Source organism: Streptomyces sp. TRM68416 (assembly GCF_014596915.1).
Classification (GTDB): Bacteria; Actinomycetota; Actinomycetes; order Streptomycetales; family Streptomycetaceae; genus Streptomyces.
Map to the genome: position 1 here is coordinate 398,254 of NZ_JACVWU010000002.1, position 56,990 is coordinate 455,243.

Annotated in this window: 49 protein-coding genes (2 of these 49 only partly in view); 25 read left to right on the top strand and 24 right to left on the bottom strand. The window is 72.2% G+C overall.

Annotated elements, in window-relative coordinates; translation table 11 throughout:
* From ICC28_RS04995 to ICC28_RS05010, 4 genes are all read right to left on the bottom strand, one after another.
* Nucleotides 1-2,127 carry the beginning of a caspase family protein gene (locus tag ICC28_RS04995; protein ID WP_188287149.1) on the bottom strand. 3,246 nt of this gene lie to the left of the window's left edge, so 2,127 of the gene's 5,373 nt are visible here — the first part of the coding sequence; its start codon is at nt 2,125-2,127; its stop codon lies beyond the left edge, outside the window.
* Complete coding sequence (locus tag ICC28_RS05000) at nt 2,111-2,953, bottom strand: alpha/beta fold hydrolase (protein ID WP_188287150.1); 843 nt, start codon at nt 2,951-2,953, stop codon at nt 2,111-2,113. The genes ICC28_RS04995 and ICC28_RS05000 overlap by 17 nt, the downstream gene beginning before the upstream one ends.
* Before the next feature lie 138 nt (nt 2,954-3,091).
* Nucleotides 3,092-3,709, bottom strand: coding sequence for a TetR/AcrR family transcriptional regulator (locus ICC28_RS05005; RefSeq protein ID WP_188287151.1), 618 nt, complete (start codon nt 3,707-3,709; stop codon nt 3,092-3,094).
* A 64-nt stretch (nt 3,710-3,773) separates the two neighbouring features.
* Nucleotides 3,774-4,304 carry a hypothetical protein gene (locus tag ICC28_RS05010; RefSeq protein ID WP_223188346.1) on the bottom strand — a complete coding sequence of 177 codons (531 nt, stop codon included), beginning with the start codon at nt 4,302-4,304 and terminating at the stop codon, nt 3,774-3,776.
* A gap of 160 nt (nt 4,305-4,464) precedes the next feature.
* Between ICC28_RS05010 and hmgA the strand changes: the two genes are divergently transcribed.
* The 4 genes from hmgA to ICC28_RS05030 all read left to right on the top strand — a co-directional run bounded on the left by hmgA (nt 4,465) and on the right by ICC28_RS05030 (nt 9,403).
* On the top strand, nt 4,465-5,880 hold the full coding sequence (hmgA, locus tag ICC28_RS05015; RefSeq protein ID WP_188287152.1) for a homogentisate 1,2-dioxygenase: 1,416 nt from the start codon (nt 4,465-4,467) through the stop codon (nt 5,878-5,880).
* A gap of 26 nt (nt 5,881-5,906) precedes the next feature.
* Entirely contained in the window at nt 5,907-6,653 is a 747-nt protein-coding gene (locus ICC28_RS05020) for a GntR family transcriptional regulator (RefSeq protein WP_188287153.1), read from the top strand.
* A 192-nt stretch (nt 6,654-6,845) separates the two neighbouring features.
* Nucleotides 6,846-7,976 carry a type ISP restriction/modification enzyme gene (locus tag ICC28_RS05025; RefSeq protein WP_317453959.1) on the top strand — a complete coding sequence of 377 codons (1,131 nt, stop codon included), beginning with the start codon at nt 6,846-6,848 and terminating at the stop codon, nt 7,974-7,976.
* Nucleotides 7,977-8,191: 215 nt separating this feature from the next.
* Nucleotides 8,192-9,403, top strand: coding sequence for a CaiB/BaiF CoA transferase family protein (locus ICC28_RS05030; RefSeq protein ID WP_188287154.1), 1,212 nt, complete (start codon nt 8,192-8,194; stop codon nt 9,401-9,403).
* A 17-nt stretch (nt 9,404-9,420) separates the two neighbouring features.
* On the opposite strand, the gene ICC28_RS05035 is transcribed toward ICC28_RS05030, so the two are convergent.
* From ICC28_RS05035 to ICC28_RS05045, 3 genes are all read right to left on the bottom strand, one after another.
* Entirely contained in the window at nt 9,421-9,690 is a 270-nt protein-coding gene (locus ICC28_RS05035; RefSeq protein ID WP_188287155.1) for a hypothetical protein, read from the bottom strand.
* 126 nt (nt 9,691-9,816) lie between these two features.
* Nucleotides 9,817-10,608, bottom strand: a complete 792-nt coding sequence (locus ICC28_RS05040; RefSeq protein ID WP_188287156.1) for an anti-sigma factor domain-containing protein — start codon at nt 10,606-10,608, stop codon at nt 9,817-9,819.
* Nucleotides 10,605-11,147, bottom strand: coding sequence for a sigma-70 family RNA polymerase sigma factor (locus tag ICC28_RS05045; RefSeq protein ID WP_188287157.1), 543 nt, complete (start codon nt 11,145-11,147; stop codon nt 10,605-10,607). The genes ICC28_RS05040 and ICC28_RS05045 overlap by 4 nt, the downstream gene beginning before the upstream one ends.
* Before the next feature lie 252 nt (nt 11,148-11,399).
* Here ICC28_RS05045 and ICC28_RS05050 point away from each other — a divergent pair, with 252 nt between their 5' ends.
* The 4 genes from ICC28_RS05050 (at nt 11,400) to ICC28_RS05065 (ending at nt 17,661) form a co-directional block, all read left to right on the top strand.
* On the top strand, nt 11,400-12,938 hold the full coding sequence (locus tag ICC28_RS05050; RefSeq protein ID WP_188287158.1) for a DUF4331 domain-containing protein: 1,539 nt from the start codon (nt 11,400-11,402) through the stop codon (nt 12,936-12,938).
* A gap of 118 nt (nt 12,939-13,056) precedes the next feature.
* Nucleotides 13,057-14,379 (top strand): tetratricopeptide repeat protein, encoded by a 1,323-nt coding sequence (locus ICC28_RS05055; protein ID WP_188287159.1) that lies wholly within the window; start codon nt 13,057-13,059, stop codon nt 14,377-14,379.
* Nucleotides 14,376-16,013, top strand: a complete 1,638-nt coding sequence (locus tag ICC28_RS05060; protein ID WP_188287160.1) for a sulfite exporter TauE/SafE family protein — start codon at nt 14,376-14,378, stop codon at nt 16,011-16,013. The genes ICC28_RS05055 and ICC28_RS05060 overlap by 4 nt, the downstream gene beginning before the upstream one ends.
* Before the next feature lie 34 nt (nt 16,014-16,047).
* Complete coding sequence (locus ICC28_RS05065; protein WP_188287161.1) at nt 16,048-17,661, top strand: serine/threonine-protein kinase; 1,614 nt, start codon at nt 16,048-16,050, stop codon at nt 17,659-17,661.
* A gap of 4 nt (nt 17,662-17,665) precedes the next feature.
* Here the strand turns inward: ICC28_RS05065 and ICC28_RS05070 are convergent, their stop codons facing one another.
* Nucleotides 17,666-18,460 (bottom strand): SGNH/GDSL hydrolase family protein, encoded by a 795-nt coding sequence (locus tag ICC28_RS05070; protein WP_188287162.1) that lies wholly within the window; start codon nt 18,458-18,460, stop codon nt 17,666-17,668.
* Nucleotides 18,461-18,778: 318 nt separating this feature from the next.
* On the opposite strand from ICC28_RS05070, the gene ICC28_RS05075 reads away from it, so the two are divergent.
* The 7 genes from ICC28_RS05075 (at nt 18,779) to ICC28_RS05105 (ending at nt 28,536) form a co-directional block, all read left to right on the top strand.
* On the top strand, nt 18,779-19,984 hold the full coding sequence (locus tag ICC28_RS05075; protein WP_188287163.1) for a S8 family peptidase: 1,206 nt from the start codon (nt 18,779-18,781) through the stop codon (nt 19,982-19,984).
* A 152-nt stretch (nt 19,985-20,136) separates the two neighbouring features.
* Complete coding sequence (locus ICC28_RS05080; protein ID WP_223188347.1) at nt 20,137-20,583, top strand: hypothetical protein; 447 nt, start codon at nt 20,137-20,139, stop codon at nt 20,581-20,583.
* 1 nt (nt 20,584) lies between these two features.
* Entirely contained in the window at nt 20,585-21,682 is a 1,098-nt protein-coding gene (locus tag ICC28_RS05085; protein WP_188287164.1) for a GNAT family N-acetyltransferase, read from the top strand.
* Nucleotides 21,683-22,052: 370 nt separating this feature from the next.
* Nucleotides 22,053-22,874: a glycosyltransferase family 2 protein gene (locus tag ICC28_RS05090; RefSeq protein ID WP_188287165.1), complete on the top strand. Its 822-nt coding sequence runs from the start codon at nt 22,053-22,055 to the stop codon at nt 22,872-22,874.
* Complete coding sequence (locus ICC28_RS05095) at nt 22,871-23,869, top strand: glycosyltransferase family 2 protein (protein ID WP_188287166.1); 999 nt, start codon at nt 22,871-22,873, stop codon at nt 23,867-23,869. The genes ICC28_RS05090 and ICC28_RS05095 overlap by 4 nt, the downstream gene beginning before the upstream one ends.
* A 127-nt stretch (nt 23,870-23,996) precedes the next feature.
* Nucleotides 23,997-24,770: a polysaccharide deacetylase family protein gene (locus ICC28_RS05100; protein WP_188287258.1), complete on the top strand. Its 774-nt coding sequence runs from the start codon at nt 23,997-23,999 to the stop codon at nt 24,768-24,770.
* Complete coding sequence (locus ICC28_RS05105) at nt 24,763-28,536, top strand: lipopolysaccharide biosynthesis protein (protein ID WP_188287167.1); 3,774 nt, start codon at nt 24,763-24,765, stop codon at nt 28,534-28,536. The genes ICC28_RS05100 and ICC28_RS05105 overlap by 8 nt, the downstream gene beginning before the upstream one ends.
* Nucleotides 28,537-28,551: 15 nt before the next feature.
* Here the strand turns inward: ICC28_RS05105 and ICC28_RS05110 are convergent, their stop codons facing one another.
* On the bottom strand, nt 28,552-29,973 hold the full coding sequence (locus tag ICC28_RS05110) for a GH39 family glycosyl hydrolase (protein ID WP_188287168.1): 1,422 nt from the start codon (nt 29,971-29,973) through the stop codon (nt 28,552-28,554).
* Nucleotides 29,974-30,068: 95 nt separating this feature from the next.
* Here ICC28_RS05110 and ICC28_RS05115 point away from each other — a divergent pair, with 95 nt between their 5' ends.
* Both ICC28_RS05115 and ICC28_RS05120 read left to right on the top strand, forming a co-directional pair.
* On the top strand, nt 30,069-31,163 hold the full coding sequence (locus tag ICC28_RS05115) for a DUF5925 domain-containing protein (RefSeq protein WP_188287169.1): 1,095 nt from the start codon (nt 30,069-30,071) through the stop codon (nt 31,161-31,163).
* A 39-nt stretch (nt 31,164-31,202) separates the two neighbouring features.
* Nucleotides 31,203-31,973 (top strand): DUF72 domain-containing protein, encoded by a 771-nt coding sequence (locus ICC28_RS05120; protein ID WP_188287170.1) that lies wholly within the window; start codon nt 31,203-31,205, stop codon nt 31,971-31,973.
* A 90-nt stretch (nt 31,974-32,063) separates the two neighbouring features.
* On the opposite strand, the gene ICC28_RS05125 is transcribed toward ICC28_RS05120, so the two are convergent.
* Nucleotides 32,064-32,435, bottom strand: a complete 372-nt coding sequence (locus ICC28_RS05125) for a GntR family transcriptional regulator (protein WP_188287171.1) — start codon at nt 32,433-32,435, stop codon at nt 32,064-32,066.
* Between the two features lie 71 nt (nt 32,436-32,506).
* Between ICC28_RS05125 and ICC28_RS05130 the strand changes: the two genes are divergently transcribed.
* Both ICC28_RS05130 and ICC28_RS05135 read left to right on the top strand, forming a co-directional pair.
* A complete protein-coding gene (locus ICC28_RS05130; RefSeq protein ID WP_188287172.1) occupies nt 32,507-33,439 on the top strand; it encodes a GNAT family N-acetyltransferase in 933 nt (310 codons plus the stop codon).
* The gene (locus tag ICC28_RS05135; RefSeq protein ID WP_188287173.1) at nt 33,420-33,920 is read left to right on the top strand and encodes a DUF402 domain-containing protein; all 501 of its coding nucleotides are present in this window, start codon (nt 33,420-33,422) and stop codon (nt 33,918-33,920) included. The genes ICC28_RS05130 and ICC28_RS05135 overlap by 20 nt, the downstream gene beginning before the upstream one ends.
* 3 nt (nt 33,921-33,923) lie before the next feature.
* Here the strand turns inward: ICC28_RS05135 and ICC28_RS05140 are convergent, their stop codons facing one another.
* Nucleotides 33,924-34,538 carry a class I SAM-dependent methyltransferase gene (locus ICC28_RS05140; protein WP_188287174.1) on the bottom strand — a complete coding sequence of 205 codons (615 nt, stop codon included), beginning with the start codon at nt 34,536-34,538 and terminating at the stop codon, nt 33,924-33,926.
* 139 nt (nt 34,539-34,677) lie between these two features.
* Here ICC28_RS05140 and ICC28_RS41055 point away from each other — a divergent pair, with 139 nt between their 5' ends.
* Nucleotides 34,678-34,812 carry a hypothetical protein gene (locus ICC28_RS41055; RefSeq protein WP_262928456.1) on the top strand — a complete coding sequence of 45 codons (135 nt, stop codon included), beginning with the start codon at nt 34,678-34,680 and terminating at the stop codon, nt 34,810-34,812.
* A 24-nt stretch (nt 34,813-34,836) separates the two neighbouring features.
* On the opposite strand, the gene ICC28_RS05145 is transcribed toward ICC28_RS41055, so the two are convergent.
* Nucleotides 34,837-35,286, bottom strand: coding sequence for a GNAT family N-acetyltransferase (locus ICC28_RS05145; RefSeq protein ID WP_188287175.1), 450 nt, complete (start codon nt 35,284-35,286; stop codon nt 34,837-34,839).
* A 166-nt stretch (nt 35,287-35,452) separates the two neighbouring features.
* Between ICC28_RS05145 and ICC28_RS05150 the strand changes: the two genes are divergently transcribed.
* Nucleotides 35,453-36,436 (top strand): lytic polysaccharide monooxygenase, encoded by a 984-nt coding sequence (locus tag ICC28_RS05150; RefSeq protein WP_188287176.1) that lies wholly within the window; start codon nt 35,453-35,455, stop codon nt 36,434-36,436.
* A 56-nt stretch (nt 36,437-36,492) separates the two neighbouring features.
* On the opposite strand, the gene ICC28_RS05155 is transcribed toward ICC28_RS05150, so the two are convergent.
* Nucleotides 36,493-37,353 (bottom strand): esterase/lipase family protein, encoded by an 861-nt coding sequence (locus ICC28_RS05155; protein ID WP_188287177.1) that lies wholly within the window; start codon nt 37,351-37,353, stop codon nt 36,493-36,495.
* 176 nt (nt 37,354-37,529) lie between these two features.
* Nucleotides 37,530-37,976 (bottom strand): MarR family winged helix-turn-helix transcriptional regulator, encoded by a 447-nt coding sequence (locus tag ICC28_RS05160; protein WP_188287178.1) that lies wholly within the window; start codon nt 37,974-37,976, stop codon nt 37,530-37,532.
* A 95-nt stretch (nt 37,977-38,071) separates the two neighbouring features.
* On the opposite strand from ICC28_RS05160, the gene ICC28_RS05165 reads away from it, so the two are divergent.
* On the top strand, nt 38,072-38,446 hold the full coding sequence (locus ICC28_RS05165) for a cupin domain-containing protein (RefSeq protein ID WP_188287179.1): 375 nt from the start codon (nt 38,072-38,074) through the stop codon (nt 38,444-38,446).
* Here ICC28_RS05165 and ICC28_RS05170 read toward each other — a convergent pair.
* From ICC28_RS05170 to ICC28_RS05180, 3 genes are read right to left on the bottom strand one after another with little or no spacing between them, the layout of a single operon-like run.
* Entirely contained in the window at nt 38,424-39,563 is a 1,140-nt protein-coding gene (locus ICC28_RS05170; protein WP_188287180.1) for an NADAR family protein, read from the bottom strand. The genes ICC28_RS05165 and ICC28_RS05170 overlap by 23 nt on opposite strands.
* 32 nt (nt 39,564-39,595) lie before the next feature.
* The gene (locus ICC28_RS05175) at nt 39,596-40,558 is read right to left on the bottom strand and encodes a DNA polymerase thumb domain-containing protein (RefSeq protein ID WP_188287181.1); all 963 of its coding nucleotides are present in this window, start codon (nt 40,556-40,558) and stop codon (nt 39,596-39,598) included.
* Nucleotides 40,555-43,962 carry a DNA polymerase III subunit alpha gene (locus tag ICC28_RS05180; RefSeq protein ID WP_188287182.1) on the bottom strand — a complete coding sequence of 1,136 codons (3,408 nt, stop codon included), beginning with the start codon at nt 43,960-43,962 and terminating at the stop codon, nt 40,555-40,557. Before ICC28_RS05180 ends, ICC28_RS05175 begins: the two co-directional genes overlap by 4 nt.
* 144 nt (nt 43,963-44,106) lie before the next feature.
* Here ICC28_RS05180 and ICC28_RS05185 point away from each other — a divergent pair, with 144 nt between their 5' ends.
* Complete coding sequence (locus ICC28_RS05185; protein ID WP_188287183.1) at nt 44,107-45,171, top strand: DUF3533 domain-containing protein; 1,065 nt, start codon at nt 44,107-44,109, stop codon at nt 45,169-45,171.
* Here the strand turns inward: ICC28_RS05185 and adhE are convergent.
* The 5 genes from adhE to ICC28_RS05210 all read right to left on the bottom strand — a co-directional run bounded on the left by adhE (nt 45,159) and on the right by ICC28_RS05210 (nt 52,932).
* Nucleotides 45,159-47,753, bottom strand: coding sequence for a bifunctional acetaldehyde-CoA/alcohol dehydrogenase (gene adhE / locus ICC28_RS05190; protein ID WP_188287184.1), 2,595 nt, complete (start codon nt 47,751-47,753; stop codon nt 45,159-45,161). The two genes, ICC28_RS05185 and adhE, sit on opposite strands and share 13 nt — an antisense overlap.
* 290 nt (nt 47,754-48,043) lie before the next feature.
* Nucleotides 48,044-49,126, bottom strand: coding sequence for a S1 family peptidase (locus tag ICC28_RS05195; RefSeq protein WP_188287185.1), 1,083 nt, complete (start codon nt 49,124-49,126; stop codon nt 48,044-48,046).
* Between the two features lie 277 nt (nt 49,127-49,403).
* Nucleotides 49,404-50,297, bottom strand: coding sequence for a slipin family protein (locus ICC28_RS05200; protein WP_188287259.1), 894 nt, complete (start codon nt 50,295-50,297; stop codon nt 49,404-49,406).
* 181 nt (nt 50,298-50,478) lie between these two features.
* Nucleotides 50,479-51,387 carry a S1 family peptidase gene (locus ICC28_RS05205; protein ID WP_188287186.1) on the bottom strand — a complete coding sequence of 303 codons (909 nt, stop codon included), beginning with the start codon at nt 51,385-51,387 and terminating at the stop codon, nt 50,479-50,481.
* Between the two features lie 354 nt (nt 51,388-51,741).
* A complete protein-coding gene (locus ICC28_RS05210) occupies nt 51,742-52,932 on the bottom strand; it encodes a DUF5685 family protein (RefSeq protein ID WP_188287187.1) in 1,191 nt (396 codons plus the stop codon).
* Nucleotides 52,933-53,260: 328 nt separating this feature from the next.
* Between ICC28_RS05210 and ICC28_RS05215 the strand changes: the two genes are divergently transcribed.
* A complete protein-coding gene (locus tag ICC28_RS05215; protein ID WP_188287188.1) occupies nt 53,261-53,698 on the top strand; it encodes a cell division protein SepF in 438 nt (145 codons plus the stop codon).
* 37 nt (nt 53,699-53,735) lie between these two features.
* Here the strand turns inward: ICC28_RS05215 and ICC28_RS05220 are convergent, their stop codons facing one another.
* Both ICC28_RS05220 and ICC28_RS05225 read right to left on the bottom strand, forming a co-directional pair.
* A complete protein-coding gene (locus ICC28_RS05220) occupies nt 53,736-54,914 on the bottom strand; it encodes an acyl-CoA dehydrogenase family protein (RefSeq protein ID WP_188287189.1) in 1,179 nt (392 codons plus the stop codon).
* A gap of 89 nt (nt 54,915-55,003) precedes the next feature.
* Complete coding sequence (locus ICC28_RS05225; RefSeq protein ID WP_188287190.1) at nt 55,004-56,599, bottom strand: MFS transporter; 1,596 nt, start codon at nt 56,597-56,599, stop codon at nt 55,004-55,006.
* Nucleotides 56,600-56,849: 250 nt separating this feature from the next.
* Between ICC28_RS05225 and ICC28_RS05230 the strand changes: the two genes are divergently transcribed.
* Nucleotides 56,850-56,990, top strand: the 5' portion of a protein-coding gene (locus tag ICC28_RS05230; protein WP_188287191.1) for a hypothetical protein. It continues 1,068 nt past the right edge of the window; the window shows 141 of its 1,209 coding nt (coding positions 1-141); it begins with the start codon at nt 56,850-56,852; its stop codon lies beyond the right edge, outside the window.

The window sequence follows — 56,990 nt, forward strand, 5'->3', positions numbered from 1 at the left end:
CCGGCGCCCCTCCGCCGTCCGCAACTCCGGCAGCGCGGCCAGCAGTTGGCCCGGCTCGGAGCCGAGCACGAACCGCGCGTCCTGCACCAGCGGGTCCAGCACCCCGCCCTCCCCCGCGTGCAGCGCCAAGTACCGCCACACATAGGGGTGTTCGACGTCCCGCAGCACCTCCGTCACCGTCCGCTGGACCTGCTCCGCGTCCCGGCCCTCCCGCAAGTACTCGATCAGCGCCCGGTGGTACACCCGGTACACCGAGCCGCCGTCCTCCACGCTCTCCACGACGTACGAGCCGGCCGCCTGCCGCAGCCATACGACGTCCTCGTCGCCGTAGGGCCGCCCGGTGATCGCCGAGGCCAGCCGGGGCCACACGCCCGCCCAGGGCAGGCCCGCGCCCTGGGCGTAGGCGAGCGGGAGGAGGAGGTCGCGGGCGCGGGAGGCCTCCGGGCCCAGCCGCTGCGTGAGGTCCCGTTCCATCGCCTCGCCCGGCAGCCGCGGGAGTTCCTCGCGCCACTGCCGGTCGTACGGGTCCGGCGGACACGGTTCGCGGGCGATCGTGAGGGCGGTGATGCGGGCCACCAGGAAGGAGCGGCCCGCGGCCTCCGCGACCGCCTCGGCAAGGGCGTCCAGCAGCTGCGGCTGCCAGGCGGAGCCCTGCGCGGACAGCAGCTTGCGGACGTAGGCGCGGACGGCGGCGGGGTCGCCGTAGCGCTCGGAGTCGAGGTCGATGCGCGGGGCAGCGGCGGGCAGGCGGCGGGCGATGTGCGGGCGGGCGCCGACCAACAGGCGGAGCGGCAGGCGGCGTTCGGGGTCGGTGAGCGGGGTGATCAGTTCGTCGACGGCCTCGTGCGGGACCAGGGCCTCGTCCAGGGAGTCGATGAGGACCACCAGCGGGGACGTCCGCGTCTGGAGGTGGGCCGTCAGCGCGCCCAGCGACTGCGCCGCGCAGCCCGCCGCCGCGGACAGGGCGTCCAGGAGCTGCCGGGTGGAGAGGTGACTGGCGTTGATCCGCTCGTCGACCGCGCCCGGGGCGGGCAGGGTGTCGGGCAGTCCGGCGCGCGGCACCGATGCCGTACGGACGGGGTCGGTGAGGACCGCGACCAGCCCGAGCAGGGAGGACTTGCCGGAGCCGGGGTCGCCCGTCACCACGCACAGCCGGTCGTCCGCGCGCTCCGGTGCGAGCCACCCCGTGACGTCGCCGATCGCCGCGTGCCGCCCGGTGAAGTTCCAGACGTCCTCGGTCGGTACGTCCGTGCCGCGCGCCCTCGGCAGGAAGAAGCCCCGCATGTCCTGCTCCCGGGCGTCCCGTTCGCGCGCCCCGAGCTCCACGATCCGGTCGATCTCCTCCAGCCGCAGTCCGTCGGTGTCCGGGATGTGGCGCGGGTTGGGCAGGAAGGCGGGGATGCGGCCGGTGGCGTGGGCGAGCGACCACACCGGGCGTTGGGCGTGCGGGACTTCGGGGTCGCTGCGGATGGCCGCCATGACGTGTTCGAGGCTGATGTGGGCGGGGGCGTGCCCGGCCGTGGCCTGGCGGCGTACCGCCCGGTCGAAGGCCGAGGACAGGGCGCCGGTGTAGGTCTCCTCCTTGCGGCGGGAGGAGGAGACGAGGACCAGGCCGGTGCTGCCGTGCTCGGTGACCGGCTCCCGGAACCGGCGGGCCTCCAGGGCCGCGCGCAGGGCGGTGTCGGCGCCCTCCTCGGCGTAGCAGGCGTCGATGAGGACCAGCAGCCGCTCGACGGCGGTGTCCTCCCAGAGGTGGGCGACCAGCTCCTCGGTGGGCAGGGCGGTGCCGCGCAGGTCGCGGGCGTCGCTGTCGTGCAGCAACAGGTAGTGCAGGCCGCTGTGTTCGGCGGTGACGCCGTGCGTGGCGAGGTAGAGCACGACGTAGTCGTCCGGGCGGCGGTCGGGTGCTCTGGCGAACTGGCGCAGGGCGGACAGGAGTTGGCCACGGGTCGGGTTCAGGCCCACGGCGGCGCCGCGCGCGTAGCCCAGCTCCCCCAGGAACAGCTCCTCCATCCGGCGTACGTCGTCGGCGAGTTCGGGTCGCTCCGCCTCGGGGTGCGCCGTCACGTCCGTGACGGCGGTGGCGATCAGATAGCGGCGGGCGGCCGTCTCAGAGGCCGCAGCCATCGGTCACCGCCCGGCCGGCCTGCGGGGTGTCGAGGTAGCGGGTCGCGTCGTGGGCCCGGCTGCCGTTGTGGACGAGGTGGCATGCCACGCGGTCGCCGAAGAGCGGGCGCAGGTCCTTCACCAGGGCCACGACGTCGCCCTCGTCGGCGATGTTCGTCCACGCGTCGACCCCGCCGGGCCAGGCGCCCGGCTCGGGCAGCCGGTCGTAGACGAGGTGACGGATGCCGAGCGGCGATCCCAGGGTGAGCAGGGCGCGCACCGGCCAGTCGGGGTGGGCGCACAGTGCCTCGTAGGCGACGACGCTGCCGAGGGAGTGGCCGACGACGACCCGGGTGCGGTCGGTGACCGCGGCCGCGACGCGCTCCTGTACGGCGCCTCGCACGGCCGGGTCGCACAGGTAGGCGCGGACCTGTTTGAGGTCGAGGACCAGTCCGCGCAGGGCGACACCGGAGAAGAACCGGGAGCGGCTGAGGGCGTTGAGGGCGCGCTGCACCGTCTGCGGGGTGCGGACCAGGGTGCGGGCGTCGGGCGGCAGGACGGCCTCGTCGGTGCGGGCGGCCTCCGCCCACAGCGCCAGCAGGAGGTCGGCCTCGAAGCCCTCGTCGACGTCGGAGGCGGTCAGCGGCGGGTCCTGTACGGCGAGGGTGCGGCCGGGCGGCCGGAACAGGTCGCCGTAGAAGACGCAGCGGACGTCGTCCGCGGAGAGTGCCCGGGCGGCGCCCGCGCGCAGCAGGCCGTCCGCGAGCACCGGATGCCAGGCCGCGTGCAACTGCCGTTCCCCGGCGTACTGCTGACCGATCCCGTGGATGCAGACCACCCGAGCCATGGCGTCCCCCCATACGCGCCTCAAGGGTCTGATCACCTTAGCAACGGGCGGTGCTCCGGACGCCGTTCGGGCCGATCCCTGTGGTCGCTGTGCGGACCGATCACCGGCGGAGGCCGGTCCCGGGCCGCCCCGGGCCGGTCAGTCGAGAACCCGCGCGAGATACGCCCGCAGCAGCTCCCGCGCCTCCTCGATGATCCGTTCGTCTCCCTCCGGGGAGACCCGGAAGGCGAGGTGGACCAGGGTGTCGGCGGTTTCGACGGCGACGAGGAAGACGCGGCGCAGGTCCTCGTCGGGGGTGCGGCCGAGGTGGCCGGAGAGGAGGTCGGTGAGGCGGTCGGCGACGCGGTGGTTGGGTTCGGAGCGGCGGTCGCCGACCGGGATCTGGTTGCCGAAGTCGACGAGGGAGAACCCGGGGGCGGTCCGCTTCATCACCAGGTACTCGTCGAGTACGGCGTCCATCGCCGCGCGCCAGCCCCCGCCGCCGTCGCCCCGCAGGCGCTCGGTGACGCGCGCGGCGTAGTGCTCCAGGTTGCGCTGGGCGAGGGCGTCGGCCATCTGCCGCTTGTTGCCGAAGAAGCGGTACACGGAGCCGATGGGGACGCCGGCGCGCTGGGCGACGGCGCGGGTGCTCAGGTCTTCGTAGCCGATCTCGTCGAGGATCTCGGCGCAGGCGTCGAGGATCCTGGTGAGCCGCTCGGCACTGCGCCGCTGCACGGGTGCGCGGCGGAGCGAGGTCGTGTGGGGCACGGGCTTCATGATGCCTTTCCGGAGCGGTCCGGTGAACCTTGCCCCCTGGTACGGATTCCGGTGCCCTCTGCACTCATCGCGCCGTACTCCGTGCGGACGTCGGCCCGGTCCCGGACGCCGTGATGTAGGCCGTGCTCTCCACGGGCTCGCCGTCCACCGCCCACACCGTGCCGTCGTCGGCGTACAGGCGGGCCGTGACCTGGTGCGTGCCGCGGGCGACGAGCTCGGCCGGGATGCGGTACTCGGGGGTGCGCAGCCGGGTGATCAGGCGGCCGTCGAGGTAGAGGTGGGCCAGGCCCCGGCCGGCCACGGCCTCGCTCTTCGCGCCCGGCGGCGAGAAGCGGAAGTTGCGCGCGGTCAGGGTCACGGCCCAGCTGTCGTCCTCCTCGGGCTTCACCTCGATGCCGATCCTGGGGGCGCCCCTGCCGTCCACTTCGCGATAGGCGCGGCCTTCGTCGTCGGTGTCGTCGAGCAGCTTGCCCACCGGTGAGAGCGACTCGCCGTTCGGCTGTTCCTGGGTGCCACTGGAGCCGCAGCCCACGGATCCGGTCAGCAGAAGGACACAGACCGCGAGCGCGGCGATGAGGGTCCGCGTCCACGACATGCCCGGGAGCGTAGAACACCGGTCCGACACTCGGATCCCCCTGGAGTCTGGTTCTCGTCCTCCGCAGTGAGGAGACCCGGGGCGGCGCCCCTGCCCTCTTGCACCCGCCGGGCCGCAATCCTACGGTGATCCATAGGATTCCGACAGCAAGGGAGCGATCATGAGCGACGGGGGCACTTCCGGCCCGAGCGCGTCCGAGGGCGGGAGCGGGGGCGAGCGCGGGGGCGGGGGCGGGGGCAGGAGCGGAGGCGGGAGCGAGGGCGTGCGCAAGGCCGCGGAGGCGCTGACGTATCTCTCCGGTTTCGGCAACGAGCACAGCTCCGAGGCGGTGCCCGGCGCCCTGCCCGAGGGCCGCAACTCGCCGCAGCGCGCACCTCTCGGGCTGTACGCGGAGCAGCTCAGCGGCTCCGCCTTCACCGAGCCGCGGGCGCACAACCGCCGCTCCTGGCTGTACCGGATCCGCCCGTCGGCCGCCCACCCGGCGTTCGTCCGCACGGACAACGGCGCCCTGCGCACCGCGCCCTTCGCCGAGACGGTGCCCGACCCGAACCGGCTGCGCTGGAACCCGCTGCCCGCGCCGCCCGCGGGCACGGACTTCCTGGCCGGCCTGTGGACACTCGGCGGCAACGGCGACGCCGCCCGGCGCGCCGGCATGGCCGTGCACCTCTACCACGCCGACTCCTCCATGGAGCGCGTCTTCAGCGACGCGGACGGCGAGCTGCTGATCGTCCCGGAGCACGGCGGGCTGCTGCTGCGCACCGAGTTCGGGCTGCTGCGGGCCGAGCCGGGCGAAGTGGCGCTGGTCCCGCGCGGGGTGCGCTTCCGGGTCGAGCTGCTGGACGCGACGGCCCGCGGTTACGTCTGCGAGAACTACGGCGCCCCCTTCCGCCTCCCCGACCTCGGCCCGATCGGCGCCAACGGCCTGGCGAACGCCCGTGACTTCAGGGCTCCGACCGCCGCCTACGAGGACGTCGAGGGCCCGGTGGAGGTGGTGAACAAGTTCTGCGGCAACCTGTGGCGGGCGACGTACGGCCACTCACCGCTGGACGTCGTCGCCTGGCACGGCAATCACGTGCCGTACGTGTACGACCTGCGCCGGTTCAACGTCATCGGTTCGATCTCGTACGACCACCCGGACCCGTCGGTCTTCACGGTGCTCACCTCCCCGTCGGACACCCCCGGCCTGGCCGGCGTGGACTTCGTGGTCTTCGCGCCGCGCTGGCTGGTGGGCGAGGACACCTTCCGGCCGCCGTACTTCCACCGGAACGTGATGAGCGAGTACATGGGCCTGATCGAGGGCGCCTACGACGCCAAGGCTGCCGGTTCGGGGGGCTTCGTGCCCGGCGGCGGGTCGTTGCACAACATGATGTCGGCGCACGGGCCGGACCGGGAGACCTTCGACCGGGCGTCGGCCGCCGAGCTGCGGCCGCAGAAGGTGGACGACGGGCTGGCGTTCATGTTCGAGACGCGGTGGCCGGTGACGCTGACCGCGCAGGCGGCGGGGGCGGAGCACCTGCAGCCGCGCTACGACGACGTCTGGGAGGGCCTCGAACGGCACTTCCGCCCGTTGCACTGAACGAAGCCGACCTGTACGGATAGCGCGTGACCTCCTTCGCCCCGGACTCGATCGTCCTGAACCGCAAACTGCCGCTCTGGTATCAGGTGTCGCAGTCGCTGCGCGCCTCGATACTGGGCCGCCGGCCGCAGGATCCGCTGCGGCTGCCGACCGAGGAGCAGCTGGCCGGGCACTACGGCGTGAGCGTGCTGACCATGCGGCAGGCGCTGAAGGAACTGGAGGACGAGGGGCTGATCACCCGCCACCGCCGCCGGGGCACGTTCATCGAGCCGCATGTGCGGCGGGGCGCGCCCGTACGGCTGCTCGGCTCGGTGGACGCGATCGTGGCCCAGCAGTCGGGCATGGTGACGGAGCTGCTCGACCACGGCAAGGCGGCGGTGCCGCCCGAACTGGCCGAGCACTTCCCCGACCTCGGGGAGGTGGCGACGTACCACCGGCTGCGCAGCGACGAGAAGACGGGCGAGCCGACGAACCACGCGCGCAACTGGGTGCGTCCCGAGTTCGCGGCGCGGGTCGATCCCGCGGACCTGGAGCAGTGGCCGATGACGAAGGTGCTGCGGGACGTCGTCGGGGCGGACATCGGCCGCATCACGGACACGGTCTCGGCGCGGCTGGCGAACCCGGAGACGGCACGCCTGCTCGACGTGCCCCTGCTGAGTCCGATCCTGCACTACACGGGCGTCACGTACGACACGGACGGGCGGGTGCTGGACGTGGCGGAGATCCACTATCGGGGGGACCGGTTCTCGTTCACGGTGACGCTGGATGCGTGAGCGCTCCGCTGGGGGCCGTGATGTGTTGTCGTTCGGCTGCGGGCCGTCCGTGGCTGGTCGCTCCCCCACGCTCGGCTTCGCTCGCGCGGGGGGACCCCCATCGCGGCGGAGCCGCATATCGACACAGCCCCGCGCCCCTTTGGGGCGCTCCCCTGAACCGGCGTTACAGGCACGACGACGTACCATGCCCGCGTGACGCTCGACGACGCTCCGCTCCTGGCGGACCTCATGCCGTGGTCCGTCGCACCGCTTCGGCTGGGCCGGGGGTGGCCGACGGGCCCCGACGCCGCCTGTCTGAGGGCCCGCTGGGACGCCTTCGTCAAGGCCGAGGGGCCGGACCGGGAGGCGCTGCTCGAACCGACCCGCTCGCGCACCCTGCACTCGGCGGTGGCCCAACTGCCGGGCGGCTCGGGCGGTACGGAGAAGCTGGCCCGCGCCTCGGGCCCGTGCCCGGAACCCGTACGGGTGCTGCGGGCGCCCTTCGACGAGCAGTGGCTGATCCCCGACCACCGTCTGATCGACGCGGCCCGGCCGGAGTTGTGGCGGGTGGCGGACGACCACCAGGTGTTCCTGGTGGAGACGGACGACGGGGTGCTCGCCACCTCCGCCCTCCCCCTCCTGCGTCCGGGCCGCATCCGCCCGCTGCACCGCCGCCCCGGCGGGACGGAGCCCAATCTGGCGCCGGGCCTGCTGGACCACCTGACCGCCCGCCTCGGCCTGCCCGTCACCCCCGCCGACGTACTGGCCTGGGTGCTGACGGCCACCGGCCCCGGCCTCGCCGTCCCCCTCACCGAGGACCCCGAACTCTGGACGCACGGCGTCGAGTCGGGCCACCGCACCCTCTGGCTCATGCGCCGCAACGGCGAGCGCCCCAGACTCCCCGGCGGCCGCCGCCCCTACGTCCGCGCCCCGCTCCCGAGCCGCCCGCTGACCCTCCACTACGAGCGCGAGGAGGAGACCCTGTACCTCGACGAGGGCCGCATCTCCCCGGTCCCGCCCGAGGCCTGGGACTACGAGGTGGGCGGCGTCCGGGTCCTGGAGGAGTGGTTCACGGCCCGCACGGCAGAGCCTGCGGAGCCGGGCACGCTGGCGGCGATCCGCCCGACGGCCTGGCCGCAGGCCTGGACCTCGGAACTGCTGGAACTCATCACGGTCCTGGCCCTGTTGGCGGCCGGCCGGGAGGACCTGACGGTGACGCGCCCGATCACGGCGGCCGACCTGACCGCGGCAGGCGTGCTGCCGGTCCCGGACGCGGCACGCAGGCCGGCCTCGGTGCTGGACCACCACGAGGAGGGTCCGGAGGGCCAGTTCACGCTCATCTGACGGCCGCGTAGCTGTCCAGCAGCCGGCCGATGATCCGGTCGAACGCCGCTTCCGGGTCCTCCTGCGAGGCCACCTCCCGACCTTCGACCCGCCGCTGCTGCCCGACATCTGCCTCCCGAACGACAACCGGGCGGGCCGCCCGCGCCGTACGCCGGTACGCCCATGGCCAAGGCCGACGCCCACGGGGCATGATCGCCCGCATGGAGTCAGCCCGCATGGATGCAGCCCGCACGGAGTCACAGCCGCCGCCCCTCGCGGGCCTCACCGTCGTCGCCGTGGAACAGGCCGTCGCGGCCCCCTTCGCCACCCGGCAGCTCGCCGATCTCGGGGCCCGGGTGATCAAGGTCGAGCGGATCGACGGCGGCGACTTCGCCCGCGGCTACGACACCGCCGCCCGCGGCCTGGCCTCGCACTTCGTGTGGTGCAACCGCGGCAAGGAGTCCATCGCCCTGGACCTGAAGGACCCGCGCGGCCTGGACGTCGTACGGCGGCTGGTCGACGGGGCGGACGTCTTCGTGCAGAACCTCGCCCAGGGTGCCGCGGCCCGGCTGGGCCTGGACGCGGCCACGCTCTGCGCGGCGCATCCGCGGCTGATCGCCGTGGACATCTCGGGGTACGGCGCGGGCGGCCCGTACGCGGACAAGCGGGCGTACGACATGCTCGTGCAGTGCGAGGCGGGGCTGGTGTCGGTGACCGGGACGCCGGAGCAGCCGGTGAAGGCCGGGATCCCCGCGGCGGACATCGCGGCGGCCATGTACGCCTTCTCGGGCGTGCTCGCGGCGCTGGTGCGCCGGGGGGTCACCGGGCGCGGCGGGCCGGTGGAGGTGTCGATGCTGGAGTCGCTGGCGGAGTGGATGGGGCATCCGCTGCACCATGCGATGCACGGGGGCACGGCCCCGGCGCGCACCGGGCTCGCGCACGCCGTCATCGCGCCGTACGACGCCTATCCGACGGCGGACGGCGGGCGGGTGCTGCTGTCGGTGCAGAACGACCGGGAGTGGCGACGGCTGGCCGAACAGGTGCTTGACCGGCCGGAGTTGGGTTCGGATCCGGCGTACGCCACGAACGCGGCGCGGGTGGCGCACCGGGAGCGGACCGACGAGCTGGTGGGCAAGGCGCTGGGGGCGCTCGGCACGGACGAGGCGCTGGCCCGGCTGGAGGCCGCCGGGCTGGCCTGCGCGCGTCTGCGCGATCTGCACGAGGTCGCGGAGCATCCGCAGCTGGCGGCCCGGGAGCGGTGGCGGGAGGTGGGGTCGCCCGTGGGTCCGCTCAAAGCGCTGCTGCCGCCCATCACGCTGCCGGGTGGGGCGGCGGCGCGCATGGGGGACGTACCCGCGCTCGGGGAGCACACCGGGGCACTGCTGCGGGCCGTGGGGATGACGGACGGCGAGATCGCAGCACTGCGCCGGGACGGCGTGGCCGCCTGAGCGCGGGGCCGGGGCGCCTAGTGGCCGCCGAACAGTGAGCGACGCAGTCGGCGCAGTGGCGCGAAGAGCGAGACGCGGCGGACGCGCGCTCCCCGGTCACTGTGCTGGCGCACGGGTTCGCGTGCGGTCAGCTCACGCATCAGCGAGGTCGCCTCGGCCGTCTTCTGCTGCGGCACGGCGGGGCCCGCCAGTACCGAGAGATGGCGGTCGAGGCGCGAACTGGTCGCGCTGCTCCCGCAGGTGATCGCAGGGACCCTGGCCCTGCTGCGCACTGTTATCTGTTCCATGTCACTCCCCACCCGTACAAGTCCACCCGGCCCGGGCAGGGTAACCCTATCGCCCCCTCGGGGCACTCGTGTATCGCGGTCACAGGATTCACCTTCCCCGTAAGGGTGTTGACGACGCGTCCTTGATTACTCTCCGAATCCAACCGATTTCAGGGCGAGTTGGACAACCGGCTGAGTAGTGGGCTGCGGCGAGCCGCCGTCGGGCTCGACGGTCACAGCCAGTGACGTCGCCGACTCGTCCAGGCCGGACGCCACCAAGGGCGTGTCGCCGTCGAAGAGCCCGAGGGAGCGCGGTTGTGCGCCGGGGCGCATGAGCCACAGTTGGTGCACGCGGTCGCCCGGCGGGTCACCGTAGCCCCCGAGGGTGACGACCGCGCTCCCCTCGGACGCGGAAGCGACCACACCGATATGCCGGCCGCTCGCGTCCTGCCCGGCGGTCGCCCGGGCATCGGGAGCGGCCAGAACGTGGGCGATCTCACGTGCCTGCGCCCGCTCGGCGTTCAACTGGTCCTGCGCCTCGTTCGCCTGTACGGCGAACAGGGCGGCGACGACGAGGGCCGCAGCGCCGGTGGCCGTGGCGAAGGGCACGAACAGCGGGACACGCCGGCGCACCCGCGGCGGCGGCTGCGCACCCCACACATGCGGCGGCAACTGCGGCGCACGCGCCCGCCCCCGCACCGGCTCCTGCGGAGTGGTCCGTACGGCGGCCAGCACCCGTTCGCGCATGGCGGCCGGCGCGGGGGCCGCCGTCGACCAGGCCAGGCGGACCGCGTCCTCGGACAGGGCGCGCACCTCGGCGGCGCAGCGGTCGCAGTTCTTCAGATGCTTCTCGAAGCGCACGCGTTCGGCCGGTTCCAGAGCGTCGAGGGCGTAGGGGGCTGCCAGGGAGTGCAGGTCCCCGCGGCGGAACAGGCTCATGCGGCGCCTCCCAGGCACTCGCGCAGCCGGGTCAGCCCGTCGCGCATCCGTGTCTTCACCGTGCCCAGCGGCAGCGAGAGCCGCTCGGCGACCTCACGGTAGGTGTAGCCCTCGTAGTAGGCGAGGGTGACCGACTGGCGCTGGAGGGCCGTGAGCCGGTCCAGGCAGCGGCGCACCCACTCGCGTTCCAGTCCGGCCTCCACCTCCTCGGCGACATGGTCGAAGGCGGGCTGGTTCGCGCGCAGTGCCTCGCGCTGCTCGCGTTCGCCGGCCGCGCGGGCGCTGCGCACCCGGTCCACCGCCCGGCGGTGGGCGAGGGTGAGGATCCACGACAGGGCGCTGCCCCGCCCCGGGTCGAACCGCCCTGCGGACCGCCACAGTTCGAGCAGCACCTCCTGCGCCACCTCCTCCGACTGCGCCGGGTCCCGCACCACCCGCCGCACCAGTCCGAAGACCGGCCCGGACACCAGTCCGTACAGCTCCTCGAACGCCTTCTGGTCGCCGCCTGCCACGAGCATCAGCAGCTCGTCCGCCTCCAACTCGCCTCCCCCTCCCGCGAGACCGCATCTGGGCCGTCCCGTCCCACGAGGTATTCGCAACGCACCCACCTCCGGATGGGGTTACGGATCAGGGAGCCGAAAACGCGGGTCGGGAGCGACCCAAATGAGTTTGCCGCCCCGCGCGCAGGGCCCGCGGGCCCCGTCGCAGAAATTTTTCCGCCCGGACCAATCCGCCCCGCGTCCCGTTCCGAATGCCGGTGCGTCAGGCAAGTTGAAACGAGGACGGACGGCATGACACCTATCTCCAGGAGCGGCCCGGGACGCGCGGGCATCGCCACCCTCATCTGTGGGGCGCTCGCCGCCGGAGGTCTCGCGGCCGCCGGCGTGACCGCGCTGGAACCGGGGGCGGCTGCCGCCTCCAGCCACCGGGAGGCCCCGCTGATCTCGGGGACCCCGCAGTACGACAACACGGACGTCTACGCGTTCGTCAGCCCGGACAAGCCCGACACGACGACGATCGTGGCGAACTGGATCCCGTTCGAGGAGCCGGCCGGCGGACCGAACTTCTTCACGTTCGCCGAGGACGCCCAGTACGACATCCACATCGACAACAACGGTGACGCGCAGGGCGACCTGGTGTTCCGCTACACCTTCGCCACGCACGTCAAGAACGAGAAGACGTTCCTCTACAACACCGGTCCGGTGGAGAGCCTGGACGACCCCGACCTCAACATCACGCAGACGTACGACATCGAGCTGCTCAAGCTGAAGAAGCAGAAGGTGGTCTCGACGACGAAGATCGCCAACGATGTGCCGGTGGCGCCGTCGAACGTGGGCAAGGCGTCGATGCCGAGGTACAACGACCTGCGCAAGCAGGCGATCCACAAACTGGCGGGCGGCGCACAGACGTTCGCCGGACAGGCCGACGACCCGTTCTTCCTGGACCTGCGCGTCTTCGACCTGCTGTACGGCGGAAACCTCTCCGAGGTCGGGCGGGACACCCTCAAGGGCTACAACGTCAACTCCATCGCCCTCCAGGTGCCTTCGCAGGCGCTCACGGAGTCGAAGGAGCAGCCGATCATCGGCGTCTGGTCGACGACCCAGCGCAAGAACGCCCAGGGGTACTTCACCCAGGTCTCCCGGCTGGGCAACCCGCTGGTCAACGAGGTCGTCAACCCGCTGAAGGACAAGGACAAGTTCAACGCCTCGTCGCCCAGGGAGGACGCCCAGTTCCTGGAGAACGTCACCAACCCCGAACTGCCGAAGCTGATCGAGGCGATCTACAAGATCCCGGCACCGGCCGAGCCGCGCAACGACCTCGTCGACGTCTTCCTCAAGGGCGTCGAGGGCCTCAACCAGCCGCCGCACGTCACCCCGTCGGAGATGCTGCGCCTGAACACCTCCATCCCGCCGGCCCACAAGCCCAAGCGGCTGGGCGTGCTCGACGGCGACAACGCGGGCTTCCCCAACGGGCGCCGGCTCACGGACGACGTGATCGACATCGCGCTCCAGGTCGTCGAGGGCGAGCTGCTGGGCGCGAAGAACGACCTGGGCGACGCGGTCGACGAGAACAACAAGAAGTTCCGCAAGAGCTTCCCGTACCTGGCCAACCCGACGGCCGGCTCGCGCGGCCCGCTGGCCAAGGGCACCTCCGGTGACGCCGATGTGCGCAGCCAGCTCGGGGACGCGCTGTCTCCTGCCGGGGCGGCTGGTTCCGGTTCCGATGACATGACGCTGATCGCGACGTCCGCCGGGGCCGGGGCCCTGGGTGTCGCCCTGGTCGGGGCGGGGTTGCTCTGGTGGCGGCGGATGCGGGAGCGGGCCTACTAGGCGCCGTTGTGGGGAGCGGTGCGGGCTCGGCTGCGGGTTCGTCGCGGCTTGTCGCGCGGTTCCCCGCGCCCCCCGAGGGGCGCTGTTCCACCGTCGGATTTCCAGTTCAGGAGAGGTCATGAGGAAGCCGGGGCTTCAACTCACCCTGTGTGTCGTGTTGCTGGCCGTCGCGATGACCGCCGGGTCGATTGCGATCGGGGCCGGGCGGGACGGGCGGGAGGTGTCCGGGCGCCGTGTCGCCGCCGTGTCCCCGGCGGTCCTCGCCTCCGGCGACCTCGATGCGAGCGTCTCCGCCCTGCAGCGGCATCTGCAGGAGCAGCCGCGGGACTTCACCGGGTGGGCGACGCTCGGGCTCGGGTATGTCGAGCAGGCGCGGACCAAGGGCGACCCCTCGCGGTACCCGCAGGCGGAGCGCGCCTTCAAGCGGTCGCTCGCGGTGCGGCCCGGCAACGACCAGGCACTCGCCGGGCGTGCCGCGCTCGCGGCGGCCCGGCACGACTTCGACGGCGCCCTGGAGTACGCCGACCGGGCCCTGGCGCAGAACCCGTACAGCGAGCGGGCGCTGGCCACCCGGATCGACGCGCTCGTGGAGCTCGGCCGCTACGACGACGCGTCGAAGGCGGCCGACACCGCGGACACCCGGCGGCCGGGCATCCCGGTGTTCACACGGTTCGCGTACGTACGGGAGCTGCGCGGGGACGTGGCCGGCGCCCGCCGGGTGCTGGAGCAGGCCCTGAACGCCGCGAGCGCGCCCGGGGACGTGGCGTACGTGGCCACGCAGCTCGGGCAACTCGCCTGGAACCAGGGCGACTACAAGGCCGCGCTGCTGCACTACGCGCGGGCGCTGGCGGCCGACGACGCCTACCTGCCGGCGCTGGAGGGCCGGGCCCGCGCGCAGGCCGCGCGCGGGAAGACGGCCGAGGCCGTGCGGGGCATGACGGACGTCGTCGCCCGTTCCCCGCTGCCCGGTCCGCTCGTCGGGCTCGGCGAGCTGTACGAGGCGGGCGGCGACCGGGACAAGGCCGGTGACCAGTACGCCCTGGTCGACGCCTGGACGGCGCTGGCCCGCGCCAACGGCGTCAACGCCGATCTCGACACCGCGCTGGCCGCGGCCGACCACGGCGACAAGGCCGCCGCCCTGCGCGCGGCCCGCGCCGAGTGGGACCGCCGCCGCACCGTGCACACCGCGGACGCCCTCGCCTGGGCCCTGTACGTCAACGGCCGTGCCGAGGAGGCCCTGCCCTACGCCCGCCGGGCCACGGCCACCGGCTACCGCAACGCCGCGTTCCTCTACCACCGCGGCATGATCGAGCACGCCGCGGGCCGGGCGCGGGAGGCGCGCACCCACCTGGCGGCGGCCCTGGAGCTGAACCCCGGCTTCTCGCCCCTGGGCGCGCGGGAGGCCCGTAAGGCTCTCAAGGACCTGGAGGCGGCCCGGTGACCCTCCGTCGTCCGCTCGCCTCCGGCGCGGCCGTCCTCACGGCCGTCGGCGCGCTCGTGCTCGTCGCTCCCCCGTCCGCGAGCGCGCACCCCCTCGGCAACTTCACCGTCAACCGCTACGACGGTCTCGTCGTCGCTTCCGGCGCCCTCCGCGTCGATCACGTCGAGGACCTTGCGGAGATCCCGGCGACGCAGGCGGGGCCGGACATCGCGGAACTCGGCATGGCGCGGTGGGCCGGGCGGCGGTGTGCGGCGGCGGCCGAGGGCAGCAGGCTCACGGTCGACGGGCGCACAGTAACGCTCACCGTGCAGAGCAGCCGGGCGCGGGTGCGTCCCGGCCAGGCCGGACTCGACACCCTGCGGGTGGAGTGCCGGCTGACCGCACCGCTGCCCGAGGGCGCCTCCGTCGGTCTCGACTTCCGGAGCGCGGGAGCGGACGCCGGGCCGGGCTGGCGGGAGGTCACCGCGCGCGGCGACCGGATGACGCTCGCCGAGTCGGACGTACCGGAGGAGTCGTCCTCGCGCGAACTGTCCGAGTATCCGGAGGAATTGCTCTCCTCCCCCGCCGACACCGCCTCCGCCTCCCTCCAGGTCCGGCCCGGCGGACCGGCTCTCGTCGAGGAACGGGGGGACGCTCCCGCGGCCTCCGTGCTGCCGCGCGGCGCCGACCGCTGGACCCGTGCCCTGGACTCCCTGGTCGCCCGCCAGAACCTCACCTTCGGCTTCGCCGCCCTCGCCGTGCTCATCGCGGTGGTCCTCGGCGCGATGCACGCGGTGGCCCCGGGCCACGGCAAGACGCTCATGGCCGCGGTGGCGGCGGCGCGCGGCGGGCGGGCCCGGATGAAGGACGTCCTCCCGCTCGCCGCCTCGGTGACGGTCACCCACACCCTGGGCGTGGTCGCCCTGGGGCTGCTGGTCACGGCCGGTTCGGCGGCCGCCCCCTCGGTCATCACGTGGCTGGGCATCGCGAGCGGGGCCCTGGTGGCGGCGGCGGGCGTGACGCTCCTCCGGAGGGCCTGGCACCACCGCGGCCACGGTCACAGTCATGCCCCCGTCCCCGCCCCTGCCCCGGAGCCCGCTCCCGTCCTGGTCGGGGCCCACGCCCACGCCCACGACGGCCACCACGGTCACGCCCACGGGCACGACCACGACGAGCAGCACAGTCACGCTCACGACCATGACCACCACAGTCACGACCACGACCACGCCCACCACAGTCACGACCACGACCACGCCCACCACGGTCACACGCACACCCACGGCGGTCGCACGCACACCCACGCCATCGCCCCCACCGTGCGCGGCACGATCCTCCTCGGCTTCGCCGGCGGGCTCGTGCCCAGTCCCTCCGCGGTCGTGGTGCTCGTGGGCGCGGCAGCGCTCGGACACGCCTGGTTCGGGCTGCTGCTCGTCGTGGCCTACGGCCTCGGGCTCGCCCTCACGCTCACCGCGGCCGGGTTCGCCGTGGTCCGGCTGGGGGCCGGGGCGAGCCGGCTGCTGGACCGGCGTCCCCGCTGGGCCGTCCACCCCTTGGCGGCCCTGGTCCGCAGGACGGCACCGCTGGTGTCCGCGGGGGTCGTCGTAGCCCTGGGGATCGGATTGGTGCTCCAGGGGGCGGCAAGCGCACTCGGCTGAGCTAGTTTTGTGAGGAAAGGGAGATTTCGCGCGCATGCGAATGGGGGCGCCCGTGTCCGACGCACCGGGCAGTGAACGAGTGATCGCGGGCCGCTACCGACTTCTGTCCCCGCTCGGCGAGGGCGGCATGGGAACCGTGTGGCGCGCCCGCGACGAGGTGCTGCACCGCGAGGTCGCCGTGAAGGAGGTGCGGGCCCCGCACGGGCTGCCCGCCGCCGAGGAACAGCGCATGTACGCCCGCCTGGAGCGCGAGGCGTGGGCGGCGGCTCGCGTGGCCAACCGCAATGTGGTGACCGTGTACGACGTGGCCACCCAGGACGGCCGACCGTGGATCGTGATGGAACTGGTCCGCGGCATCTCTCTGGCCGAACTGCTGGACGCAGAGGGCCCGTTGCCGCCGCAGCGCGCCGCACACATCGGCGCCGAGGTGCTGTCGGCGCTGCGCGCCGCGCACGAGGCGGGGGTGCTGCACCGGGACGTGAAACCGGCCAACGTCCTGCTGTCGAACGACGGCCGGGTGGTGCTCACCGACTTCGGCATCGCCATGGTGGAGGGCAGTTCGGCGCTGACGATGACGGGCGAGGTCATCGGCTCGCCCGAATTCCTCGCTCCCGAGCGGGCCTTGGGCCGCAGGCCCGGCCCCGAGTCCGACCTGTGGTCGCTCGGCGTGCTGCTGTACGCGGCCGTCGAGGGCAACTCCCCCTTCCGCCAGGACACCCCGCTGAGCACCCTGCGCGCGATCGTCGACGAGGAGTTGCCCCGGCCGGTCCGGGCCGGTGCGCTCGCCCCCGTCATCGAGGGGCTGCTGCGCAAGGACCCCGCCGAGCGGCTGTCGGCCGAACGGGCCGAGCAGGACCTGCGGGTCATCGGCGCCGGGGGCACGCTGCGCGCGGACACGCTCCGGGCGGCGCCGTACACCCCGACGATCGCCGCGCACCCCCAGCCGCCGGTCCCGCCCCCACCGACCGGCCGCACACCGACCGGCCCGACGACACCGGCACCGGCCGGCACCGGCCGCGACCCCCACCAGCGCGGCCATCGCGCCTCCGTGGCCGTCGTCGCGGGCCTGGCGCTGCTCTGCCTGGCCCTGGCGGGTCTGACGTACGCCCTGCTGAACAGGGACGGCGGCAACGGCGGCGACGCGGGAGGGGAGACCACCACCAGCCGGGCGCCGACGCGGAGCACCCCGAGCGAGACCGAGGACGACAACGGCGCCGGCGGGGGCGGGAACCCGACACCGAGCCCGAGCGAGAGTCGTACGACGAGTCCGCCGCCGCAGTCCGTGCAGGTCTACCTGACGGGGTCGAACACGGAGTACGAGGGGGCCTGCCCGCCGCCCGACGGCGAGGCGCCGCAGTTCACGGCGACGTTCACGGTGGGGCGGCTGCCGGCGGAGGTCAGCTACCGCTGGGTGTCGAAGGGCGAGGAGATGATGGATCCGCAGTGGCGGACGCTCTCGTTCCCCGAGGGCGGCACGCGGACCAAGCAGGACCGGGCCTTCGTGACCACGCGGAACGACAGCGGGGCCTTCGAGGGCGAGATCACCGTCGAGGTCCGCGACCCGGTCCGGACCGAGTCCGACCCCGTGGCGTACTCGGTCACGTGTGTGACGGAGGCCCCGACGGACGAGGCCTCCCCCACGTCATGACCGCTCACGCGGCACGGTTCAGGACGGGCAGATAGCCGCCGGACTGGCCGGCCGCGGTCGGGTGGTACGACTCGCCGATGTTGAGCCAGTTGACGCTGTGCAGCCAGGAGCTGCCGGAGCAGATCTCATGGCCGGTGAAGGTGGTGCGCACGTCGCCGAAGGTGAAGGAGTGCGCGGCGGCGCGGCGGGCGATGGCGGCGTCGAGGTAGTCGGCCGCGTCGTTGATTGCTTTCCGCTTGGTCTCGGAGAGACCGAGGCAGGCGGTGCCGAGCTTGTAGAAGCGCGGGTAGCCGAGCACGACGACCCGGGCGGACGGCGCCTTGGCGCGGATCGCCGAGTAGACGCTGTCGAGCTTGCCGGGGAGCGTGGAGTCGACGTACGCGCGGGCGGTGTTGATGCGCGAGAGGCACGCGCTGTCGGACTGCAGGACGCAGGTGGTCATGACGTCGGCGAAACCGGCGTCGTTGCCTCCGACGCTGATGGAGACCAGGGCGGTGGCGGAGTTGAGCGGACCCATCTGGCCGGCCAGGACATCACCCGTTCGAGCGCCCGAGCAGGCCGTGAAGGCGAACGACGAGGGTGAGTTGGCGGCCGCCCAGAGGTAGGGGTGGGCCTTCGTGCTGCGCTTGCAGTCGCCGCTGGAGCCGATGTAGCTGCCGGCGCCGACCCCGGAGGAGTAGGAGTCGCCGAGGGCCACATAGGGGCCGGTGGCGGCCTGCGCGGAGCCTGCCCCGGTGAGGACGGCACCGGCGGCCAGGAGGAGTGAGCTGACGTAAGCGGCAATTCGGGAACGTCTCATGGAACCTCCCTTTAGCAGGATCTCTGCCATAACTGTCGTAGCAACTACGCGTGTTGACGGGAAGTGTCCATGCCAAGACTTTCCGTTCGTTACCAGGACCCTTCCTGTGCGTTCACCATGCGTTCGATTACGTGCGCATGACAGATTTGTTGTTTGCTCGTCAACTGCCTTGATCCGCCGGCAGTTGATCGCCCACGCTGTACCCCGGCCCGGGGCGGAACGCGACGCTCCAGGGCTGTGCGCGCGATGCCGTGCGCACCCCCCACAGACGCGGGCCACACCCCGGCCCGCGCCGCCTATGAGGAGGACTCCCTCGTAATGGCACAACTGCGTAGCAAGAAGCTCCGGATCGCCGCGATAACCAGCCTGGCGACCGCCGCCCTCGTCGGAGGGCTCACCGCAGTTCCCGCCCAGGCCGCCCCGGCCGAGGGCAAGGTCCTGGCCGCCGACTCCCCCGCCGCGGTCAAGGACAGCTACATCGTCACGCTCAAGAAGAGCGCAGGCCTCAAGGCCTCGTCGAGCGCCGGCAAGAGCCTCATCAAGGGGTACGGCGGCAAGGTGAACAAGACGTTCGGCACCGCGCTGAACGGCTATGCCGCCACCCTCTCGGCGACCGAGGCCAGGAGACTCGCCGCTGACCCGGCCGTGGCCTCGGTCGAGCAGAACCAGCGTGTCCGGATGGACGCCACGCAGTCCAACGCCCCCTGGGGACTGGACCGCATCGACCAGACCTCCCTCCCGCTGTCCAGGACCTACACCTACCCGGACTCCGCGGGCAGCGGCGTGACGGTCTACGTCATCGACACCGGCGTCCGCGTCTCGCACAGCGACTTCGGCGGCCGCGCCCGCAACGGCTACGACGCCGTCGACAACGACAACGTCGCACAGGACGGCAACGGCCACGGCACCCATGTGGCCTCCACCATCGCCGGTTCCACCTACGGCGTCGCCAAGCGGGCGAACATCGTCGCGGTCCGAGTGCTGAACAACAGCGGCTCCGGCACCACGGCGGGCGTGGTCGCGGGCATCGACTGGGTGACGGCCAACCACTCCGGCCCCTCGATCGCCAACATGTCCCTCGGCGGCGGAGCCTCGACCGCCCTGGACACGGCCGTACGCAACTCCATCGCCAGCGGCGTGACCTACGCGATCGCGGCCGGCAACAGCAACACCAACGCCTCCTCGTCGTCCCCGGCCCGGGTCACCGAGGCCATCACGGTCGGCGCCACCACCAGCACCGACGCCCGCGCCAGCTACTCCAACTACGGCTCGGTCCTGGACATCTTCGCCCCCGGCTCCTCCATCACGGCGGGCTGGCACACCAGCGACACCGCGACGAACACCATCTCCGGTACGTCGATGGCGACCCCGCACGTCGCGGGCGCCGCAGCCGTCTACCTGGCCGGCCGCCCCTCGTCCACCCCGGCCCAGGTCGCCTCGGCCCTGACCGCCGGAGCCACCACCGGCGTGGTCACCAGCGCGGGGTCCGGCTCGCCGAACCGGCTGCTGAAGCTCGTGCAGTAACGCCGTAGCACCGCACTCGAACGACCGTTCCCCGGAGGCGTCCGCCGTCTCCGGGGAACACCCCTGCGACCGTCATCGGCATCTTGACGGCCGCCGCGGGGCTGCGCGACATTGAAGCCCGGCATCCGGCGCTTCGGGGGGCAAAGTCGCCAATGCAGACCTTAAGGCTCAAGACATCTTCATCAAGGCTCAAGACATCTTCATCGGACGGCGCCGAGCGCGCGCGACCAGGACCGCTCGGGGACCTGTCGGCGCTGCTCGCGGGCGCCGCGACGGCCGTGGCGGGCCTCGGCGCGTTCCTCGCGCTGACCGGCTCCGACTCGCCGCTGCGCGGCCCGTTCACCCTCTTCTTCCTGCTAGCGGCCCCGGCCGCGGCCATCGCCGCCGCGCTGCGCGGCCTCGAACCCTTCGGCCGGATCCTCGCCTCGGTGGCGGGCGCGGTCGTCATCAACATGCTGGTGGCCCAGGGGATGCTGGCTCTGCACCGGTGGTCGGTCACCGGCGGCATCGTGGTGGTGACCACGCTCAGCTCCCTGATGCTCCTGCTCGTCCTGGTGCGACGCGGGCGCGGCCGTACGGACAGAAGGCGGACAGACTGACGTGGACATCAGCGTGCACCGTCCCGGCGAGCTGACCGCCACCGACCGGACTGCCTGGACGGCGATGCAGTCCAAGGCCCATCTGCACGGCTCGCCGGAACTGGCGAACCCCTTCCTGTCCCCGGAGTTCGCGCTCGCCGTCGGCCGCTGCCGGCGCGGGGTGCGGATCGCGGTCGTACGGGAGGACGGCGAGCCCGCCGCGTTCTTCCCGTACCAGAGATCGGCGGCCGGTGTGGGCCGCGCCATCGGGCTCGGGGTCTCCGACGCCCAGGGCCTGGTGCACCGGCCCGGGTTCGACTGGGACGCCCGTGAGCTGCTGCGCGCCTGCGGACTCGCGGTCTGGGAGTTCGACCACCTCGTCGAGGGCCAGGCGCCCTTCGCCGAGCGGGCCACCGGCACCTTCCCGTCCCCGGTGATGGACATCGACCAGGGCTACGAGGCCTATCTCGGCCGGCTCCGGGAGCGGTCGCCGAAGTTCACCCGGACCACCCTCGCCAAGGACCGCAAGCTCGGCCGGGACCACGAGGGGGTGCGCTACGTGCACGACGAGCGCGACCCGGCCGCCCTGCGCGTCCTGATGGAGTGGAAGTCGGCGCAGTACCGCCGCACCGGCCGCAGCGACCGCTTCGCCCAGGACTGGATCACCCGGCTCGTGGAGCAGCTGTTCCACACCCGATCCGAGTCGTTCGCCGGGATCCTGTCGGTGCTGTACGCGGACGGCAGGCCGGTCGCGGCCCACTTCGGGCTGCGCTCCGAGCGGGTGCTCGCCTGCTGGTTCCCGGCGTACGACCCGGCCTTCTCGAAGTACTCGCCGGGTCTCGTGCTGCATCTGCGCATGGCCGAGGCGGCCGCCGCCGACGGCATCGCGTACCTGGATCTCGGCCGCGGGCAGAAGGAGTACAAGGACTCCCTGAAGACACGCGAACTCAGCGTGTCCGAGGGGTGGGTGACACGACGCCACCCCGTGGCCGTCGGGCACCGCGCCCGCCGTGCGCCGGTCCGGGCGCTGCGCAACACCGTGCAGTCCCGGCCGGAGTTCTTCGAACCCGCCGACCGGCTGCTCAAGCGGCTGGGGCACCTGCGGTCAGGAGGTCGGTAACGGGCCAAAACAGATAAAACCGTGAGACCAGGTTCCAGGTCTTGCCATACGGGCTCAATCATCAATACCGTCGTACATCTCACCCGCATCGGACTGTCACCCAGCGGCCCAGGGGAGGGCTCAGGACCGCGACGGTCCCGGCGCGGGGCGCGGTAGGGGGGTGCTCGGTGACCACAACCGTGACCGGGTCGTGCCGCGCGACCGGCTGCCGTGTTCCGGAGGCCGGCCAGACTTGCCAGCTCACCATGCGCGCACGGAGTTCATGGAGGTGTGCTTCCGCGTGCCATGAGTGAGAACCCCCCTTTCGAACCGGACACAGAGCCGGGCCGCCCAGGGGCGGGCGGCCCACCGGACGAGAGGGACCAGACTCATGAGCTCAGTTCTGCGCCCGGCGAGCACGGGTGACGCGCATCGCACGGCAGGGGCGTACAAGCCCGTGTCCTCGCATCTGGCGATAGCGCCGCCGGTGAGCGTGGTGATACCGGCCATGAACGAGGCGGAAAACCTTCCGTACGTCTTCAAGACCCTGCCGGGCTGGATCCACGAAGTGGTCCTGGTGGACGGGAACTCCACCGACGGCACCGTCGAAGTGGCCCGCGAGCTGTGGCCGGAGGTCAAGGTCGTCGAGCAGCGTGGCCGGGGCAAGGGGGACGCCCTGATCACCGGGTTCGAGGCATGCACCGGCGACATCATCGTGATGGTCGACGCGGACGGCTCGGCCGACGGTCACGAGATCGTCAGCTATGTCTCCGCGCTCGTCTCCGGCGCCGACTTCGCCAAGGGGTCCCGGTTCGCCAACGGCGGCGGCACCGACGACATGACCTTCATCCGCAAGCTCGGCAACTGGGCGCTGTGCACGATCGTCAACCGCAAGTTCGGCGCCCGCTACACCGATCTCTGCTACGGCTACAACGCTTTCTGGCGGCACTGCCTGGACAAGATCGACCTCGACTGCACCGGCTTCGAGGTGGAGACCCTGATGAACATACGGGTGGTCAAGGCGGGGCTGAAGGTGCAGGAGATACCCAGTCACGAGTACCTCCGCATCCACGGCACCAGCAACCTGCGCGCGGTGCGGGACGGGTTCCGGGTGCTGAACGTGATTCTCAGGGAGCGCTCCAACCGGCGGGACCTGCGCCGCCGCGCCGAGCGCTCGCCGATGCTCGACTCCGTCCGGGGAGAGCTGTCTTGAGCGGTCCCGGCATCTCCGTCGTGATCTGCGTCTACACCGAGGACCGCTGGGAGGACATCCTCGCGGCGGTCGCCTCGGTGCGGGCGCAGTCCCGCCCGGCCCTGGAGACCCTGCTGGTCGTCGACCACAACGAGGCCCTCCACGAGCGTCTGGCCAAGGAGTACAAGGAGGCCGCGGACGTGCGGGTGCTCGCCAACGCGGGCCCCCGTGGCCTGTCCGCCGGCCGCAACACCGGCATCGCCGCCAGTCGCGGCGAGGTGATCGCCTTCCTCGACGACGACGCCGTGGCCGAACGGGAGTGGCTGCGGCACTTCGCCAAGGCGTACGCCGACCCGCGCGTGCTGGCGGTCGGCGGGCGCACCGAGCCGATCTGGGCCTCGGGCCGCCGACCGCCGTGGTTCCCGGAGGAGTTCGACTGGGTGGTGGGCTGCACCTACCGCGGTCTGCCGCGCGGACGCGTGCGGGTGCGCAACGTCCTGGGCGGCAACGCCTCCTTCCGGCGTACGGCGTTCGACGCGGCGGGCGGCTTCGCCACCGGCATCGGGCGCGACGGCGACCGGCTGCCGCTGGGCTGCGAGGAGACGGAGCTGTGCATCCGGCTCACCCGGGCCAGACCCGACGCGGTCCTGCTGATCGACGACCGTGCGGTGATCCACCACCGGGTGCCCGAGGCGCGCGAGCACTTCGGGTACTTCCGCACGCGCGCCTACGCCGAGGGCCTGTCGAAGGCACTGGTGGCCCGAAGTGTCGGCGCGGACAAGGGACTTGAGTCCGAGCGCCGGTACGCCACGCGTGTCCTCCCGGCCGGGGTGGCACGCGGCCTGCGCGACGCCGTGCTGGCCCGGCCGGGCGGCGCGGGACGGGCGGGCGCGATCGTCGCCGGGGTGCTCACCGCGGCCGGCGGGTATGTGGTCGGAAGCGTGCGGGCCCGCAGGGGCGGGGCTACGTACGCGGTGGCGGCGATCGAGGGAGGCGAGGTGACCACGGATGCCTGAGCCGGACACGCCGCCCAGCGGCGCGGGCACGGCAGACGAACACGTGCCGACCAGCGAGGCCGACACGACCGGCCAACGCCCGCCGGCCAACGACACCCGCACGGCAGACGAACGCGTGCCGATTCTGATGTACCACGCGGTGTCGTCCGCGCCCGGCGACGCCACCCGCGCGCTGTCGGTGACGCCCGAGGCGTTCGGCGAGCAGATGGCCCTGATCGCGGACCTGGGCCTGACCCCGGTCCGCACGGCCGATCTCGCCGCCCACTGGCGCTCGGGCCGCCCGCTGCCCGCCCGGCCCGTCCTCATCACCTTCGACGACGGCTACGAGGGCGTCCACCGCCACGCGCTGCCCGTGCTCGCCAAGCACGGCTTCGCCGCCACCCTGTTCGTCACCACCGGCTGGCTGCGCGGCCCGCACGACAACGGCGAGGCCCTGGACACCATGCTGGACTGGGACCAGGTGCGCGAACTCGCCGCGGCGGACGTGGAGATCGGCGGCCACAGCCACACGCATCCGCAGCTCGACCAGCTCCCGGACGACGTCCTGCGCCGCGAGCTGATCTGGTGCAAGGAGATCGTCTCCGACCGGCTCGGCACCGTACCCGCCTCGTTCGCCTACCCGTACGGCTACTCCAGCCGCCGGGTGCGCGAGGCGGTGCGCGAGACCGGGTACGCCCAGGCGCTCGCCGTCGGCAACGGCCTCGCCCGCCGCCGACAGGGGCCGTACGCCCTGCGCCGGGTCACCGTGCGGCGCGCCACCGGCATCGAGGAGTTCCAGCGGCTGGTCGAGGGCCGCGCGATCACCCGTACGTTCGCCCGGGACCTGGCCCTGACCAAGGGCTACGCCATGGTCCGCAGAGTCCGACAGGTCCGCCGGAAGGCCATCCGTTCCCGTGTCTGACACGACGACCACGACCGAGACCCCGCAGCCCGGCGCCGAGCCGCCCGGGCCGTCGGGACGCCGCCTGCGCCTGCCCGGCCTGGGCCGCCCGCGCGGCGGCAGCCCGCTGTTCCGCAACGCCTACGCACTGATGATCAACACCGGTGTCTCCGCGGTGCTCGGTCTCGGTTTCTGGTTCGTCGCGGCCCGCTACTACTCCGAGTCGGCGGTCGGCCAGGGGTCCGCCGCGATCGCCGCGATGAAGTTCCTCGCGGGCCTGACCGCGGTCGCCCTGACCGGCGCGCTGGCCCGCTTCATCCCGGTCGCGGGCCGGGCCACCGGCCGGCTGATCTTCCGTACGTACGCGGGCAGCAGCATGGTCGTGGCGCTGGCCGCGGGCGTCTTCCTGCTCACCCTGGACATATGGGGGCCGTCCTTCCGTTTCCTCGACAGCCCGCTGCCCGCGCTCGGGTTCGTGGTGTCCGTCGTCGCCTGGAACCTGCTCACGCTCCAGGACGGAGTGCTGACCGGGCTGCGCAGCGCGCCGTGGGTGCCGGTGGGCAACACCGCGTTCTCGGCGGTGAAGCTGGGCCTGCTGGTGGCGATCGCGGCGGCCGTGCCGACGACCGGGGTGTTCGTGTCGTGGGTCGCGGCGATCGCGATCTCGGTCCTGCCGCTGGGCTGGCTGGTGTTCCGGCGGCTGGTGCCACGGCATGTGAAGGCCACCGCGGACCAGGTGCAACCGCCGTCGGTGAAGGAGATCGGGAAGTTCCTCGCGGGCGACTACACCGGCTCGCTGTTCTCGCTCGCCGTGGTCTATCTCATCCCGGTGATCGTGGCCACCCAGGTCAGCTCCGAGGACAACGCCTACTTCTACATCACCGCCACCATCGGCGGTACGGTCAACCTGCTCGCCATCAACATGGGCGCCTCCCTGACCGTGGAGGGCTCGCACGACCCGGGGCGGCTGGCCGCCAACACCCGGGCCGCGCTCAAGCGCATGGCCCGGATCATGCTGCCGGTCTCGACGGTCCTGTTCCTCGGGGCGCCGTGGATCCTCGGCGTGTTCGGCTCGGGCTACGCGGACGCGGCCACCCCGCTGCTGCGCTGGTTCGCCGTCGGCGCGCTGCTGCGGGTCGTGATGGAGACGTACTTCGCGGTGCTGCGCGCCCAGAGCCGCACCGCCGGACTCGCCTGGCTCCAGGGCCTGTTGTGCGCCCTGGTGCTCGGGCTGACGCTGCTGCTCCTGCCCCGCATGGGACTGACGGGGGCCGGCGTCGCCGAGATCTGCTCGCTGGCGGTGATCGTCGCCATCGCCGCGCCCAAGCTGTACCGGACGGTGTTGTCCGCGCCGGACCTGCCCGAGGACGCGGCACCCGACGGCGACCTCGCCGACCTCGGCGCGAGCAAGGCGGCCGAGGCGGCAGGCCGACGCGGGCCGGCCTGGGCGCCGGACACGGACACCCTCACCCTCGGCCTCCACGTCGACTTCGACCACCTGGAACGCCGCCCCGACGTCCGGCCCGGCCCCGGCACCCCGCCCACCGGGCTGCCCGTGGTGCGGCCCGAGCACCGGCCGACCTGGGCGGCGCGGCTGCCGGTCGAGAAGCGCGAGCCGGAGGTGGACGCACCGTTCGAGGCCGCGCCGAAGGCGGCCGTACCGGGCCCTTCTGCCGCACCGAACTCTTCGGCCGCACTGGAGCCTTCGGCGGTACGGGAGCCTTCGGCGGTACGGGAGGAGCGGCCCCCGGAGGTCTCCCCGCGCGAGCGTCTGCAGCCCACCCGTGTCGGTGTCGTCCTCGGCTGTCTGCTGATCGCCGCTCTGCTGCTGTACTGGGTGCCCGCGCTCCGGCTCGGCGAGGCCGACCTGGACGAGATGGGCGGGCTCGGGCTGATCTCGGTGCTGCCGACGCCGACGCTGGTCGGCGCCGGGCTGCTGGTCACCGTCTTCGCCTCGCTGCTCTGGCTGGGCCGCGAGCACCGGACGCTGCTGCTGGTCACCCTGCTGGCGACCGTCGTCTCGCTGCACTCCCTGCCGGCGCTGATCGAGACCGAGCCGCGGTTCGCCACCGCCTGGCAGCACCTCGGCTTCATCGACTACATCGACCGCACCGGGACCGCCGTACCGGACCTGGACGCGCGCTGGAGCTGGCCCGGGTTCTTCGCCGCGGCCTCGTTCGTGGCGCAGGCCTGCGGGGTCTCGGACCTCACCGAGGTCATCCGCTGGTGGCCGCTGGCCATGCAACTGCTGTACCTGGTCCCGATGTTCCTGCTGACCCGCTCGATGCGGGCGAGCTGGCGGGCCCGCTGGACCGGCATCTGGATCTTCGTGCTGAGCGGCTGGGTCGGCCAGGACTACTTCTCGCCGCAGGGCTTCACCTATCTGCTGTACCTGGTGTTCGCGGCGATCCTGCTGGTCTGGTTCCGGGCGCCGCGGGTGATCTGGACGAAGGTGCGGCCCGGGGAGCTGGAGGTGGAACCGGCGAACCGGCGGCAGCGGGCGGTGCTGCTGCTGGTCGTCATCGGGCTGTTCGCGGCGAGCGTCCCGGCCCACCAGCTCACCCCGTTCGTGATGCTGGGCGTGCTCACGGTGCTGGTCCTCGTCGGCCGCAGCGAACTGCGCGGCCTGCCCCTGCTGTTCGGGGTGATGGTGACGGCGTGGATCGGGTTCATGGCCGAGCCGTACTGGTCCGGCCACTTCGACGAGCTGTTCGGCGGGGTCGGCGGCGTCGGCTCCAATGTGTCCTCGTCCGTCTCCGGCCGCATCGAGGGCGGCAGTTCGACGCACAAGCTGGTGCTGTACACCCGCGTGCTGCTGGCCGGCAGCGTCATGGCCCTAGCCTGCTACGGCTGGTGGCGCCGCCGCGACCACAAGTACCGCGAACGCTCCCTGCTCGTCCTCACCTTCGTCCCGTTCCTCGGCTTCGGCATGCAGAGCTACGGCGGCGAAATGGCCCTGCGCGTCTTCATGTTCGCCCTGCCCGGCGCGGCCCTGCTCGCCGGACTCGCCCTGTTCCCGCGCACCGGCGTCACCGCCGAGGAGCGGGACAAGGACCGGGTGAGCCTCGCCCCGCTGGCCGCGTTCATGGCGGGCCTGGTCCTCATCGGCGGCTTCCTGGTGGCCCGTTGGGGCAACGAGCCGTTCGAGCGGGTCCGGCCCGGCGAGGTCGCGGCGATGGAGTACGTCTACGCCCACGACAAGCCGAGCGCGCGGCTGCTGTGGCTGAGCAACGACCCGGTCAACGTCGTGACGCCGTCGCTGCCGTGGGGTGCGAGGGACATGGAACGGGTCGAGTACCTGCCGACCCTGGCACCGGCCGACCCGGTGCTGGTGTCGGGCCTGGTCAAGGCGCTCAGGGACGCGGGGCCGAACTCGTATCTGATGATCAACCGCGGTCAGGTCACCTATCTGCAGATGGACGTCGGCTACGCGGAATCCTGGGAGCCGCGGCTGCTGCACAACCTCGACCGGCGACAGGAGCTGAAGAAGGTCTTCGTCAACGAGGACGTGACCCTGTACGCGCTGCGCGAGCAGCCGGCGGGCGAGGTCCCGGAGGCCGATCCGGGCGCGATCGGGCCGAAGGTGACGTGGACGCCGTGGTCGGTGGTCGGGGCGCTGGCGGCGCTGGCACTCATCGTGCTGCTGACGGCGCGCGAGGTGGTCCGGGTCGCGGTGCGGCCCGGGGTGCGGCAACTGCGCTGGTTGCAGAGCAGTTTCTGGTTCTCGCTGCCGCTGCTGGCGGTGCTGTTCGCGGCGCTGGTGCAGCGGTTCCTGACGATGAAGTGAGCAGGGCCGAGGGGGTCAGGTGGCCGGGCGTTCGAGCCACCTGACCTCGTAGGCCTGGAGCTTGACCGTCCTCCCGTCGATCTTCGTGCTGATCTGCCGGTCGCGGGTGTTGACCACGAGAGCGGTCTTGTCGGTGGCGAGGACACGGACGTCGGCGGACGCGGTCACCGGCCGGTGGGCGGTGCCCGGCGGGAACGTGGCGTTGAACCGGCTGACCAGGTCGAACATGGGCAGCTTCCGCCCGCCGTCGGCACTGTCGGTGGGCGTCCACAGACAGCCGGGGCAGTCGGTGCCCTGCTCGTTCTGCGGGTTCCAGTAGAAGCCCGAGGTGGCGCCGCCCCTGGCCAGGGCGATCATTCCGGCGGCCTGGACGGCGACCCGGCGGCTCTCGGACCAGCCCTCGCGCTCGTCGTCGGCGTCGGCGGGCTCGACGTAGTACTCGGCCCACCACAGCGGCAGGTCGTCGCCGGTCTGCCGCCGCACCCACTCCCCCACGGCCGTGAACTTGTCGGTGGCCGTGAACTCGTCGGGGAGCAGCTCGTCGTCCCGGGTGTAGCTGGAGCCGTCCACGACGACGAAGTCCGCGCCCGCCTTGTGCTCGTTCCAGTAGGCGAAGGCGTCCAGCACCCGCTGGTCCAGCGCGCCCCACCTGCCCTTCAGGGACGGGGAGGCGTGCGCCTCGCGCGGGTCGAGGCTGTCCATGACCAGGTAGGGCCCGCCGACCATGATGTCCGGGTCGACCTCCTTCAGGGCCCGGTAGACCTCGTTGTACAGCCGCGTGTAGCCCTCGTGGTCCCAGCGGGCCTCGGCGTCGTTCCAGAAGCCCTTGAACTCGTTCCAGACGATGAAGTGCCGTACGTCCGGGTAGCGCTTGGCGACGGTCGCGGCGAGGGCGGCGTAGTCGTCGAAGTGCTCGGGGTCCGGCGCGGTCTCCAGGGCGGCCTGGCTCCAGTCGGTGTGCTCGACGCCGGGCTCGCCGCCCTTCATCCAGTCCGGGGCGCAGCACAGCGTCACGACGGGGATGCTGCCGGAGGCGCGGACGAAGTCGATGCGGCGGTCCATCGCCGCGAAGTCGTAGCGCCCCTTGACCGGCTCGGGGTTGCTCGCGCCCCAGCCCATGACGTGCTGGATCTGCGGCAGCCCGCCGGCGTCCTCGATCCGTTTCTCGACGCGCGCCACCGCGGCGCCGTCGCCCTCGTCGGCGCTGTACTGGGTGTGGGTGAACCCCCAGCCCACCTCGGGCACGGACGCGGCCGGGGTGGCGGCCGGCGTGCCGTGCACCTTGTCGCCGTCGGGCGAAGTTCCCTTGGTGTCGCCGCCGTTGCCGGGCAGCGTGGCCAGCAGGGTCACGACCAGGGCCAGCGCGACCACGCCCACACCGAGCAGCGCGGTGAAGCGCCACCGCCGTGCCCCCGAATTCCACCCATGACGTCCCATTGAGGGCAACGGTAATGGGGCGGACGGGCGGACGGGCAGGTTTCGGCAGAGGGAAATCCCGTGCGCGACGGGCATGCGTGCCGGATCATGGCGCCATGTCTGCGAACCCGCACGAAGCACTGCCGATCCGGCTCAACGTCGACGACAGCGACTCCCCGTCCGACGTCGTCGACGCGCTGTTCCTCGGCCGCTTCGCCACGGGCGAGCAGCCGTACTCGCATGCGGCGAACATCGACCGCGTACGGTCCGGGGCGACGCTCCTGCCGCCGGGCGCCCGGGTGCTGCGCGTCGCCCGCGACGACGACCGCAGCGCCACCCTCGCGGAGGGCGACGGCTGGACCCTGCTGGTCTCCCGCTGGAACCGCGGCGCCGACGTCACCGTGACCGCGACCACCGCCGACCTGGCCCAGAAGGTCCTCGACCAGGCCACGGACGGCGCCGCGGACGAGCCCGAGCCGCAGCCGGAGAACGTGACCATGGGCTTCTGGTACGTCTCCCCCAGACGCGGCCCGCACCGCACGACCCGGCAGATCTCGGCGGGCACCTGGGAGGAGGTGCGGCCCAACTACACCGCGCCCGTGGCGGACGCGATGGACCGCCTGATGAAGACGACCCCCGAGGACATCGCGGGCCGGCTGCTGCTCCTGCACGGCCCGCCGGGCACCGGCAAGACCTCCGCGCTGCGCACGCTGGCCCGGTCCTGGCGGGACTGGTGCCAGGTGGACTGCGTCCTGGACCCGGAGCGCCTCTTCTCCGACGTCGGCTATCTGATGGACATCGCGATCGGCGAGGAGGACGGCACGGGCAAGGGCCGCTGGCGGCTGCTGCTCCTGGAGGACTGCGACGAGCTGATCCGCGGCGAGGCCAAGCACACGGCCGGGCAGGCGCTGTCCCGGCTGCTGAACCTCACCGACGGACTGCTGGGCCAGGGCCGCAATGTCCTGGTCGGGGTCACCACCAACGAGGACCTGGAGCGGCTGCACCCGGCCGTGGTCCGTCCGGGCCGCTGCCTGGCCCGGATCGAGGTCGGCCCGCTGACCCGGGCCGAGGCGGTCACCTGGCTGGGCACCGAGGAGGGGGTCGGCCGCGAGGGGGCGACCCTGGCGGAGCTGTACGCGCTGCGGCGCGGCACCTCCCCGACGGCGCTGCCGGAGCCGCGGGCCGGGGCGGAGGCGGGGCTGTACCTGTAGTGCCGCACGTGCCGTGACGGGGAGTGCTTCGATGGAGGTATGACCCTGTTCGTCGGCACGTCGGGGTGGCAGTACAAGGACTGGCGGGGCGTCCTGTACCCGGAGGGCCGCCCGGTGCGGCTCTGGCTGGAGGAGTACGCGTCCCGGTTCGCGACGGTCGAGATCAACAACGCCTTCTACCGGCTGCCCTCGCGGGCGAACTTCGAGGCGTGGCGGGACCGGGTGCCCGCGGACTTCGTGATCGCGGTGAAGGCCAGCCGGTACCTCACCCACATCAAACGCCTGCGGGACCCCGGGGAACCGGTGGACCGGCTCATGAGCCACGCCGCCGACCTCGGCGACCGCCTGGGCCCGGTCCTGCTCCAGCTCCCGCCGACCCTGCGCGGGGACCCGGGCCTGCTGGACGCGTGCCTCGCCTGCTTCCCCGCGGGCACCCGGGTCGCGGTCGAGCCGCGCCACGACTCCTGGTGGACGCGGACGGTGCGCGAGGTACTGGAGTCGCGGGGCGCGGCCCTGTGCTGGGCCGACATCCGGGCCCGCCCGGTCACCCCGCTGTGGCGGACCACCGACTGGGGCTACGTCCGCTTCCACCAGGGCCGGGCCCGGCCCTGGCCGCGCTACGGCAGCCAGTCCCTGGCGACCTGGCTGACCCGCATCGCGGACACCTGGCCCGACAGCCGCGACATCTACACCTACTTCAACAACGACCCGGGCGGAGCGGCGGTCCACGACGCGGCGGCCTTCGCCCGGGCGGCGACGAGGGCGGGCCTGACGGTGACACGAGCACCGGAAAACACACCGACCCGCTGAGCGCCCCAAAGGGGCGCGGGGAACTGCGCGACCAGCCACGACGAATCCGCGGACGAACGACGACACACCACTGCACTCCCGGCGGAGCGCTCAGCCCTCGTCGTACACCGCCCGCAGCGCATCCCGTACGGCGGCCAGGGCGTCCCCCTCGTCGAGGCCCAGCCGCCGGACCCGGTCCGCGTACGCCTGCGCGGCCGACGCGGCTTCCCGCTGGGCCGCCGAGCCCGCGGCGGCGACGAACGTGCCGTTGCGCCCCCGTGTCTCGATCACCCCGTCCGTCTCCAGTGCCCGGTACGCCTTGGCGACGGTGTTCGCGGCGAGGCCCAGCGACTCGGCGAGCCCGCGCACCGTCGGCAACCGGTACCCGACCGGCAGCACTCCGGCCCGCGCCTGTTCGGAGATCTGCGCCCGCACCTGTTCGTAGGGCGGCGCGCTGTCATCGATGTGGATCTTCAAGGTCACGAAGGTGATTGTCCCGCACCCCCCGGAAAATGAGAGGCACACGGACGGCCCCGCGCTTAACGTGCGGTCCCATGACTGTCATCGTGCGCGAGATCAGGCCCGACGTCCGGGCCGACCTGGAGGGCTTCGGCGCCGTACGCCACAGCGCCCTGCCGTTCTTCCTCATCACCCCGGACTCCGTCGCCTACGACCTGGCGCACACGCATCCCGACGCCCGCTTCCGGCCGCTCGTCGCCGAGGAGGCCGGTGAGATCATCGGCACCGCGCAGGTCGGCCTGCTGCACGAGAACCCGGGCCCGCTGCAGGGCTTCGTCAACGTGTACGTGCACCCCGAGCGCACCCGCCGTGGGGCGGGCACGCTCCTGGTGCGCGCCGCCGAGGAGTACCTGACGGGCCTCGGCGCGACCCGGCTGCTCGCCTGGGTCCTGGACGGGCCGGGCAACCGCTCCTTCGCCGAGGCGCACGGCTACCGCGCGGGCCGTTCCGCCCACTTCCTGCGGCTCGACCTCGCGAACGGCACGCTGCCGCTCCTCCAGGACCCGCCGCCCGGCGTCGAGCTGCGCACCGCCGCCGACTTCGCCGACGACCCGCGCCCGGTGTTCGAACTGGACGCGGCGACGACGGCGGACGAGCCCAGCGAGGCCGGTTCCGCCGAGCTCACGGACTACGAGGCGTGGCTGGAGGAAACCTGGCGCCACCCGCTCACCGACCTCGAACTGACCACCATCGCGGTCGTCGACGGCCGGCCCGCCGCCTTCAGCGCCGCGCACACCGACGGCGGCACCCGCTACAGCACCGGCATGACGGGCACCGCCCGCGACTTCCGCGGCCGGGGTCTGGCCAAGCTCGCCAAGAACGACACCCTGCACCGGGCCCGCGCGGCCGGGTACACGGAGGCGTTCACGGGCAACGACACCGGCAACGAGCCGATGCTCGCGATCAACAAGTGGTTCGGGTACGAGATCTGCGCGACGGAGGTGCGGTATGTCCGCGAACTCGGCTGACGCCGGGCCGGTGGTGGAGGTCGTCCTCCTCAAGGGCGGCCGTACGAAGATCCGTTACCCGGCGGAGCTGCTCGCGGACGACGGCACCCGCGTCACGGTGCGCGCGCCCTGGGCCGGCGAGGGCGTCCGCGACTTCGGCTTCGTCCGCTTCGAGCCCGGGGACGTGTTCGTCGAGTACTACTGGCGCGACCGCTGGTACGCGGTGAAGGAGGTCCGCGCCGGGGACGGCACCCTCAAGGGCTGGTACTGCGACATCACCCGCCCGGCCACGCTCTCCGGCACCGAGCTGGTCGTCGAGGACCTCGACCTGGACCTGTGGCGCTCGGCCGAGGGCACGGACGTACGCCGCCTGGACGAGGACGAGTTCGAGGAGAGCAACCTCCTGGAAACGGACCCGGAGGCAGCATCCGCAGCAATGACGGCCCTGAACACCCTGGAGAACCTGGCCCTGGACAGCGGCTTCGAGGCCCTGCTGGCCTGACGATCACAGGCGGGCCAGCACCGCGTACCGCTCGTCGTCCACGGTTCTGCCCCACAGCAGCGGGTCGCCGGACAGCCGCTCCACGCGCACGTGCCCGGCGATCGGGGCGAGGAGGCCTGCGAGCTGCTCGGCCGGTATGCCGACCGGGCTGACGGTGCCCCACACGCCCTCGACGAGGACGAGCCGTCCGCCGGGGCGCAGCAGCCCCCTCCAACGGCGCAGGACCCGGGCAGGGTCGGGCAGGGCCCACAGCAAGTGCCGGGCGAGCAGGACGTCGTATCGCTGCGCCCCCACCGGGGGCGCCGTCGCGTCGCCGACCAGGAACACCGCGTCACGTCCGGCGAGCTTGGCGCGGGCCAGGTCGACCATGGCCGGGGACAGGTCCACGCCGGTGACGTGGTGTCCCTGTTCGGCCGCGAGCAGCGACAGGCTGCCGGTGCCGCAGCCGAGGTCGAGGACGTCGCCGGGGCTCTCGGGCAGCCAGTCGCGCAGCCGCTCCGCCCAGGCACCGCGCACCTCGGGGTCGCGCAGGCCGTGGTCGGGTTCGTCGTCGAAGGAGGCGGCCGCGGCGTCCCAGTCGACACGCGGTGCGGTCGTCCCGTCACTGTCGTTCGGCATGTGCTCAAGAGTGACACCCGCCACTGACAATCGAATCGTGACAGCGGCCACTGACAGACCTGCGCCGATGAGGAACGCTCGCCAAAAGCGTCTACCTCCGTGAGAACGCGGAACTCGGTAGGCACTGAAGGAGGCCGCCATGCGCCGTATGACGTTGCAGAAGCCCCTGAAGAAGACGGACTCCCGGCGAATCCGTGAGAAGGACGACGAACGCCCTGCCGGACGTCCGGAGGTCCGCAAGGACATCGCCCGAACGTGGTGGCCGGACGGCTGACCCGCCCGGCCGACTGCTGCAGCGTCAGCGCAGCGGCTTGCGGTAGTGGACGCGGTCGTACGGCCCGTCCGCACGACGCTCCACGACCTCGTACCCGAACCTCGGGTAGATCTTCTGGTTCTCCCACATCTTGGCGTTCGTACAGAGCCTGACCTCGGGCAGCCCCAGCGCACGCGCGTGTGCGTCCACGAACTCCAGTAGCCGCCGCCCCACGCCGGTGCCCTGGGCATCGGGGTGGACGGCGATGTTGTCGACGTACAGATGGTCGTCGTACGCCTCCACCACCACGAGCCCGACCACCGGCTCACCCGTCACGAACACCCGCCCCGCGGCCACGTACGCCGCGTGATCCCGCTCCATGGGCTGCGGCACCTGTCCGATGCGCTCGATGTAGTGGCGGTACGCGGCGTCGGTGACGGCCTTCACGGCCGGCACGTCCTCGGCTCCGGCGCGCCGGATCTCGTCTCCTGTCATGCCGCGACCGTATCTACCTCAGCGCAGTCTGAGCGCTCCCTTAACGCGACCATAAGGATCTCCCTCACCCGCCTCCAGCAGGCGTTTTCGCGGTTTCCTCGGGCTAGCTTGCTGATCGCCCCCACGGGCCGGCCAGCCATCACCGACCGCTTCCCAGGAGTTCCGCATGCCCGCACGCCGCAGGGTCGCCACCGCCGTTTCCGTCGCCGCCGTCGGCATGGCCCCGTTCGCCCTGACCGCGCTGGCGGCCGCGCCCGCGGTCGCGCACGGTTCGATGGGTGACCCGGTCAGCCGGGTCTCGCAGTGCTACGCGGAGGGCCCGGAGAGCCCGAGGTCGGAGGCGTGCCAGGCGGCGGTCGCGGCCGGCGGCACGCAGGCGCTGTACGACTGGAACGGCGTCCGCATCGGCGACGCGAACGGCCGGCACCAGGAGCTGATCCCGGACGGCAAGCTGTGCAGCGCGAACAACGAGCAGTTCAAGGGCCTGGACCTGGCCCGCGCCGACTGGCCGGCGACGAGCGTGAGCGGCGGCTCGTACACCTTCAAGTACCGGGTGACCGCGCCGCACAAGGGCACCTTCAAGGTGTACATCACGAAGGACGGCTACGACCCGGCCGGGCCGCTGGCCTGGGGCGACCTGGACCTGGCCGACCCGGTGGCGACGGCCACCGACCCGGCCGCGTCGGGCGGCTTCTACACGTTCTCCGGCACCCTGCCCGAGCGGTCCGGCAAGCATCTGCTGTACGCGGTCTGGCAGCGCTCGGACAGCCCGGAGGCGTTCTACTCCTGCTCGGACGTCACCTTCGGCGGCGGCCCGAGCAGCGACGAGACCGAGGCCGCGCCGACCGCCTCCGCCCCCTCCGAGGAGCAGATCGAGGACGGCGCCGACCGGTCGACGATCGAGCGCGGCGACCACGGCGACCACGGCGGCCACGGCGGCCACGGCGACCAGGACACTGCCACCTCCGCGGAGCCCGTCCCGCCGCAGGCCGAGGCCAACCGGCCCAAGGCGGCCGGTGCCGCGCAGAACCTCGCCGAGACCGGCGGCGACGGCAGCACCTCGTACCTCGCCGTGGGCGGTGCGGCCGCGCTGGCGGTCGGTTCGGCGGCGCTGTTCCTCTCGGTCCGCCGACGCGCCACCCGCTCCTAGCGGCACGCAGGGCGGGGCCTGTCCGGCGGCTCAGGCCGGACAGGCCCCGACGGCTGTCAGCTGAACGCGGAGGCGCAGGTGCTGGGCCTGGCGCGGGCCGGGTCGAGGGCGTTGGCGACCTCATGGAAGGCGATCCGGTCGAACAGGCCGATCGCCAGGTGCTCGGAGAGGTCGACCGGGCACAGGTCCTGGAGCAGGACGTTGCGCACGCCGGGACCGTCCAGGTACTGGCTGCGGTACGGCGTGACGACCTGGTCGTACTTGGTGGCGATGACCGTGTAGCGGACGCCGGGCACGGTGTCGCCGCCCTGGTTGAGCTTGGTGAGGAAGGCGGAGCCGGCGATCTGGTCGGCGAGGGCGGGCGTGGCGGTGGAGAGCAGGTCCTCGGCGCCCGGGAAGTAGGGCAGCAGCCGGGTGAGTCCGGACAGGGTCGTGCCGTGGTTGTCGGGGGCGATGCCGACGAGGGCGTTCACCTCGGCGGCTCCGCCGAGGAACTTCAGGTAGTAGCGGGGCATCATGCCGCCCTGCGAGTGGCCGACGAGGTCGGCCTCGGCGGCGCCGGTCGCGGCGAGCACCCTGTCGACGAAGGCGTCGAGCTGCTCCGCCGACTTGTCGATGGGGCCGAGGCCGTGGAAGAACGGCACGCCCGGCAGCTGTCCGTAGTCGAGCGAGAAGACGCAGTAGTCGCGCTTGGTCAGGTACGGGGCGAGACCCAGCCAGTTGTCGACGGAGTTGCCGAAGGTGCCGTGCACCAGGACGACCGGGCGGGGGTGGGCGGCGGACGGCTTGCAGGACCAGTTGTTCCAGCCCCGGCTCGGGGCGTCCGCGGCCTGCGCGGCGGTGGCGGGGACGAGGGCGACCGCGGCGGTCAGCAGCAGGGCGGCGAGGGGTCTGAGCACTCGTTTCCAGGGCAGCATCGGGTGATCTCCTTGCGGCTCAAGGGGAGGTACGACGGTCTTACGCCCTGTGATCCGGATCACGAGGATGCTGTTTCACTCGTCAAGTTACGGACGAGTAGTGCAACTGTGAAGTTACGTGTCGGCAAAAACTTCCAGTGGTAGCCAGTGACGGGTGTATTGGCACCGACGAATCGTCACCAGGCGGGCCTGATGGGACCATAGGGCGCGATGCGCATCAATTGGTCGCGCAACACCCGCACTTCACCCTCACCGAGCAACTCCACCCACCCCCGCACAGCCTCCGCGGCCGCCTCCTCCGCGGCCCGCGTGCAGGCCCACCCCCGCTCCGTCAGCACGACCAGCCGGGCGCGCGCGTCCTCGGGGTGCGGCCGGCGTTCGACGTACCCCTTGCGCACCAGCTCGTCGACGAGCTGACTGGCGGCCTGCTTGGTCACCCCGAGATGGGTCGCGAGGTCGGTGACCGTCGCGCCGTCCGGGGCGAGCCGGGTGAAGGCGAAGCCGTGCGCGGGCCTCACCCCCTCGAAACCACGGGCGACGACACCGTCGTTGATGCGCTGGGTGAGCTCACCGGCGACGGCGAGCAGGGCGGCGGACAGGGACAGGGCCTCGGAGTTCTGCACGCCTGATTGAAACACCCTTGACGAATTGGTCAAGCAGCTTGACCATGGATCCATATAGTCAATCTGCTTGACCATTAACCCCGGGAAGGACCCTCATGCCCGTCGTCCGCGCCTCCGAAGCCGTCACCCACGAGATCCACGGCGCCCGTTTCGTCTCGTACGCCACTCCCCGCACCGGCAGCAAGGAGCTGTGCGCCTGGCGCGGCGAGGTGCCGCCGGGGACGAAGGCGCCCGCCCACACGGTCAACCGGGAGGAGCTTCTCCTGGTGCTCGTCGGCAGCCTGCGCGTCACCCTCGACGGACGCACCGACGACCTCGCCGCGGGCGACCTGCTGATCGTCAACCCGGGCGCGACCCTCGCCGTCGAGAACCCGACCGATCAGACCGCGATCACCTGGGTCACCACGTCCGTCGGCCTGGCGGCGGACCTGGCCGACGGCACCCGGATCACTCCGCCGTGGGCCAACTGACCGAGGCCAGCAGCAGCTCGGAGCGGACCAGTTCCAGCAACCGGCCGACCCAGTTGCGGCCGCGGTCGTCGCGGGCGTCCGTCCAGTACGGGGAGTCGGAGAGGCCGGTGTAGCTGATCCGCGCGTCGCCGGTGGACAGCAGCACCTCGGTGAGCCCAGGATGCTGGGTGAACTTGGCGCGCAGCAACCCGGCCATCACGGCCAGGCGCAGCTCGGGCCAGTCGTCCCGGCGTACGGCCCGGCCGCCGAGCATCTGTGCCTCGTGGGGGGTGTCGGCGGCGCGGATACGGTCGTGGTCGTCGGCGTCGGCCGCGGACAGCGCCCAGTAGCCGTGCAGGACGGACGCATAGGTCCGGCCGGCGAACTCGACCGGCACCGGGTAGTCGTTGCGCAGTACGAACAGTCCGGGCTTCTCGGGCCAGCCGCGCGGATAGCCGACCTCGTTGGAGACGAGAGCCGGTTCCACGGGCCCCTCCGGATCGTCGGCGTGCCGCACGGCCCGCCACTCCCCCGCTCTCCGGACGCTCTCGTCCCGCCGACGGAAGTAGTCCAGCGCCTCCCGGTGCAGCGCGGCGGTCGCCACCGGCCCGTCCCCGTCCACGGGTTCGCCGAGGTCGGTGACGAGGATCCGCAGGGGCCGGTCCAGGGAGTCCATGTCACCCAGGACGTAGATCCGCAGATGCGGCGGCACCGCGAGATAGGCGTCCCGGAGCAGGGCGCGGCGGGCCTCGGACGGCTCCTCCTGGTAGCGTCCGATCGCCTCCTGCAGCCGGTCCCGGGTGGTCGGCCGACCGCTCAACTCCTCGACCTTGTCGGCGACTTCGAGGAGGAAGCTCTCCGATGTGCACGGTTCGGGGCTGCGGGAGCCCCACTTGGGCGCGTCGGCGTCGCGGGCGGGGGCGTCGGGGTTCCGCACGGAGATCCGGCCGGACCCGAGCAGCTTCTCCAGCCCCTCCAGGTCGGTCCGCTCCTCGCAGTGCACGGCACCGTCCGCGAACACGACCAGATCCTCGACGAAGTACTCCTCGTGGTACGGGCTCCGCCGCCACACATGGCACCAGGCCCCGTCGATCCGCTCCCCGCCCACGACCCGATGGGTCGGCCCACGCCAGCTCATGAACGCACCCTACCTGCGCCGTTGCACCCGCCTCACGCCGCCAGCGCCCCCGGCAGCACCGCGTCCGGCCCGAACTTCGCCCGCACCCGGTCCGCGACCTCCTCGATCCGCCGCACCTTCTCGTCCACCGGATCGAAGCTGAGCTGATGGGAAGCCCGCTCCGCGGAATCGAGTCCCTCCGCACGCAGGGCGATCGACCGCACCCGGGCCCGCTGGAGGCCCAGCGCCTCGTACATGCCGTACGCCACCCGGGTCAGGGCGGCGGAGTGTGCGGTCGGCTCCTTCAGGGAACGGCTGCGTGTCGTCGCGGACCGGTCGGCGTACCGCACCGTGAGGGTCAGCGTGCCGCAGACCTTGTCCAGGGCGCGCAGCCGGGCGCCCAGTTCCCCGGCCGCGGAGAGCAGGGCCCGCCGATGCCGGTCGGCGTCCAACTCGTCGCGCTCGAAGGGGCGTTCGGTGACAAGGGACCGTGAGACGCCGTCCGGCACCACCCGCCCCCGGTCGATCCCGTTCGCCTTCTCGCGCAGCTCGCGTCCCGCCTTCGCCCCGACCAGCCGCTGCAGCGTGGACAGCGGGGCGGCGGCGACCCGGCCGAGGGTGTCGAGGCCGTACTCGCGCAGCGTGCGGCCGGTCGCTGCGCCGACCCCGGGCAGCGCGGTGACGGGCAGGTCCGCGATGCCGTCCGGCCCTTCGGGCAGTACCCCGGTGACCCCGGGCCGGGCGTCCCGCAGCGCCATCCGCGCCAGCATCGGGCCCGGCCCGGCGCCGATCACGCAGTCCACCCCGTAGTGGGCGAGCGCCCGCACCCGGATCACGGAGGCCAGCTCGACGGCGCTGCGCCCGAAGTACCGTTCGGCGCCCCGCAGATCGGCCAGCGCCCCGTCCGGCGGCAGCGCCTCGACGACGGGCGTGAACTCCTCCAGCAGCCCGAGCAGCCCCGGCAGGGCCGTCTCGTACATCGGCGGCAGCTGGAAACGTACGCAGAGGATGGTCATCCCGCACTCCCCGGACTCTGGTGCCACAACTTCCGTATCTGCGAGGGCTCCTGACCCGCGGGTCGCAGATCGGCCCACGGATGCATTTCGTATCCGGTCGGCAGCTGGATGCGCCGGCCGTGCGTCGGATCCTCGCCCGACGCCCGGGGCACCGGCTCCGCCAGCCGTGCCGCCACCTCGTCCAGGCCGCCCTCGGCGCGCAGTTCGGCCAGCTCGGCGAGGTTCCAGGCGGCGGCGCCCACCACGCTGAGGCTGCGCGGCCCGCGCCGCTGCACGACCCCGCGCACCAGCAGCAGCCAGGAGTGGAAGACGGTGTGGGCGCAGGCCTCGTGGGAGTCGTCGAAGAAGGCGAGGTCGACCAGGCCCGTACCGTCGTCCAGGGTGGTGAAGACGACCCGCTTGCCGGACCGGATCGGCGGGGTCTGGGTGGCCGCCTTGGCGCCCGCGACCAGCACCGTCTCACCGTGCCGCAGCTCGCGCAGCCGACGCGCGCTGACCACGCCCAGCTCCCCGAGGAACTCCCGGTGGTCGTCCATCAGATTGCGCGAGGCGTCCATGGACAGCACGCCCAGCTCGGCGCTGAGCTTCTCTGCGGACGACAGGTCCGGCAGCCCGGCGGGCGCGGTCTTCCGCCCGCCGGACAGCGGCAGTTGACCGCCGCCGCCACCTCGCGCGCCCCGGTGCAACTCGGTCAGGTGCAGTTGCAGATCACGCCGGTTGGCACCGAAGGCGTCCAATGCTCCTACCTGCGCCAGTCGTTGGGCGAGCGGCCTGCTCGGCCGCGCCCGCTCCCAGAAGTCGAGCAGCGAGGCGTACGGCTGCCCGTCCGCGATCCGCGCCGCCTCGGCCTCGCTGATGCCGTGCACGTCGGAGAGGGCGAGCCGCAGCCCCCAAATACCGGACACCAGTTCGATACGGTGGGCGATTCCCGACTCGTTCACGTCCAACGGCAGGATCGGCACCCCCCGCCGCCGCGCGTCCGCCAGCAGCAGCCGCTTCGGGTACATCCCGGGGTCGTGCGTGAGCAGCCCCGCGTAGAAGGCGGCCGGGTGGTGCGCCTTCAGCCAGGCCGACTGGTACGTCGGTACGGCGAAGGCGACCGCGTGCGCCTTGCAGAAGCCGTACGACCCGAACGCCTCGACGATCTCCCAGGTCCGCCGGATCGTCTCCGTGTCGTACCCCTTGGCCGCGGCGGCCTGCGCGAACCAGAACCGGATCCGGCCCTGCGACTCCGGGTCGGACAGGCCGCGCCGCACCCGGTCGGCCTCGGCGCGTCCGCAGCCGGTCATGATGTGCACGATGTCGATGATCTGCTCGTGGAAGACGACGACCCCGTACGTCCCCTTCAGCGGCTCCTCCAGGTCCGGGTGCGGACAGCGCACGGGCGCCCGCCCGTGCCGGGCCTCGATGAACGGCCGCACCATGTCGGCGGCGACCGGACCGGGCCGGAAGAGCGAGATGTCCACGACTAGGTCGTGGAAGGTGGCCGGCTGCAGCCGCCCGACCAGGTCGCGCTGGCCCGGCGACTCGATCTGGAAGCAGCCCAACGTCTCGGTGGAGCGGATGAGTTCGTACGTCGCCGGATCGCCGGGCGGTACCGCGTCCAGGTCGATCTCGGCGCCCGTCGCCCGCTTCACCTCCGCGACCGCGTGCGCCATCGCCGACTGCATCCGCACCCCGAGCACATCGAGCTTGAGCAGCCCGAGGTCCTCCACGTCGTCCTTGTCGAACTGGGACATGGGGAAGCCCTCACCACTGGTCGGCATGACCGGCGTACGGGCGAGGAGGGAGGCGTCGGACAGGAGCACCCCGCACGGATGCATGGCGACTCCGCGCGGGAGGGCGTCGAGGGCCTCGACCAGCTCCCACAGCCGCCCGTACCTCTCCTTCTCCCCCGCCAGTTCGCGCAGTTCGGGCAGCTCCTCCAGCGCCGCGCGGGCGTCGCGGGCGCGGATGTGCGGGAAGGACTTGGCGATGCGGTCGATGTCGGCGGGGTCCATGGACAGGGCCGCGCCCACGTCGCGGACCGCGTGGCGCACCCGGTACGTCTCCGGCATCGCGACCGTCGCCACCCGCTCGGCGCCGAACCGACCGATGATCGCCCGGTAGACCTCGAGGCGGCGCGCGGACTCCACGTCGATGTCGATGTCGGGCAGCACCAGTCGGCGGGTGGACAGGAAGCGTTCCATCAGCAGCCCGTGCTCGACCGGGTCGGCGTGCGCGATGCCGAGGAGATGGTTGACGAGCGAGCCCGCGCCGGAGCCGCGCGCGGCCACCCGGATGCCCATCTCCCGTACGTCGTCCACCACCTGAGCAACCGTCAGGAAGTAGGTGGCGAAGCCGTGGTAGGCGATGACGTCCAGCTCCTGGTGCATCCGCTCCCAGTACGCGCGCTTCCCGGAGTACCCCCGCCGGACCATCCCCGCGGCCGCCCGCGAGGCGAGCACCCGCTGGGCGGTGCGGCGGCCGGCGCCGACGAGGTGCGGTTCGGGGAAGTGGACGGTGCCGAGCCCGAGGTCGCCCTCGGGGTCGACGAGGCATTCGGCAGCGGTCGCCCCGGTCTGCTCCAGCAGACGGTGGGCGGTGTCGCGCCGGTAGCCCGCGGCCTCGACGATCCGTTCGGCCGCGTGCAGCATGGCGTCCGCACCCTTGAGCCAGGCCTCGCCGGAGTCCAGTTCCTTGGTGGGGTCGACGGGGACGAGGCGGCGGGCGGCGTCCAGGACGTCGGCGACCGGGCCCTGGCCGGGGTCGGCGTAGCGGACGGCGTTGCTGAGCACCGGCCGGATCCGCTGTTCGGCGGCGAAGCCGACGGTACGGGCGGCCAGGCGCAGGGAGCCGGGACCGGTGCCCTTGCGGCCGTGCCAGACGGCCTCCAGGCGCAGCGCGTCGCCGTAGCGCTCCCGCCAGGGGGCCAGCAGCACGGCCGCGCGGTCCGGACGGCCGGCGGCGAGGGCGCGGCCCACGTCGGAGTCGGGGCCGAGGAGGACGGTGAGTCCGTCGCCCCGGTTGTCCTCCCGGGACAGCAGCGGGGAGCCGGGGTCGGCCTGCGCCGCCGTAACGATTCTGCAGAGGTCGGCCCAGCCGCGGGCACCGTCCCGGGCGAGGAAGGTGACCCGGGATGTCGATTCATCGACGAAGGCGCCCCCGCGCACGGGGGCACGACGCCGGTCCCGCCGTACGGGCTCGTGCTCCGCCACCGCCAGTTCCACGCCGAACAGGGGCCGCACCCCCGCCTTCGCGCAGGCCTTGGCGAAGCGGACCGCGCCGGCGAGGGTGTCGCGGTCGGTGAGCGCGAGGGCGTCCATGCCGCGCTCGGAGGCGCGCTCGGCGAGCCGCTCCGGATGGGAGGCGCCGTAGCGCAGGGAGAAGCCGGAGACGGTGTGCAGATGGGTGAAGCCGGGCATCCCGCACCTCCCACTGCCGCCGCTTTCGAACATGAGTTCCCAATGACCTCACCCCCACCATAGACCAAAACCCGAACACATGTACGACAACCGTTCGGCCGCCTCCCACCTGCGGAAACGCCCGCCACCTCGGACTGTGGGGACATGACACAGAACAGCTTTCTCGCCGAGGTGAAGGACGCGGTCACCCCGCGGGCCACACTGCTGGTCCTCGGGGTGGTCGCCCTCCAGCTGCTGTTCATCGCCTCCTACGTGGGGGCGCTGCACAACCCCAAGCCGAAGGACGTGCCCTTCGGGGTCGTCGCACCCCGGGCCGCGGCCGAGCAGACGGTGACCCGGCTGGAGCAGCTGCCCGGCTCACCGCTGGACCCGCGTGCGGTGGCCGACGAGGCGACGGCGCGGAAACAGATCATGAACCGGGACATCGACGGCGCCCTGGTGATCGATCCGGCCGGCACCACCGACACGCTCCTGGTCGCCTCCGGCGGCGGCACCGTCCTCGCCACCGCCCTGGAGAGCCTCACCACCACCCTGGAGGAGAGCCAGCAGCGCACGGTGAGGACCGTCGACGTGGCCCCGGCGTCCGCCCAGGACTTCGACGGCCTGTCGTCCTTCTACCTGGTGGTGGGCTGGTGCGTCGGCGGCTACCTGTGCGCCTCGATCCTGGCGATCAGCACCGGGGCCCGGCCCGCCAACCCGCGCCGCGCGCTGATCCGACTGGTGGTGATGGCGCTGGTGTCGATCGTCGGCGGGCTCGGCGGCGCGGTCGTGGTCGGCCCGATCCTGGACGCCCTGCCCGGCAGCGTGGCCGCCTTCTGGTGGCTCGGGGCGCTGATCACCTTCGCCGTCGGCGCCGCCACCCTGGCCCTCCAGGGCGTCTTCGGGATCGTCGGCATCGGCCTGGCGATCCTGCTCGTGGTGATCGCGGGCAACCCGAGCGCGGGCGGTGCCTTCCCGCTGCCGATGCTGCCACCGTTCTGGCAGGCGATCGGCCCGGCGCTGCCCCCGGGCGCCGGGACCTGGGCGGCACGCTCGATCGCGTACTTCGACGGCAACGACATGGCGGCCGCCCTGCTGGTCCTCTCGGCATGGGCGGCCGTCGGCATCGTGGTCACACTGGTGGCGGCGGGGCTGCGGCAACGGCGTGGGGACGACCCCCTGCCGACCCGAGCGGGCGCGGGCGAGCCCCGGCCGGCTCAGGCGCCGTAATACGCCCTCCGCATCAGCTCCTCCATCTCGTCGATCATCGGCATCCGCGGGTTGGCGGGCGCGCACTGGTCGGCATAGGCGTTCAGCGCCTGCTGCGGGATCGCCGCGACGAAGGCCTCCTCGTCGACCCCCTCCTCCTGGAAGGAGGCCGGGATCCCGCAGCGCCTGCGCAGGTCCTCGATCGCACGGGCGTAGGACTCCACGCCCTCCTCCGGAGTGGCGGCGGGCAGGCCCAGCATGCGGGCGATGTCCTGGTAGCGCTCGGGGGCGCGGTAGGTCTCGGCCTTCGGCCACGGGGTGGCCTTGTGGGTGACCGTGCCGTTGTGCCGGACGACGTGCGGCAGCAGCAGCGCGTTGGTGCGGCCGTGGGCGACGTGGAAGGTGTTGCCCAGGGTGTGCGCCATCGCGTGCACCAGGCCGAGGAAGGAGTTGGCGAAGGCCATGCCCGCGATGGTGGAGGCGTTGTGCATCCGCTCCCGGGCCCGGGGCGCCCTGGCGCCCTCCTTCACACAGGCCTCCAGGTTCTCGAAGATCAGCTTGATGGCCTGCAGGCACTGGCCGTCGGTGAAGTCGCTCGCGTAGACCGAGACGTACGCCTCCGTCGCGTGGGTCAGCGCGTCGAAGCCGGAGTCGGCGGTCACCGTCGGCGGGAGGTCCATCGCCAGCACCGGGTCGACGATGGCGACGTCGGGGGTGAGCGCGTAGTCGGCCAGCGGGTACTTCTGGGCGGCCTCGGGGTCGGAGATGACCGCGAAGGGCGTGACCTCCGAGCCGGTGCCGGACGTGGTCGGAATGGCCACCAGCTGGGCCTTCTCCCCCAGGTTCGGGAACTTGTAGGCCCGCTTGCGGATGTCGAAGAACTTCTCCCGGGTGTCGGCGAACTCCACCTCCGGCCGCTCGTACATCAGCCACATGATCTTCGCCGCGTCCATCGGCGAACCGCCGCCGAGCGCGATGATCGTGTCCGGCTCGAACTCCCGCATGGCGGCGGCGCCCGCGCGTACGGTGGCCAGCTCCGGGTTGGGCTCGACGTTGTCGATGAACTGCAGGGTGACCGGCTCCGCGCGGGAGTTGAGGATCTCGGTGACCTTGCGGACGAAGCCGAGCTGCTCCATCGTGCGGTCGGTGACGACGGTGACGCGGTGCACGTCCGGCATCGACTTCAGATAGCGGATGGCGTTCCGCTCGAAGTAGATCTTCGGCGGCACCTTGTACCACTGCATGTTGTTGTTGCGCCGTCCGATCCGCTTGATGTTGAGCAGGTTGACCGCCGAGACGTTGTTGGACACCGAGTTGTGTCCGTACGAGCCGCAGCCCAGGGTCAGCGAGGGCAGGAAGGCGTTGTAGACGCTGCCGATGCCGCCGAGGCTGGACGGCGCGTTGACGATCACCCGGATCGCCTTGACCCGCCTGCCGAACTCCTCGGCCAGTTCCTCGTCCTCGGTGTGGACGGCCGCGGAGTGCCCGAGACCGTCGAACTCGACCATACGGGCGGACAGTTCGAGTCCGTGCTCGGTGGACGTGGCCTTCAGTGCCGCGAGCACCGGCGACAGCTTCTCCCGGGTCAGCGGCTCGCGCTCGCCGACCTCCGCGCACTCGGCGACGAGCACGGAGGTGCCCTCGGGCACGGTGAAGCCGGCCTGCTCGGCGATCCAGGCGGCGGACTTGCCGACCACGGCCGAGTTGAGCTTGGCCGCGGCGCAGTTGGCGCCGTCCGCGCCGACTCCGAAGAGGAACTCCTCCAGCTTGGCCTTCTCGGCCTCGGAGACGACATGGGCGTTGAGCCGCTCCAGCTCGGCGAGCCCGGCCTCGTAGACCTCCCGGTCCAGGATGACGGCCTGCTCGGAGGCGCAGATCATGCCGTTGTCGAAGGCCTTGGACAGGACGATGTCGTGGATGGCGCGGCCGAGGTCGGCGTCCGCGGCGACGTAGGCGGGCACGTTGCCCGCGCCGACGCCGAGGGCCGGCTTGCCGCAGGAGTAGGCGGCCCGGACCATCGAGTTGCCGCCGGTGGCGAGGATGGTGGAGACGCCGTCGTGGTGCATCAGCAGCCGGGTGGCCTCCATGGAGGGCTCCTCGATCCACTGCACGCACCCCTCGGGCGCCCCGGCCGCGACGGCCGCGTCCCGCACCACGCGGGCGGCCTCGGCGGAGCACCTCTGGGCGCTGGGGTGGAAGGCGAAGACGATCGGGTTGCGGGTCTTCAGCGCGATCAGCGCCTTGAAGACGGTGGTGGAGGTCGGGTTGGTCACCGGGGTCATCGCGCACACCACGCCGACGGGCTCGGCGATCTCGGTGACGCCGTTCAGCTCGTCGCGGTGGACGACGCCGGCGGTCCGCAGGCCGCGCATCGAGTGGGTGACGTGCTCGCAGGCGAAGATGTTCTTGACGGCCTTGTCCTCGAACAGCCCGCGCCCGGTCTCCTCGACCGCCAGCCTGGCCAGCTCCCCGTGGGCGGCCAGTGCCGCGAGAGACGCCTTCTGGACGATGTGATCAACCTGCTCCTGGTCGTAAGCCTCGAACCGGCGAAGCGCGTCCAGCGCGCCCTCCACCAGTAGGTCCACCCGGTCTGCGACCTGCATGGCAGGCCTCCTTCACCCCAGCCTTCGCTAACACCTCCATTCGAACGCCACGAGGCGGGCGCCGGGGCACGAGAAGGGCCCTACCTGCGGGAAGAAGGTCCCGGGAGGGGCTGGGACGAAGGTCCCGGAAACAGAAAAGGGCCCCGAAAGGGGCGAGAGGCCGAGGGAGAACCCGCGGCCGCCGACGGCGCTCGGCCCCCACGGGCCATCCGCACCCGACCACGAAAGCAGCACGGGTGGTGCGGGTGGGAACGACCACGAACAACCCACCCGCACCCGGCACACAAACCTCAGCCGATCTCCGTGCCCGTCGCCGACAGCGCCTCCGTCACCGGCTGGAAGAAGGTCTCCCCGCCGGAGGTGCAGTCGCCGCTGCCGCCGGAGGTGAGGCCGACCGCCTTGTCGCCGGAGAAGAGGGAGCCGCCGCTGTCGCCGGGTTCGGCGCAGACGTCGGTCTGGATCAGACCGTTGACGATGTCACCGTTGCCGTAGTTCACGGTGGCGTCGAGCCCGGTGACCGTCCCGGAGTGCACCTGGGTGGTGGACCCGCTGCGGGTGACCTCCATGCCGACGGTGGCGTCGATCGCACCCGAAATGGCCTGCGCGGAACCGTCGTAGAGGTTCACCTCGCTCGGGTGGTCGACGTCCGCGGTGTACTTGACCAGTCCGTAGTCGTCGTCCGGGAAGCTGGAGACCTCGTTGCTGCCCAGGGCGTTCCCGTCCGCGTCCTGCCAGTCGGTGATGCCCTCGGTGCAGTGCCCCGCGGTCAGGAAGAACGGCTCCCCGCCCTTGACCACGTTGAAGCCGAGGGAGCAACGACCGGTGCCGCCGGTGATGGCGTCACCGCCCGCGACGAAGGGCTTGAACTCACCCTTCGTACGCTGGAGTTCGGCAGCGCCGCCGAGCCCGTCGACCACCTTCGTGAGCTTGGCCCACTCGGCGTCGGAGACCGTGCGGTCGGCGGTGACGACGACCTTGTTGGAGATCGGGTCGGTCACCCAGGACGTACCCGGGATCGTCGCGTCCTGCTTCAACGTGCTGCGCGCGCTCTTGAGTTCGGCGAGGGAGTTCGCCACCAGCCGGGCCTTGGCGCCGGCCTCCTCCACGGATGCGGCCGCGTCCTTGTCGACCACGTTCACCACGAGGTTCTTCGTCTGCGCGTCGTAGTACACGCCGGCCGTACCGGCGCCGAGATCCTTGACCAGCGTCGAGGCGAGCTTTCCGGCCGCCGTGACCGACAGGGTCTCGGGCGTGGCGGTCGTAGCGGGCTCGTCGGCGTTCGCAGTCTGGAAGGTGACACCCGCGGTCACCAGTGCGGCGATGCCCGCACCTGCCGCGGCGGCCCGCCGCTTGGGTATGCGTCGGTGCTTCAACTCACGTCCTCCTGTGGGGGGTCGGTCCGCGAGGTTGTGGGGACCTCAAGAACCGTAAGGTGTACGGCCGCAGAGGCGGCGCACAGCAAAAAGCCGCGTCCGTGCCGGTTGATCGGCGCCTACTATTCCGAGGCTCACAGGGGACACACAAGGTCGACTTCAGGACGTACACACGGTCGTCACGACCCAACCCCGACCTCTTGACCGTGCACAGTCACCCCAGGTGCATTCGCACTGCAAACACTACGTGCGAGTAACTTGCTGCACCGAGTGAGGTCTACTCCTGTCCTGAATCCGACCCTTCGGGGGCCCGGTCCAACAGGGGCTCCACAGACGGCAGTCGTTCCTGCTCGGCGGGCCGCTCGGCAGAACGCGCTTGCTGCACGGACGGCGGAGAACCCGCCTGCCCCACCCCCTGCGCCTTCTCCAGGAACCGCAACAACTCCACCGGGAACGGCAGCACGAGGGTCGAGTTCTTCTCGGCCGCGACCGCCACGACCGTTTGGAGCAGCCGCAGTTGCAGCGCGGCGGGCGTGTCCTCCATCTGCTGCGCGGCCTCGGCGAGCTTCTTCGACGCCTGGAACTCGGCGTCGGCGTTGATGACCCGGGCCCGCCGCTCACGGTCGGCCTCGGCCTGCCGGGCCATCGAGCGCTTCATTGTCTCGGGCAGGGAGACGTCCTTGATCTCGACGCGGTCGATCTGCACGCCCCAGCCGATCGCCGGGCTGTCGATCATCAGCTCCAGACCCTGGTTGAGCTTCTCGCGGTTGGACAGCAGATCGTCCAGGTCGCTCTTGCCGATGATCGAGCGCAGCGAGGTCTGCGCCATCTGCGAGACCGCGAACCGGTAGTCCTCTACCCGCACCAGGGCGTCCGCCGCGTCCACCACCTTGAAGTAGACGACCGCGTCCACCTTCACCGTGACGTTGTCCCGGGTGATGCCCTCCTGGGCCGGCACCGGCATCGTCACGATCTGCATGTTCACCTTGTGCAGCCGGTCCACCACCGGAATGATCATCGTGAACCCCGGTCCCCGCACCTCGGGGCGGAGCCTGCCGAGCCGGAGGACCACACCCCGCTCGTACTGCTTGACGACGCGCGCCGCCGCCATCACGTACACCGCTCCGACGGACGCGAGAGCGGCTCCCGCCGCCACCAGTTCCTCGACCATCACGGCCCCCAGGGTCCGAAGTGGGCGCATCAGGCGTGTCGGGCGCCACCTGGTGTGTCCTTCGACGGTAACTCCGCGGTCCGGACAAGGGCGAGCCCCCGCACGGCGGTTGCGTGCGGGGGCTCGCCTTCTGCTGGCTGCGCAGGTGCGGGGTCTACGACCGCCGGTACTACGGGCCGGCCTAGTAGACGCTCATGCCGTAGGCGTTCAGGGCCTCCACGACGGGCTGGAAGAAGGTCGTGCCGCCCCAGGTGCAGTTGCCGCTGCCGCCGGAGGTCAGGCCGTAGGCGACGCCGTTGCTGCCGTAGAGCGGGCCGCCGGAGTCGCCGGGCTCGGCGCAGACGTTGGTCTGGATCATGCCGTAGACGACGTCGCCGCCGCCGTAGTTGACGGTCGCGTTGAGGGCGGTGACACGGCCGGTGCGGGTACCGGTGGTGGAGCCGGTGCGGATGACGTTGGTACCCACGCTCGGGTTGGCAGCCCTGGTGATGTCCACGCTGCCCGCGGTGCCCGACTTGCTGATCGAGCCGTTGGTGTACCGGACGATCCCGTAGTCGTTGTTCGGGAAGCTGGAGCCGGCGGTCGGGCCGAGAACCGTCGTACGGCCGGAGTTGGAGTACCACGTGCCCGCGCCGTCGGTGCAGTGACCGGCAGTCAGGAAGTAGTAGGCACCCGCGCTGTTGCGGACGTTGAAGCCGAGGGAGCAGCGCCAGCTGCTCGCATAGATGGCGTCGCCGCCGCCGATGTACTTCTGGAACTTGCCCGGGGTCCGCTTGATCGTCAGCGCGTCGGCGTTGGCGCCGGCCTGCTGCCTGATCTTGTTGATCTCGGCCTGGGAGACCGTGCTGTCGACGGTGACGACGACCCGGTTGGTCTTGCTGTCGACGGCCCAGGCGGTGCCGGGGACATCGGCCTTGAGCACGGAGCCGCTCGCGTTCTTCAGCTGGGCGGAGCTGAAGGTGGTGGGGGTGTCGGCCGCGGTCGCGCTGGGGATCGCGACCGCTGCTGCGGCCACGAGGCCGGTGGATACGGCGATCAGCCGGGTCCGTCTCGTCATGCCACTGCGGGGGGTAGTGCGCTTGATCCTCACTTTTCGTTCCTCCACATGGGAAGTCGGGGGCCGTCGTGGGGTTCGGGCCCGTGAGGCGCAGCCAGGGGTTCGGGACTGTCCGGATTCCGAACATGCCGTGCCCCTGACAAGCGCTGTGGGGGAGTATTCGGCCACACGGCCGCCGGGCGCAAGGGCGCCTTTCGGCCGTACGGCCCTCAACCGACGGCGACGGGCGACCTTCAACCGACAGCGCGGGCGACCTTCAAGCGACGCGACGGGCGACCTTCAACCGACAGCGACGGGCAGCCTTCAGTCGACAGCGACGGGCAGCCTTCAAACCGACAGCGACGAGCGGCCGATCGCGCACGAACCCGTCGGCGCCCGTACAGCCGCTCAGCAGTTGCACCCGCAGTCGCAGCCGTCGCAGCCGCAGCCGTCGCCCCCACAGCAGTTGCTACAGCAGTCGCAGCAGCCGCAGCAGTCCCCGCACCCACCGTCGCAGTGCGTACACAGCCCCTGCCGCCGCTGCCGCGACCACGGATCGTCGTACTCCCCGCAGCACACCTGGCACGTACAGGCCAGCCCCATCCACACCGCGCACCCCGCCAGCAGCCCCCGTCGGTCCCGCCGCGGCGGTTCCGGCGGAAACCCACCCGGACCGCCCGGACCACCGGGAAAGCCGGGCGCACCGCCGGGCGGCGCATAGGGCCCCGCCATGTGCGAGCAGGACGCCGCCCCGAACGCCCGGTCCACCGACCGCCGCAGCTCGTGCACCAGCAGCAGATGGACCAGCCGCGCGTCGGCGAAGTCGGCCTCCCGCAGCGCCAACCGGATCCCGTGCAGCGCGTCGTCGGCGAGCCGTCGCGCCTCCTCCACCGGCGTCCCGGTCGCCGTCAGCGGGTTCCACGCACCCGACGCCGCGTCAGTTTCCTTGTCCTCCACGGCGTCCAGCAGATGTGCGAGCCGCCCGAAGAGCCGCCCCGCCTCGGCGAGCGGCTCGGCGTTGCCCGGCCGCCCGGCCAGCACGGCGGTGTGCGCGAACGCGGCCGCCGTCGCGGTCTCGGTCGGCTCGGTGACCGCCAGGATCGGCGTCCCCGGCCCGGCCAGCGCCTCGATGCCGACCTGCCGGTCCACGGCGTCCACCAGTACGGCCGTGTCGAACCCGACGGCCGCACCACCGCGCGCCCCGGCCGCACCCCAGCTCACCGCCACCCGCCGGGCCGCCGACGCCATCGGCCGGCGCGCCAGCAGCCCGTCGCGGTCGGCCACATGGTCGCGCACCTTCGCGGAGGCCAGTACCAGCGACACCGCGGCCGCGAGCCGCGCGCCCTCGCCGTGTGCCACGGACGCGGTGCGCATCCCGCGCAACGGGCACGGCCCCGCCGTACGCCGCCCCGCGTCCTCCCGTCCGGCCTGAGCCTCCGTCAGAACCGAGACGAGCAGCCCGTCGTAGTTGGTCACGACCCGCGCGAACTGGCCGTGGTCGCCGCGCAACGCGAGGCAGAGACCGCACAGATGGGCCATCCACTGGCCGGCCAGGCGCTCCCCGAGCCGATGCCGACAGGGCCTGACGATTCCGAACACGACGCTCCCCCGTGATTGATGCGCGTGATTGATACGACATGTGCGCCGCGGCATCGTATCGACCACCCCTGCGGCCCCTTGCGCACCCTCCGGGTTCACCCGGACGCACCGCACATCACCCATACGCCGCGAAGAATCATATTTCACTCACAGTCAGCAGCCGTGTGGGGCGCGGCCCTTGGGGTACCTGGGCTCTCGACGGATTCGCCGTGCACCAGTACCGTCACAAACCCCCCGCGCGGCGTCTATCCACTTGGCGCACCGTCCGCATCATGGATGACCATAGGGATGCGGAAAGCAAGAAAGACCGCTGTGAGAGGAGGCGTCCATGGGATCGGTGCGCAAGGCGAGTGCCTGGCTGGGCCTCGTTGACGACAACGATGACGAGCGTTACTACGACGACGACTACTCCGAAGGGACCGAGCCCGGGGAGGCCTGGGTCACCGATCCGCGGGTGAAGGTGGCCACGGACGTCGCCGAGGAGAAGGGCCGCCGGATCGGCACGGTCACCCCGGACAGCTTCCGGGACGCCCGCGCCATCGGCGAGCTGTTCCGGGACGGGGTCCCGGTCATCATGAACCTCACGGCCATGGAGGCGGGCGACGCCAAGCGTGTCGTCGACTTCGCGGCCGGCCTGATCTTCGGCCTGCGCGGTTCGATCGAGCGGGTGTCCACCCGGGTGTTCCTGCTGACCCCCGCCCACACGGAGATCGTCAACGGCGAACCGGCCGCGCACCGCACGGACGGCTTCTTCAACCAGAGCTGAGGCAGGGCCGCTCGCCGGCCCTGCCCCGCTCAGGGGTTCACCGGAAGGCGTCGATCCCGGTGAGCGCCTTGCCCAGCACGAGCTGGTGCATCTCGACGGTGCCCTCGTAGGTGAGCACCGATTCGAGGTTCGTCGCGTGCCGCATGATCGGGTACTCCAGCGAGATCCCGTTGGCACCGAGGATCGTCCGTGCGGTACGGCAGATGTCGATGGCCTCGCGGACGTTGTTGAGCTTGCCGAAGCTGACCTGCTCGGGACGCAGGCGGCCGGCGTCCATGCGCCGCCCCAGATGGTGGGCGAGCAGAATCCCCTTGTGCAGTTCGACCGCCATGTCGGCGAGCTTGGCCTGGGTGAGCTGGAACCCCCCGATGGGCCGCCCGAACTGCTCCCGCGTCTTCGCGTAGTCGACCGCGGCCTCGAAGCAGGAACGGGCCGCGCCCATGGAGCCCCACACGATGCCGTAGCGCGCGTGGGTGAGACAGCTGAGCGGTCCGCGCAGCCCGGTGACCTCCGGCAGGACGGCGTCGGCGGGCAGCCGCACCTCGTCCATCACCAGTTCGCTGGTGACGGAGGCGCGCAGCGACAGCTTGTGCTTGATCTCGGGTGCGGAGAAGCCGGGGCTGTCGGTCGGCACGACGAAGCCGCGGATGCCGTCCTCGGTCTGCGCCCAGACGACGGCGACCCCGGCGACCGACCCGTTGGTGATCCACATCTTCCGGCCGCTGAGCACCCAGTCGGAGCCGTCCCGCTTGGCGTAGGTGCGCATGTTGGCCGGGTCGGAGCCGTGGTCGGGCTCGGTCAGCCCGAAGCAGCCGATGACCTCGCCGGAGGCCATGCGGGGCAGCCAGTTCCGCTTCTGTTCCTCGCTGCCGAACCGGTGGATCGCGTACATGGCGAGGGAGCCCTGGACGGAGACCAGGGACCGGATCCCGGAGTCGGCGGCCTCCAGTTCCAGGCAGGCGAGTCCGTACTGGACGGCGGAGGCGCCGGCACAGCCGTAGCCGCTCAGGCTCATCCCGAGGGCGCCGATCCCGCCGAGCTCGCGGGCCAGTTCGCGGATGACGGGCAGCTCGCCCGTCTCGTACCACTCGGCGACATACGGCAGGACGCGGTCGGCGGCCCACCGGCGGACGGTGTCGCGGACGGCGAGGTCCTCGGGCTGAAGGAGGTCGTCGATCCCGAGCGGATCGGCGGGATCGAACGGGGGCAACGGCATGGGGGACCCTCCGGCAGCTCAAAACTAGCAGCGCTAGTCACGGGTTGAAGGCCGACGTTACGACGCAGTCTCCACCACGTCCACCCTTCTCAGGCCGAGACCCGGGACTCCGCGACCTCTCTCGGGGCCGGCAGTTCCACCGGCTGCGGCTCGCAGTTCATGGTCCGCGGCAGCCGCAGTGCCATCGCCGCACCCAGCAGCAGCAACCCGGCGCTCACCAGCAGGGTCACGTGCAGCCCGTGCACGAAGCAGTCCCGGGCGACCTCCCGCAGCGTCGCCCCGGCGGCCCCGCCCAGCTGTCCGGCCACCTCGTAGGCCTCGCCCAGCGAGCGCGCCGCCGCCGCGGAGGCCGAGGCGGGCACCCCGGGCACGGACGACAGCCCGGGCGCGTAGGCCGCGTTCATCACGCTGCCCAGCAGTGCGATGCCGATGCCCGCGCCCAGTTGGTAGGAGGTCTCCCCGATCGCGGCCGCGCCACCGGCCTGTTCCGGCGGGGCCTCGCTCAGCATCGACTCGTACGCCCCGAACAGCGTCGTCTCCAGGCCGAAGCCCAGCAGGACGAAGCCGGACAGCAGCAGCGCCGGGTTGTCCGTGCCGCCCATCGCCGTCAGCAGCACCACCGCGAACGCCGTCAGACAGAACCCGGCGCACACCATCCGCCGCGGCCCGAACCGGCGCAGCATCCGCGCCCCGGCGAGCCCCGCCGCCATCGCCGCGAACGTCAGCGGCAGCAGCCGCAGTCCGGTCTCCAGCGGGGACAGTCCGAGCACGAGCTGCAGGTACTGCGCGGCGATCAGTTCGAGGCCGACCAGCGCGAGCATCGCCAGCACGATGCAGCCCACCGAGGTGCTGAACGCCGGCCGCGCGAACATCTTCAGGTCCACCAGCGGATGGGTACGGCGCCGCTGGCGTCGTACGAAGAGCACCAGCAGGGCCACGCCCCCGAACAGGGGCAGCGCGGTGATCCAGTCGAGTTCCCCGCCGCCCAGGCGCTTGACGCCCAGCACGACGCCGAACAGCCCGGCCGCGGCCGTCAGGGCACCGACGACGTCCCAGGGGCCCTTGCCGTCACCCTTGGACTCGGGCAGCAGCAGCCGCCCCACCGGCAGGCTGACCAGCATCAACGGGATGTTGACGAGGAACACCGAGCCCCACCAGAAGTGCTCCAGCAGGAAGCCGCCGAGCAGCGGACCGACCGCGGCGCCGACCGCGGCCACCGCGCTCCAGACGCCGATCGCGAGCGCCCGCTCACGCCGGTCGGGGAAGACCTGGCGGAGGATCGACAGCGTCGCCGGCATGATCATCGCGCCGCCGACGCCGAGCAGCGCCCGTGCCACGATCAGCACCTGGGCGGTGTCGGCGAGCGCGGCCATCGCGGAGGCGACGCCGAACAGGCCGTATCCGAGGAGCAGGACGCGTCTGCGGCCCACGCGGTCGCCGAGCGTGCCGAAGAGGATCAGCAGCGAGGCGCAGACCAGCGGGTAGATGTCGACGATCCAGAGCAGTTCTATGGCGCCGGGCCGGAGGTCCTCGGTGACGGCGGGCACCGCCACGTGCAGCACGGTGGCGTCGACGGCGACCAGCAGCAGGCTGACGCAGAGGACGACCAGGACGACCCAGCGGTTGGCACCGGCCCCGGCCGCCCGACGGCGCAGCCCGACGGCGGCCGTGGTCGTCCCGGACATGTACGTACCTCCCAGATGTTCCCTCGCGATCGGCGGGTTCACGGGGTGGGGACTCCCCGTGACTCGGCCGGGGAGGAGCGGTGGTCCCCGGCCCGCGCAACGAAGCGAGTGACACGTCAGCGTACGCGAGTCCGCGCCAGTGCCGAGTGGCGGACCTCTCACAGTTCGGACAGAACCCGTGTGGCGTACGCCACTCCCCGCTTCCGCGCAGCGGACGGTCGGGGTTCGCCGCCCACCGATAATCGAGCCCGTGACCGATCTTTCCACGCGCCTTTCTACGCGCGTCCGGCGTGCGGCGCCCGCCCTGCTGGGATACGCGGCCGTACGCGTCCTGGGCCTGCTCGTGCTGGCCCTGTGGAGCGCGGCGCGCGACAAGAGCGCGTACACCCTG

Excerpts from the sequence above, each read along its gene's own strand:
- ICC28_RS05110 (WP_188287168.1), bottom strand. The coding sequence starts at position 29,973 with ATGGGACGTCATGGGTGGAATTCGGGGGCACGGCGGTGGCGCTTCACC.
- ICC28_RS05100 (WP_188287258.1), top strand. The coding sequence starts at position 23,997 with ATGTACCACGCGGTGTCGTCCGCGCCCGGCGACGCCACCCGCGCGCTG.
- ICC28_RS41055 (WP_262928456.1), top strand. The coding sequence starts at position 34,678 with ATGCGCCGTATGACGTTGCAGAAGCCCCTGAAGAAGACGGACTCCCGG.
- ICC28_RS05080 (WP_223188347.1), top strand. The coding sequence starts at position 20,137 with ATGCAGACCTTAAGGCTCAAGACATCTTCATCAAGGCTCAAGACATCT.
- ICC28_RS05070 (WP_188287162.1), bottom strand. The coding sequence starts at position 18,460 with ATGAGACGTTCCCGAATTGCCGCTTACGTCAGCTCACTCCTCCTGGCC.
- ICC28_RS05155 (WP_188287177.1), bottom strand. The coding sequence starts at position 37,353 with ATGCTGCCCTGGAAACGAGTGCTCAGACCCCTCGCCGCCCTGCTGCTG.
- ICC28_RS05185 (WP_188287183.1), top strand. The coding sequence starts at position 44,107 with ATGACACAGAACAGCTTTCTCGCCGAGGTGAAGGACGCGGTCACCCCG.
- ICC28_RS05170 (WP_188287180.1), bottom strand. The coding sequence starts at position 39,563 with ATGAGCTGGCGTGGGCCGACCCATCGGGTCGTGGGCGGGGAGCGGATC.
- ICC28_RS05055 (WP_188287159.1), top strand. The coding sequence starts at position 13,057 with ATGAGGAAGCCGGGGCTTCAACTCACCCTGTGTGTCGTGTTGCTGGCC.
- ICC28_RS05075 (WP_188287163.1), top strand. The coding sequence starts at position 18,779 with ATGGCACAACTGCGTAGCAAGAAGCTCCGGATCGCCGCGATAACCAGC.
- ICC28_RS05035 (WP_188287155.1), bottom strand. The coding sequence starts at position 9,690 with ATGGAACAGATAACAGTGCGCAGCAGGGCCAGGGTCCCTGCGATCACC.
- ICC28_RS05135 (WP_188287173.1), top strand. The coding sequence starts at position 33,420 with ATGTCCGCGAACTCGGCTGACGCCGGGCCGGTGGTGGAGGTCGTCCTC.
- ICC28_RS05175 (WP_188287181.1), bottom strand. The coding sequence starts at position 40,558 with ATGACCATCCTCTGCGTACGTTTCCAGCTGCCGCCGATGTACGAGACG.
- ICC28_RS05120 (WP_188287170.1), top strand. The coding sequence starts at position 31,203 with ATGACCCTGTTCGTCGGCACGTCGGGGTGGCAGTACAAGGACTGGCGG.
- ICC28_RS05200 (WP_188287259.1), bottom strand. The coding sequence starts at position 50,297 with ATGGTCGAGGAACTGGTGGCGGCGGGAGCCGCTCTCGCGTCCGTCGGA.
- ICC28_RS05030 (WP_188287154.1), top strand. The coding sequence starts at position 8,192 with ATGGATGCAGCCCGCACGGAGTCACAGCCGCCGCCCCTCGCGGGCCTC.
- ICC28_RS05140 (WP_188287174.1), bottom strand. The coding sequence starts at position 34,538 with ATGCCGAACGACAGTGACGGGACGACCGCACCGCGTGTCGACTGGGAC.
- ICC28_RS05150 (WP_188287176.1), top strand. The coding sequence starts at position 35,453 with ATGCCCGCACGCCGCAGGGTCGCCACCGCCGTTTCCGTCGCCGCCGTC.
- hmgA (WP_188287152.1), top strand. The coding sequence starts at position 4,465 with ATGAGCGACGGGGGCACTTCCGGCCCGAGCGCGTCCGAGGGCGGGAGC.
- ICC28_RS05180 (WP_188287182.1), bottom strand. The coding sequence starts at position 43,962 with ATGCCCGGCTTCACCCATCTGCACACCGTCTCCGGCTTCTCCCTGCGC.
- ICC28_RS05005 (WP_188287151.1), bottom strand. The coding sequence starts at position 3,709 with ATGAAGCCCGTGCCCCACACGACCTCGCTCCGCCGCGCACCCGTGCAG.
- ICC28_RS05130 (WP_188287172.1), top strand. The coding sequence starts at position 32,507 with ATGACTGTCATCGTGCGCGAGATCAGGCCCGACGTCCGGGCCGACCTG.
- ICC28_RS05115 (WP_188287169.1), top strand. The coding sequence starts at position 30,069 with ATGTCTGCGAACCCGCACGAAGCACTGCCGATCCGGCTCAACGTCGAC.
- adhE (WP_188287184.1), bottom strand. The coding sequence starts at position 47,753 with ATGCAGGTCGCAGACCGGGTGGACCTACTGGTGGAGGGCGCGCTGGAC.
- ICC28_RS05010 (WP_223188346.1), bottom strand. The coding sequence starts at position 4,304 with ATGTCGTGGACGCGGACCCTCATCGCCGCGCTCGCGGTCTGTGTCCTT.
- ICC28_RS05065 (WP_188287161.1), top strand. The coding sequence starts at position 16,048 with ATGCGAATGGGGGCGCCCGTGTCCGACGCACCGGGCAGTGAACGAGTG.
- ICC28_RS05165 (WP_188287179.1), top strand. The coding sequence starts at position 38,072 with ATGCCCGTCGTCCGCGCCTCCGAAGCCGTCACCCACGAGATCCACGGC.
- ICC28_RS05090 (WP_188287165.1), top strand. The coding sequence starts at position 22,053 with ATGAGCTCAGTTCTGCGCCCGGCGAGCACGGGTGACGCGCATCGCACG.
- ICC28_RS05040 (WP_188287156.1), bottom strand. The coding sequence starts at position 10,608 with ATGAGCCTGTTCCGCCGCGGGGACCTGCACTCCCTGGCAGCCCCCTAC.
- ICC28_RS05050 (WP_188287158.1), top strand. The coding sequence starts at position 11,400 with ATGACACCTATCTCCAGGAGCGGCCCGGGACGCGCGGGCATCGCCACC.
- ICC28_RS05145 (WP_188287175.1), bottom strand. The coding sequence starts at position 35,286 with ATGACAGGAGACGAGATCCGGCGCGCCGGAGCCGAGGACGTGCCGGCC.
- ICC28_RS05220 (WP_188287189.1), bottom strand. The coding sequence starts at position 54,914 with ATGCCGTTGCCCCCGTTCGATCCCGCCGATCCGCTCGGGATCGACGAC.
- ICC28_RS05225 (WP_188287190.1), bottom strand. The coding sequence starts at position 56,599 with ATGTCCGGGACGACCACGGCCGCCGTCGGGCTGCGCCGTCGGGCGGCC.
- ICC28_RS05000 (WP_188287150.1), bottom strand. The coding sequence starts at position 2,953 with ATGGCTCGGGTGGTCTGCATCCACGGGATCGGTCAGCAGTACGCCGGG.
- ICC28_RS05215 (WP_188287188.1), top strand. The coding sequence starts at position 53,261 with ATGGGATCGGTGCGCAAGGCGAGTGCCTGGCTGGGCCTCGTTGACGAC.